The 57,671-nt window shown below is 67.0% G+C and carries 41 protein-coding genes and 1 tRNA gene (2 of these 42 only partly in view); 27 read left to right on the top strand and 15 right to left on the bottom strand.

From position 1 onward, the window contains the following. A protein-coding gene (gene ubiA / locus ABQZ09_RS08780; protein ID WP_184553356.1) for a 4-hydroxybenzoate octaprenyltransferase crosses the window boundary here: on the bottom strand, positions 1-237 show its 5' end (the start). 669 nt of this gene lie to the left of the window's left edge; 237 of the gene's 906 nt are visible here — the first part of the coding sequence; the start codon lies at positions 235-237; the stop codon falls past the left edge of the window. Positions 238-606: 369 nt separating this feature from the next. Here ubiA and ABQZ09_RS08775 point away from each other — a divergent pair. The 9 genes from ABQZ09_RS08775 to ABQZ09_RS08735 all read left to right on the top strand — a co-directional run bounded on the left by ABQZ09_RS08775 (position 607) and on the right by ABQZ09_RS08735 (position 10,804). Further along, positions 607-683, top strand: a tRNA-Arg gene (locus tag ABQZ09_RS08775). Positions 684-1,341: 658 nt separating this feature from the next. Then, on the top strand, positions 1,342-3,588 hold the full coding sequence (locus ABQZ09_RS08770) for a methyl-accepting chemotaxis protein (RefSeq protein WP_349776682.1): 2,247 nt from the start codon (positions 1,342-1,344) through the stop codon (positions 3,586-3,588). Positions 3,589-3,834: 246 nt separating this feature from the next. Beyond that, positions 3,835-5,193, top strand: coding sequence for an alpha/beta hydrolase (locus tag ABQZ09_RS08765; RefSeq protein ID WP_349776681.1), 1,359 nt, complete (start codon positions 3,835-3,837; stop codon positions 5,191-5,193). Positions 5,194-5,231: 38 nt separating this feature from the next. Beyond that, positions 5,232-6,719 carry a GMC family oxidoreductase gene (locus tag ABQZ09_RS08760; protein ID WP_349776720.1) on the top strand — a complete coding sequence of 496 codons (1,488 nt, stop codon included), beginning with the start codon at positions 5,232-5,234 and terminating at the stop codon, positions 6,717-6,719. Positions 6,720-6,759: 40 nt separating this feature from the next. After that, complete coding sequence (locus tag ABQZ09_RS08755) at positions 6,760-7,563, top strand: SDR family NAD(P)-dependent oxidoreductase (protein WP_349776680.1); 804 nt, start codon at positions 6,760-6,762, stop codon at positions 7,561-7,563. Positions 7,564-8,251: 688 nt separating this feature from the next. Continuing rightward, entirely contained in the window at positions 8,252-8,770 is a 519-nt protein-coding gene (locus tag ABQZ09_RS08750; protein ID WP_228313589.1) for a dehydrogenase, read from the top strand. Then, on the top strand, positions 8,758-9,516 hold the full coding sequence (locus ABQZ09_RS08745) for a PIG-L deacetylase family protein (RefSeq protein ID WP_349776679.1): 759 nt from the start codon (positions 8,758-8,760) through the stop codon (positions 9,514-9,516). The genes ABQZ09_RS08750 and ABQZ09_RS08745 overlap by 13 nt, the downstream gene beginning before the upstream one ends. Continuing rightward, a complete protein-coding gene (locus ABQZ09_RS08740) occupies positions 9,513-10,115 on the top strand; it encodes a class I SAM-dependent DNA methyltransferase (RefSeq protein ID WP_039564036.1) in 603 nt (200 codons plus the stop codon). The genes ABQZ09_RS08745 and ABQZ09_RS08740 overlap by 4 nt, the downstream gene beginning before the upstream one ends. After that, positions 10,112-10,804: a glycosyltransferase family 2 protein gene (locus ABQZ09_RS08735; protein ID WP_039564035.1), complete on the top strand. Its 693-nt coding sequence runs from the start codon at positions 10,112-10,114 to the stop codon at positions 10,802-10,804. Before ABQZ09_RS08740 ends, ABQZ09_RS08735 begins: the two co-directional genes overlap by 4 nt. A 78-nt stretch (positions 10,805-10,882) precedes the next feature. On the opposite strand, the gene ABQZ09_RS08730 is transcribed toward ABQZ09_RS08735, so the two are convergent. Then, positions 10,883-11,293, bottom strand: coding sequence for a hypothetical protein (locus ABQZ09_RS08730; RefSeq protein ID WP_349776719.1), 411 nt, complete (start codon positions 11,291-11,293; stop codon positions 10,883-10,885). A 406-nt stretch (positions 11,294-11,699) separates the two neighbouring features. Then, positions 11,700-12,041 carry an HPF/RaiA family ribosome-associated protein gene (locus ABQZ09_RS08725; protein WP_039406034.1) on the bottom strand — a complete coding sequence of 114 codons (342 nt, stop codon included), beginning with the start codon at positions 12,039-12,041 and terminating at the stop codon, positions 11,700-11,702. A gap of 442 nt (positions 12,042-12,483) precedes the next feature. On the opposite strand from ABQZ09_RS08725, the gene ABQZ09_RS08720 reads away from it, so the two are divergent. Continuing rightward, entirely contained in the window at positions 12,484-14,880 is a 2,397-nt protein-coding gene (locus tag ABQZ09_RS08720; protein WP_503018769.1) for a DUF3772 domain-containing protein, read from the top strand. Positions 14,881-15,004: 124 nt separating this feature from the next. Here ABQZ09_RS08720 and ABQZ09_RS08715 read toward each other — a convergent pair whose 3' ends face one another. Beyond that, entirely contained in the window at positions 15,005-17,113 is a 2,109-nt protein-coding gene (locus tag ABQZ09_RS08715) for a phosphoglycerol transferase I (RefSeq protein ID WP_349776678.1), read from the bottom strand. A gap of 371 nt (positions 17,114-17,484) precedes the next feature. Continuing rightward, complete coding sequence (locus ABQZ09_RS08710) at positions 17,485-19,209, bottom strand: ABC1 kinase family protein (RefSeq protein WP_349776677.1); 1,725 nt, start codon at positions 19,207-19,209, stop codon at positions 17,485-17,487. A gap of 253 nt (positions 19,210-19,462) precedes the next feature. On the opposite strand from ABQZ09_RS08710, the gene ABQZ09_RS08705 reads away from it, so the two are divergent. Then, entirely contained in the window at positions 19,463-20,404 is a 942-nt protein-coding gene (locus ABQZ09_RS08705) for a DUF808 domain-containing protein (protein ID WP_184374719.1), read from the top strand. Between the two features lie 146 nt (positions 20,405-20,550). Here ABQZ09_RS08705 and ABQZ09_RS08700 read toward each other — a convergent pair whose 3' ends face one another. Beyond that, positions 20,551-22,179 (bottom strand): GGDEF domain-containing protein, encoded by a 1,629-nt coding sequence (locus ABQZ09_RS08700; protein ID WP_349776676.1) that lies wholly within the window; start codon positions 22,177-22,179, stop codon positions 20,551-20,553. Positions 22,180-22,675: 496 nt separating this feature from the next. Here ABQZ09_RS08700 and glgA point away from each other — a divergent pair, with 496 nt between their 5' ends. From glgA to ABQZ09_RS08660, 8 genes are all read left to right on the top strand, one after another. After that, positions 22,676-24,259 (top strand): glycogen synthase GlgA, encoded by a 1,584-nt coding sequence (gene glgA, locus ABQZ09_RS08695; protein WP_047695476.1) that lies wholly within the window; start codon positions 22,676-22,678, stop codon positions 24,257-24,259. Then, a complete protein-coding gene (locus ABQZ09_RS08690; protein WP_349776675.1) occupies positions 24,256-26,487 on the top strand; it encodes a 1,4-alpha-glucan branching enzyme in 2,232 nt (743 codons plus the stop codon). Before glgA ends, ABQZ09_RS08690 begins: the two co-directional genes overlap by 4 nt. Before the next feature lie 2 nt (positions 26,488-26,489). Beyond that, entirely contained in the window at positions 26,490-28,247 is a 1,758-nt protein-coding gene (gene treZ, locus ABQZ09_RS08685; protein WP_349776674.1) for a malto-oligosyltrehalose trehalohydrolase, read from the top strand. Beyond that, positions 28,244-30,178, top strand: a complete 1,935-nt coding sequence (gene malQ, locus ABQZ09_RS08680; RefSeq protein ID WP_184553331.1) for a 4-alpha-glucanotransferase — start codon at positions 28,244-28,246, stop codon at positions 30,176-30,178. The genes treZ and malQ overlap by 4 nt, the downstream gene beginning before the upstream one ends. After that, a complete protein-coding gene (gene treY, locus ABQZ09_RS08675; RefSeq protein WP_184553329.1) occupies positions 30,175-32,781 on the top strand; it encodes a malto-oligosyltrehalose synthase in 2,607 nt (868 codons plus the stop codon). Before malQ ends, treY begins: the two co-directional genes overlap by 4 nt. A 24-nt stretch (positions 32,782-32,805) precedes the next feature. Next, positions 32,806-32,991 carry a DUF2934 domain-containing protein gene (locus ABQZ09_RS08670; RefSeq protein ID WP_047695471.1) on the top strand — a complete coding sequence of 62 codons (186 nt, stop codon included), beginning with the start codon at positions 32,806-32,808 and terminating at the stop codon, positions 32,989-32,991. A 110-nt stretch (positions 32,992-33,101) separates the two neighbouring features. After that, positions 33,102-35,264 carry a glycogen debranching protein GlgX gene (gene glgX / locus ABQZ09_RS08665; RefSeq protein WP_349776673.1) on the top strand — a complete coding sequence of 721 codons (2,163 nt, stop codon included), beginning with the start codon at positions 33,102-33,104 and terminating at the stop codon, positions 35,262-35,264. Then, positions 35,264-35,893: an NAD(P)H-binding protein gene (locus tag ABQZ09_RS08660; RefSeq protein WP_349776672.1), complete on the top strand. Its 630-nt coding sequence runs from the start codon at positions 35,264-35,266 to the stop codon at positions 35,891-35,893. Before glgX ends, ABQZ09_RS08660 begins: the two co-directional genes overlap by 1 nt. A gap of 113 nt (positions 35,894-36,006) precedes the next feature. Here ABQZ09_RS08660 and ABQZ09_RS08655 read toward each other — a convergent pair whose 3' ends face one another. Further along, on the bottom strand, positions 36,007-36,765 hold the full coding sequence (locus tag ABQZ09_RS08655) for an SDR family NAD(P)-dependent oxidoreductase (protein WP_349776671.1): 759 nt from the start codon (positions 36,763-36,765) through the stop codon (positions 36,007-36,009). Between the two features lie 362 nt (positions 36,766-37,127). Between ABQZ09_RS08655 and ABQZ09_RS08650 the strand changes: the two genes are divergently transcribed. Together ABQZ09_RS08650 and ABQZ09_RS08645 are read left to right on the top strand one after the other, a co-directional pair. After that, positions 37,128-38,537 (top strand): FAD/NAD(P)-binding protein, encoded by a 1,410-nt coding sequence (locus ABQZ09_RS08650; RefSeq protein ID WP_349776670.1) that lies wholly within the window; start codon positions 37,128-37,130, stop codon positions 38,535-38,537. A 235-nt stretch (positions 38,538-38,772) separates the two neighbouring features. Continuing rightward, positions 38,773-39,204, top strand: coding sequence for a VirK family protein (locus ABQZ09_RS08645; RefSeq protein WP_349776669.1), 432 nt, complete (start codon positions 38,773-38,775; stop codon positions 39,202-39,204). 345 nt (positions 39,205-39,549) lie between these two features. Here the strand turns inward: ABQZ09_RS08645 and ABQZ09_RS08640 are convergent, their stop codons facing one another. Continuing rightward, entirely contained in the window at positions 39,550-41,016 is a 1,467-nt protein-coding gene (locus ABQZ09_RS08640; protein ID WP_349776668.1) for an efflux transporter outer membrane subunit, read from the bottom strand. Between the two features lie 88 nt (positions 41,017-41,104). Between ABQZ09_RS08640 and ABQZ09_RS08635 the strand changes: the two genes are divergently transcribed. From ABQZ09_RS08635 to ABQZ09_RS08620, 4 genes are all read left to right on the top strand, one after another. After that, on the top strand, positions 41,105-41,722 hold the full coding sequence (locus tag ABQZ09_RS08635) for a TetR/AcrR family transcriptional regulator (RefSeq protein WP_166749723.1): 618 nt from the start codon (positions 41,105-41,107) through the stop codon (positions 41,720-41,722). A gap of 76 nt (positions 41,723-41,798) precedes the next feature. Further along, positions 41,799-42,947 (top strand): efflux RND transporter periplasmic adaptor subunit, encoded by a 1,149-nt coding sequence (locus ABQZ09_RS08630; RefSeq protein ID WP_349776667.1) that lies wholly within the window; start codon positions 41,799-41,801, stop codon positions 42,945-42,947. Further along, the gene (locus tag ABQZ09_RS08625; protein WP_349776666.1) at positions 42,944-46,036 is read left to right on the top strand and encodes an efflux RND transporter permease subunit; all 3,093 of its coding nucleotides are present in this window, start codon (positions 42,944-42,946) and stop codon (positions 46,034-46,036) included. Before ABQZ09_RS08630 ends, ABQZ09_RS08625 begins: the two co-directional genes overlap by 4 nt. Before the next feature lie 132 nt (positions 46,037-46,168). Beyond that, positions 46,169-46,975 (top strand): oxidoreductase, encoded by an 807-nt coding sequence (locus ABQZ09_RS08620; protein WP_349776665.1) that lies wholly within the window; start codon positions 46,169-46,171, stop codon positions 46,973-46,975. Between the two features lie 63 nt (positions 46,976-47,038). Here the strand turns inward: ABQZ09_RS08620 and ABQZ09_RS08615 are convergent, their stop codons facing one another. Further along, complete coding sequence (locus tag ABQZ09_RS08615; RefSeq protein ID WP_338121411.1) at positions 47,039-47,839, bottom strand: SDR family oxidoreductase; 801 nt, start codon at positions 47,837-47,839, stop codon at positions 47,039-47,041. Positions 47,840-47,923: 84 nt separating this feature from the next. Between ABQZ09_RS08615 and ABQZ09_RS08610 the strand changes: the two genes are divergently transcribed. Together ABQZ09_RS08610 and ABQZ09_RS08605 are read left to right on the top strand one after the other, a co-directional pair. Continuing rightward, positions 47,924-48,334, top strand: coding sequence for a winged helix-turn-helix transcriptional regulator (locus ABQZ09_RS08610; protein WP_349776664.1), 411 nt, complete (start codon positions 47,924-47,926; stop codon positions 48,332-48,334). Between the two features lie 189 nt (positions 48,335-48,523). Then, complete coding sequence (locus ABQZ09_RS08605; RefSeq protein WP_039407940.1) at positions 48,524-48,856, top strand: DUF6172 family protein; 333 nt, start codon at positions 48,524-48,526, stop codon at positions 48,854-48,856. Positions 48,857-49,279: 423 nt separating this feature from the next. Here ABQZ09_RS08605 and ABQZ09_RS08600 read toward each other — a convergent pair whose 3' ends face one another. The 6 genes from ABQZ09_RS08600 to ABQZ09_RS08575 form a co-directional block, all read right to left on the bottom strand. Next, entirely contained in the window at positions 49,280-50,554 is a 1,275-nt protein-coding gene (locus ABQZ09_RS08600; protein WP_349776663.1) for a DEAD/DEAH box helicase, read from the bottom strand. A 234-nt stretch (positions 50,555-50,788) separates the two neighbouring features. Beyond that, positions 50,789-52,282, bottom strand: a complete 1,494-nt coding sequence (locus ABQZ09_RS08595; RefSeq protein WP_349776662.1) for a dihydrolipoamide acetyltransferase family protein — start codon at positions 52,280-52,282, stop codon at positions 50,789-50,791. Further along, complete coding sequence (locus tag ABQZ09_RS08590; protein ID WP_039407948.1) at positions 52,279-52,662, bottom strand: SH3 domain-containing protein; 384 nt, start codon at positions 52,660-52,662, stop codon at positions 52,279-52,281. The genes ABQZ09_RS08595 and ABQZ09_RS08590 overlap by 4 nt, the downstream gene beginning before the upstream one ends. A 1-nt stretch (position 52,663) precedes the next feature. Beyond that, complete coding sequence (locus ABQZ09_RS08585) at positions 52,664-53,734, bottom strand: alpha-ketoacid dehydrogenase subunit beta (RefSeq protein ID WP_349776661.1); 1,071 nt, start codon at positions 53,732-53,734, stop codon at positions 52,664-52,666. Next, positions 53,727-54,815: a pyruvate dehydrogenase (acetyl-transferring) E1 component subunit alpha gene (gene pdhA / locus ABQZ09_RS08580; protein WP_039407955.1), complete on the bottom strand. Its 1,089-nt coding sequence runs from the start codon at positions 54,813-54,815 to the stop codon at positions 53,727-53,729. The genes ABQZ09_RS08585 and pdhA overlap by 8 nt, the downstream gene beginning before the upstream one ends. Before the next feature lie 177 nt (positions 54,816-54,992). Next, positions 54,993-57,671, bottom strand: partial view of a lamin tail domain-containing protein gene (locus ABQZ09_RS08575; RefSeq protein ID WP_349776660.1) — the 3' portion only. Its footprint extends 909 nt past the window's final position; 2,679 of the gene's 3,588 nt are visible here — the last part of the coding sequence; its start codon lies off the right edge, out of view; its stop codon occupies positions 54,993-54,995.

Below are 57,671 nucleotides of genomic sequence, written 5' to 3'. Positions count from 1 at the left end.
GTCGTTGATGACGCAGCCGGCCGAGCGGGTCAGCCAGACCCCGGCGGTGAACACGAACAACGTCCACAACGGCGGCAGGCCGTCCGCGGCCAGCCACAGTGCCCACCAGGTGGGCCACAGCAGCAGCAGGCTGCCGATCGGGCGGTCGCCACGCACCAGCTTCCAGTACTGCCCCAACCGTTCGGACCACGTCAGCGCGGGCGCTGCCGCAGCCTGTTCAAACCCATGCTTGCTCATGCCGCAAAGGGTAGCAGCGTGGCCCAGCCCCGGCCATGCGGAGATTGGCGCGCCGCGCATTGCGCAGGGCAGCAGGCATCAGGTGGAACAGGAGGAACAAGCCAACAAGGGAACAGGAGCAGCAGGGAACCGGACGGGCTTGGGTTCGGTGTGCATGACCTCGGACGAGCACGGCAAACGGCAGTAGGGCATACGGGCGCCCAGCGCTGGCGGGTGGAGGCCATCGCATGGCTGGCCTGGAGCGAGCTGCTTCTGCTTCTGCTGCCGAGGCCGGTTCACGTGGTCGCCGGCGTCGGCTCACCCAAGCGCCTTGCCGGGAACTGCCGGACATCGCGCGGCTGGCGCCGGTCTGGCATAATGCCGGGCCAGGCGCTCGTAGCTCAGCCGGATAGAGTAGTGGCTTCCGAAGCCATTGGTCGGGGGTTCGAATCCCTCCGGGCGCACCAGATGAACCCTCCGGGGACATCCCAGAAAGTCCAGAACCCCCGAGAGATCGGGGGTTTTTTGTTGCCTGCACGTCTACCCGGCCTACTTTGAGCCACTGACCTCCAGCCTGAGTGGGCACGGAGGAGCGTCGGCCCCGCTGCGCGAAGATGCCGTGCCGTCCGGGCCTGCCTAGCGATGCAGGCGGGCGCTTGCGTTGGCGTCGTGTCGACCCGACCTGGATCAGTCAGCTTGACTCGGCCAGGAACTGCTCACGCTATTGCACAGCTTCCCAGGACATGTCGTTCGCTTGGTATCCAGGCACGTGACGCATGACAGAGCGGCTGAGCCTGAAACGATCAGTTGGCACATGAGTCTCGCTTGCCTGGCGCACCCACGCGTTCACCTCTGCACGCTGCGCTTGCGGGGCGCGCGGCCGTCGCAATAGGTGTGATCTCTCGGTTCGATTGACTGGAGCATCACCAGACACAGCCCGTACGTCTGGCCGGGAATTGCTTGAGCATCCGATTTCTGAATCCGTTTCGGGTCGTCGCAACGGAGCTATGCTTTTTGCTAGGCAAGGTATTCAGCCGCTCAATAGCCAGTCGATATAGACGGAGCACAGGCACTGCACACGTGGTGCATGCCTGCCTCTTTCCATACTTCTGGTCGAACCTACTGATGAACACGTTCTTGCAGCGCTACAACGTTGGCCGCCGACTGGGGATGGCCTTCGGTATTCTCATTCTGTTGTCGGGCTTGCTGGTGGCCACGGGCCTCAGCACCATGGCCAGCGCCCGTACCGAGATGGACACCATCGTCAAGGTCAACGTCGCCAAGATGCAGCTGAGCAACGCCATGCGCGATGCCAACTCCAATATCTTCATTGCGCTTGGAACGCTGGCGATGGTGACGTCCGACGAGTTGAATCAGCAGGCCGCGGAAACTATCAAAGAGCAACGTCAGCGCTACGCAGACGAGCGAAAGGCGTTGGAGACGTATCCTGCGACCGATGCGGGCCTCAAGCTCCGCGCCGAAATCGATGCCGCGCGTGAGGTTTCGCGTGGTTTGAATGATCAGGTCATCGTGCTCGCGTCGGCGAACAAGAACGATGAGGCGCAGCTGTTTCTGAGCGAGAAGGCGCGCCCGGCGATGCTCGTCTGGCAGGCCAAGATCGCCGAGAACGTCAAGCTGCAGGAAAAGCAGACTGCGCAATCCTACGACGATGCGGTTGCCGCGATGACCCGGGGCAAGACCCTGCTCATCATCGGTGGCGTGGCGGTGGTGTTCATCAGCAGCCTGCTTGCCTTCACCATCACCCGCAGCTTGACGCTACCCCTGAGCCGGGCCACGCGTGCCGCCGAGGCGATTGCAGGCGGCAATCTGGATAACGATGTGGACACGCAGGCCAGGGATGAAAGCGGGCGCCTGCTCAACGCGATGAGCAAGATGCAACTGCAGCTGCAGAATCTGCTTGCTGCGCAGGCCGACATGGCAAAACGTCACGACGACGGGCAGACCAGTTTCCGCATCGACGCATCGGCGTTTCCGGGCAATTACGGGCGTATGGCGCACGACACCAATGACCTGGTGGCCTCGCACATTGCGGTCACGGCGAAGCTTGCGCAGATCATGGGGCGCTATGCGATCGGCGACCTCAGCCAAGACATGGACAAGCTGCCCGGCGAGAAGGCCGTGCTCACCGATACCATGGTGCAGGTCAAGCAGAACCTTGGCGCGATGAATAGCGAGATCAAGCATCTCGCGCTGGCCGCTGCCGATGGCGATTTCACTGCCCGCGGCGATGCGGACCGTTTTCAATATGACTTCCGCGTCATGGTGGAGAGCCTCAACACCTTGATGTCCACCGCCGACGGCAACCTGCAGTCGCTGTCCGGTCTGTTGCAGTCCATTGCCGCAGGCGACCTCACCGCGCGCATGAGCGGCGAGTTCCGCGGTGTCTTCGCACAGATGCGCGACGATGCCAACGCCACTGCCATGCAGCTTGCCGAGATCGTCACCGGCATCAAGACCTCTGCCATTTCGATCAAGGGCGCGGCCAGCGAGATCGCTGCGGGCAACCAGGATCTGTCGCAGCGCACCGAGCAGCAGGCCGCCAACCTGGAAGAAACCGCCGCCTCGATGGAAGAGCTCACCTCGACCGTCAGGCAGAATGCCGAGGGCGCACGCCAGGCCAACCAGCTCGCCATCGGCGCGGCCAGCGTCGCCGCACAGGGTGGGCAGGTGGTGAGCAAGGTGGTCGAGACCATGGCAGGAATCGAGGCCTCGTCCAAGAAGATCGCCGACATCATTTCCGTCATCGATGGCATCGCCTTCCAGACCAATATCCTGGCCTTGAACGCAGCAGTGGAAGCTGCACGTGCAGGCGACCAGGGGCGCGGCTTTGCGGTGGTGGCAAGCGAGGTGCGCACGCTCGCGCAGCGCTCCTCCGGCGCTGCCAAGGAAATCAAGAGTTTGATCGATGATTCGGTACAGCGTGTCGCCGAGGGTTCGGCGCTGGTGCATAGCGCCGGCACGACGATGACCGAAGTGGTTGCCAGCGTGCAGCGCGTCACCGACATCATGGGCGAGATCTCCGCTGCGTCGCAGGAACAGTCGGCAGGGATCGAGCAGGTCAATCAGACGGTCACCCAGATGGACGAGACCACGCAGCAGAACGCCGCGTTGGTGGAGGAGGCAACGGCAGCAGCGCGCTCGCTGGAAGAGCAGGCCGTCCATCTCACCGACGCCGTTGCGGTGTTCAAGACCGATGCAGCCGGTGGTGCGGCCGTCACCGCGCTGCTGTCCAGCCTTTCGGTTGCAAACACGGCAAAGCCGAAGCCGGCCGTCGTTGGCCGTAGCACCCCTGCGACGCCGCGGCCGGCACTGGCTGCGGTCGGCAACGAGACCAGTTGGCAGGAGTTCTGAGACTCGCTCGCCCGCGTGCGGCGCCCACCCGGCGCCGCGGCGCATCACCGCGTGACGCCGCGCGGTCATCGCTCGGCACACGTCGCGACGTTGTGGCATGCGCCCCGTCGACCCGCAAGAACCTGCGTCGGGCCGCTGGCATCCGGTATGCAGGCGCGCAGCCGCGCGGTGCACCTTGCGAACTCATCTGCACGGCGCGTGGACGAGCGCCTCGTCACCATGGAGCTCTTGTGACCGAGGTGGTGCATGGCAAAGCCGACGCTGTTTTTTCTGCACGCCCTCGGGGGCAGCCGCAAGGAATGGAATGCTGTCATCCAGCAGCTGGCGGAGCGTTTCGAGTGTGTGGCATTGGACATTCCCGGCTTCGGCGATGCGGAGCCGCTGGACGATGCAGGTGTGGGCGCACAGGTGGCCTGGTTCGTCGACCAGGTCGTCGAGCGCCAGCCCACGCGCTGGTGTGTCATCGGGCACAGCATGGGCGGGAAGATCGCCACGCTGGCCGCAGCGCAGGCGCGCGATGGCGTTGCCGGTCTTGCCGGACTTGCCGGTGTCGTGCTCGTCGCCGCATCGCCTCCCGCGCCGGAGCCGATGGATGAAGTGCGGCGACAGACCATGCTTGGCTGGTTCGAGAACGGGCGCCCTGCGCAGGCCGAGGCGGAGCAGTTCGTCGATGACAATTGCGCGCTGCCGCTTCCGCCAGCACTCAGACAATGCGCGGTCGACGACGTGCTGCGAACCAGCGCCAAGGCCTGGTTGGCCTGGCTGACCCATGGCAGCCGGGAAGACTGCCGTGAGCCGGCCGGTTGCATCGACGTTCCGGCGTTGATCGTGGCCGGTGGTGAAGACGGCGACCTCGGCGAACCCGCGCAAAGACGGCTGAACCTGCCGCACTACGCGCATGCCCGTTGTGTGGTTGTCGACGGCGCAGCCCACCAGATCCCGTATGAGCGTCCGCAGGAGCTGGCGCAGCACATCGCTGCCCATGTGGAGCACTGCGTGCAGCAATGCCTGCCTGAAGCGTTTGTGGCCTTGCTCAATGCCGGCCGGGTGGCACCGCGGATGCGCAAGGTGCTGCTCGCGCGCCATGCGGGCCCGCCAGCGGCGGCAACAGGCATCCTGCGCCCGCATCAGCTGGAGATCCTGACGGCAGTGGTCGCGCGCGTGCTGGATGGCGCACGCGACGCACGGCAGATCGCACGGCGCATCGATGTGCAGCTCGCCCGGGGCGCAGGCGACGGGTGGCGGCACGCCGACCTGCCGGCCGATGCCGCGGCGCTGCCACTGGGCCTGGAGACGCTCGATGCCCTGGCGCACGGCTTTGTCGGGTTGGCCGCCGAGGACCAGGACCGCTGGTTGCACAGCATTGCCGCTTGCGCAGCGGGCGACACGTCGGCCAATGGCCTGGATGCCACCCAGCTCGCCCACTGGTTCGAGGACGTGCGTGCCGAGGCGATCCGGACCTGGACCAGCCTTCCCGCCACGCTGGCGCTGCTGGGCTACGATGGATTTGCCGTGGGTGGTGCGGGCCTGGACAGCCCGGGCTATGAAATCACCACCGCCAACCGGCACGAGCAGTGGCAGCGTTGCGCACCGGGTGCGCGGTGAGGCCCGAGTGCAGTCCCGACATCGTCGATGCGGTGGTGATCGGCAGCGGTGCCGGTGGCGGCCCGGTGGCGGCAAGGCTGGCGCAGGCCGGGGTCTCGGTGGTGGTGCTGGAGGCGGGCGCGGCGTTCACCCCTGACGCGCATCTTCCCGACGAGCTCACCACCGGCATCTACTGGATGGACGAGCGGTTGAGCGGCGGGCAGACCCCCACCGCGTTCGGGCCGAACAACTCCGGGTCCGGCCTGGGCGGCTCGACGCTGCACTGGGGCGCGTTCTGTCCACGGCCGGACGCACGCGATCTCGCGCTGCGCACGCAGACCGGTGAGGGCGCCGATTGGCCGATCGCGTATCCGGAGCTGCTGTCGTATGTCCGCCGGGTCGAGGAGTTCATCGGCGTTTCCGGGCCCGCGCATTATCCGTGGGACCCGGAGCGCAGCTATCGCTATCAGCCGGCACAACGCAATGCGTCGGCCGAGGCGATGGAGCGCGGCTGCCGCGCGCTGGGTGTGACGGCGACCGATGCGCCTGCGGCGTTGGTGACCACGCCGCATCATCAGCCGCACTGGGGCCGGCGAGCGGCCTGCAACAACTGCGGCGCGTGTCACCAGGGGTGCAGCAACGGCGCCAAGGTGAGTGTCGATACCACCTGGCTCCCGTTGGCCGCAGCCCACGGCGCTCAGCTGCGTGCCGACAGTCGGGTGATCGACATCGAGCGCGATGCGCGTGGAATGATCAGTGGGGTGGTCTATCAGCACCATGGGCGGAGCCTGCGCCAACGCTGCCGTGCCGTGTTCCTGTGCGCCGGCGGCGTGGAGACGCCCCGCCTGCTGCTGAATCTGGAGCTGGCCAACTCCAGCGGGCAGGTCGGGCGCAATTTCATGGCGCACGTGGCCACGCAGGTGTGGGGGGAGTTCGATGCGCAGATGCGCATGAACCGCGGCTATCCGTCGTCGCTGATCACCGAAGACATGCTGCGTCCGCCCGGTGCCGATTTCATTGGCGGCTACCTGGTGCAGAGCCTGGGCGTCCAGCCGGTGACGCTGGCCAACACGCTGGCGCGCGGCGCAGGAATGTGGGGCAACACCTTGATGACCACCCTGCAGCGCTACAACCGCCTGGCCGGCATCGGCATCAACGGCGAGTGCCTGCCGTACGACCGCAACCAATTGACCTTGTCCGACGAGCGCGATGCCTTCGGTCATCGCAAGGCGCGGATCGACTTCAGCTACGGCCCCAACGAGCAGGCACTGGATGCGCATGCGCGGCGCTTCCTGCAGGCGGTGTGGGAGGCTGCAGGGGCCCGGAACATCTTCGCCGCGGCCCGCTCCGCACACACCCTGGGCACCTGCAGGATGGGCCGCGACCGGCAAACGGCCGTGGTCGATCCGGACGGCCGCTCGTTCGACATCCCCAATCTCTACCTCTGTGACAACTCCGTGTTTCCCAGCGCGTTGGCGGCCAACCCGGCCCTGACCCAGATGGCACTGGGCCTGCGCACGGCCGAACGGTTTCTTGCGCGCGAGTGACGCGTACACCACACCCTCTTTCAACTACCAGGAGCTCACCATGGATCTCGGAATAGCCGGTCGCGTCGCCCTCGTCAGTGGCGGCGATTCGGGAATGGGCAAGGAGACTGCACGCCAGCTCCTCGAAGCCGGCGCACGCGTGGCCATCACCGATCTGCCGGGCGGCACGCTGGCGCAGGCGAAGGCGGAGCTGTCGGACCTGGGGCAGATCATCGCCATCGAGGGAGACGTCACCCGCGAGCACGACGTCACCGCTCTCTGGGCACAGGTGCGGGAACAACTGGGCGACCCGGACATCTACGTCAACGCGGCCGGTGTCACCGGTGCAACCGGCGACTTCCTGGAAGTCGACGATGCGGGCTGGCTCGAGACCCTGGACATCAACCTGATGGGCGCGGTGCGCATGTGTCGCCAGGCCATCCCCGCCATGCGGCGCAAGCAGTGGGGGCGGATCGTGTTGTTCGCGTCCGAGGACGCCGTGCAGCCCTATGTGGACGAGCTGCCGTACTGCGCCTCGAAGGCGGCCATTCTCAGCCTGGCCAAGGGGCTGTCCAAGGCCTATGGCGGCGACAATGTGCTGGTCAATACGGTGTCGCCGGCCTTCATCGCAACACCGATGACCGACAAGATGATGGAAAAACGCGCGCGCGAGAACGGCACCACGTTCGAGCAGGCGGTTGCATCGTTTCTGGACGAAGAGCGGCCCGGAATGGTGCTCAAGCGCCGCGGCCGCCCCGAAGAAGTGGCATCGGTGGTTGCGTTCCTGTGTTCGGAGCGCGCCAGTTTCATCAACGGCGCCGGCGTGCGCGTGGATTCGGGTTCGGTCTTCACGATTGCCGGGTGAGGTGACCGGCAGCGCGGTGGTGCGTGCAGTTGTGTGGACGTGGGGCATCACGCACTGCCTGCGTGAGCGCAACGGACGGATGCCTCACCGACGCATGCCTGCGTCACGTTGCGGTGCATGTGGATCGATCCGATGGCGGGCACTGGAAGCAGACGAAGATGCATGCAGGCTCACACACGGTTGACTGATGAGCTTCTAGATTCGGCCGATGCTTCCTTCAGTCACCGCGTTTGATCACGCACGTCATGAAAGCCGAAGGCCGCACCGCGGCAGTGTTTCGTCGCGTGTGCTAGACCATGTGCGCGCGGTTCCCGATCTACCGTGGCCGGGCGCTGGGCAGACCCGTGCGCGCTGGCGTGCATTGAGCGCGCTGGGAGCCGAGAGCCTGCCACTGGCAAAAGTGCTGGAAGCGCATTACGACGCGCTTGCCATCCTGTCCGAGGCGGGCGAGCCGGCGCCACCGGCCGGCACCCTCTGGGCGGTGTGGGCAGCGGGCGGCCCGGACGATACCGTGACCTACGACCACCGTCTGGGTGCGTTGTCCGGCACCAAGCCGTGGTGCAGTGTGGACGATGTGGTGACTCACGCCCTGGTGACCGTCAAAGATGGCGAGAAGCGTCCTCTTGCCGCCGTGGGGTTGGGTGCGGGCAGTTTCGAGCTGGATGCCGGCCAGTGGCACGGCCCGGGCATGGTGGGTATTCCTACCGGGATCGGCCATTTCGCCAGTGCGCCTGCCCGCCTGGTGGCCGATGCCGACTTCTATCTCCAGCGGCCCGGGTTCTGGCACGGCGGTGCCGGCATCGCGGCTTGCTGGTATGGCGCGGCAACGGCCATCGCCGAGCAGGTGCGGCGTTCTTCCCGGATCGTGGGCAATCCGTTTGCTGCAGTGCATGTGGCGGTCATCGATGAGCAGCTCCATGTCGCCAAGCTTGCGCTGTGCGAGCTGGCCGCGCAGATCGACGATGCGCCGGGCACCGACCATCGTCATGCGGTGACGCGCCTGCGGTGCCTGATGGACCGCGTGTGTCGCGACGTGCTGGAACGCGCGGCCCTGGCGCTTGGCCCGGTGTCGCTGTGCTGCGACGCCGAGCATGCACAACGCTGCGCAGACCTGGCCGCGTTCATCCGCCAGTGTCACGCAGAGAAGGACGAGCAGTGGCTGGGAGAACAGCTGCATGCCTGCGAGCACACTCCATGGGCTCTCTGAGGGGCGGGCACATCGAAGGGCAGGGCATCAGCGAAGCACGCTGGCTTGCCTCGCGCACACTGGCGACATTGCCGCGCATCCGTCTGGACCAACTCATTGGCAGCGCTGCCAGGCTGGTCGTGGTTTCCCCGCATCCTGATGACGAGGTGCTGGGATGCGGCGGGCTGCTGGCCATGGCCGCAGCCGACGGGATGGACATCGTGATCGTTTCAGTGACCGACGGAGAGGCGGCCTATCCTGGCGAGGCGGCGTGGCCGCCGCCACGGCTCGCCGCGGCGCGCCGCGAGGAGCTGCATGAGGCGCTGGCCTGTCTTGGCATCGATCCGGCAAACGTGGTGCGCATCGCGGTTGGCGATGGGCAGGTGCAGGCGCATGGCGACGTGCTGGCTGCCCGACTCGCTGCGTTGATCAGGCCAACGGATGCGGTCTTTGTGACCTATGCAGGCGATGGGCATCCGGATCATGAAGCCTGCGCCGATGCGGCGATCAGCGTGGCGGCCGCGTGTGGCGCACGGCTCGTTCAATACCCGGTGTGGGCATGGCACTGGGACGACCCGGAGAACAGCACGATGCTGGCATCGGCCACGCGCCTTGCACTGACCGACACCGCGCGTGCAGCCAAGGCGACGGCGCTTGCCGCGTTCAAGACACAGACCGGCGAGGTCGTCCCCCGGTTGGCCGGGCCCATCCTCCCGGCCTGGGCGTTGGCCCGTTTCCAGCGAGATTTCGAGGTCTATATTGCATGAACGCGCAGACCAACGCGGATTACTTCGACGGCATCTATCAACGCCCGGACCCATTCGGCTACGGCACGCGCTGGTACGAATCGCGGAAGCGCGACATCCTGCTGTCCACCCTGCCGAGGGCGCAGTTCGCACGCGGCTGGGAGCTGGGCTGTTCCAATGGCGAGGCCACGCGCGGGCTTGCGGCGCGCTGCGACAGCCTGCTGGCAACGGACATGTCTGCGGGCGCGGTGGCGCAAGCCAGGCAGCGCGTGGGCGAACGCAGCAACGTGGAGATCCTGCAGGCATGCCACCCGCAGCAGTGGCCTGTGGGCAGTTTCGATCTGATCGTGCTGAGTGAAATCGGCTACTACCTGGAGCCACAGGAACTCGATGACCTGGTCACGCGGGCTCAGCGCTCGCTGACTGCGGAGGGGCTGTTCGTTGCCTGTCATTGGAAGCATCCATTCGATCAGGCCCGTCAGGACGGCGTGTCGGTGCATGCCTGCATCGCACGTCTGCTCACGCTTGCGCTGGCCTACCGCTACGAGGACAGCGACTTCCTGCTCGAAGCGTGGGCGGTGCAGCCGGTATCGGTTGCCCAGCAGGAAGGCCTGCGATGATCGCCGTGCTCATTCCCGCCCATAACGAGGCCGACGATATCGTTGGGTGCCTGACCGCGGTCTTTGTCGCCGCTTCGCATCCGGATCTGCGCGAACCTGTGGATGTCATCGTGGCGGTGGACCGATGCACCGATGCGACCGCGAAGATCGCCTCGCTGATGGGGGCCAGGGTGGTCGATGTGGCCAGCCCGTGGGGCGTGGGCGTGGCGCGCGCGGCGGCCGCCTCTGCGGCGATCGACCTCGGTGCCGATTGGCTCGCCATGACCGATGCCGACTCGCGCGTTCCCGCTGACTGGCTGATCGAACAGCGCCGTATAGGTGCCGGGGTCTTCTGCGGGATCGTGGAAGTGGCCGACTGGTCGGGCTATGCGGACGAGGTTCGCAGCGCCTTCGAACAGACCCAGCCCAGGGGCGAAGGCCACGGGCGGATCCATGGCGCCAATCTGGGCGTCAGCGCCGAGCTGTATCGACGCTGTGGTGGCTTCCCCTCGCTGGCCTGCAGTGAGGATGTGGCGCTGGTGCGCGCGCTGCAGCGCATCGGTGCCCCAATCCGCTGGTCCCCGCGTGCTGTGGTCATCACCAGCGCGCGTCGGCAGGCGCGTGCGACCGGCGGGTTTTCGGACTTCCTGAAACAGCTGGAGGCGTGCCCGCCAGTGGAAGAGCGCGCGGTGGCCGTCCCTACGCTGTGACCAGATCTACGTCTCATCCACTCGCAAGCGCGTCGATAGCAGGATCCCTGGCGCAGGTCATTGCGCTGTGGCAAGCGACTAGCGTCCACCCTGAAATCGAAAGCTGAAGCGAGCCGCCCGTGCGGACGCTCCAGCGATGGGCACAGGCGTGGCATTTATCAGGGTCAGCATGCCATCGGCCACGGGGACCGGGATGCCCAGTGTGAGATCAAGCTGCTTCGACCAGCCGCCGCCCATTACCGTGGCCCTGACGATCAGCCGCCCGGCGTGAATGCACTGAACATCGGCCGGGCAGCGGCTGTCTTCGATCACCCGGTCGGGACGTACCTTGGGTCCATCGACTGCCGCAATGTCGCCCAGACGGACGGGGCCTTCGATCGGCGCATCGGCGGTGGCACTCGTCGCTGCACACCCGGCTAGCGAGACGGCCCAGAGCACGATGGGTACAAGAGTGCGCAAGAGCGGGCCAGTTGTGTGGCGTTGACGCATGATCATCCGGTTCCAGGTTCGATCCTGCTGGGTACCGGCCACATGGCTCGTCTGGTGTGATGGCATCGGTTTCGGAGCTGGCCACGTGACTTCCGGGCGTGCGTTGCACATTGGCATCACAACGCACTTGCGGGCCACGTGCTGCGAGGCATTACTTGATCAATTCAGACGCGCGACGCCAGTACAGCGCTCCAGGTGCTACAGCGGGCTATCACTGAAAGGCGTCCGTGCGTCTCGACATTGCGGCAACCACCAGACGCAGCCACTTCATGCAATCGGCGTGCGTGGTCGATCCTGCCGAGTGGCTCACGCATTTGTGAAGCGCCCCGACGCCACGCATTCAACGTCGGCGTCGGGGCGGCTGGGCCATGACCAAGGCGGTGCGCGGTAAAGCGCCCGCCGCGACTTAGAGGCTATCCGGCGCCGGTGCGGTGGCCTTGGCGTGCTGCTTGCCGCGTGCATGCTCGATCGCGGTGCGCAGCTTGCGGGCAGCGCCGGTCACGGCCGAAGCCGTGGTCTCGGCGCTGTTGGTGGCCGCAATCGGCGGCAGGCCGGCGACGTGGGCTTCGATACTGCAGGTACGATCCGCTGCGCCGCCGCGCTGGCCGTTTTCGTCGCGCAAATGCACGTCGACGCGGGTGATGTCATTGGCAAAATGCGCCAGCTGGGCGGTGCAGGTCTTCTCGACATGCTGCACGACAGAGGGGTCATGCGGCACGTGCTTGTCGGTCTGGATCTGAATCTGCATAGATGTCTCCTTCGCGGTCATCCGCTGCGTCTGCCGTAGCGGTAGCTTGATTCTGCGGCAGCGCGGTGTTGCCGCAAGGTGACAAACCGCCGCATGTTCATGCACGGGTTGGCTGTGGCTTGCGGCTGAGGCCGGCTGTTGCAGCGCATGAGGTTCGGAGACATGGCCAAGTGCATGCGCACGACCCGCTGGCAGGTGAGCCGCTGTTGCGAAGCAGCAGCCCTGTGTTGAAGCACTCGCGTCTGGGTCGTTATGTAGTCGGCAGCCGGGCGGCGGGTTGCATGAATCGTCCCCGCGGTGACGCTCGGCGCGACCGGGGTGGTGGCTTAAGATGCCCGCACCGCGCGGTGCTGCGCCTGTCCGATACCTGCCTGTGTCCGAGCTTCGATCCGCCCTGAGTGCCCGTTCGCGCGTGTTGCGGCATGTGTTGGTGTGCTGTGTGATGTGGTTGGTCTGCGCCGGCGCGGTGCTCGCGCAGGACGAAGACGCCCTGCTTGAGACGGCACAGAAACAGTTGGACGGCACGCAAAAGGTGCTGGATCAAGCGGATGTCGGACTGGAAAAGGCAGACGACGAACAGCTGCGCACGCTGATCGACCAGGTGACGGCGGCGCAACGGCAGGTACAGGATCTGGCACGTCAGCTGGATCCGCCGCTCAAGCAGGTGAGCTCTCAGCTTGCGGGGCTGGGTGAGGCGCAGAACGGCGAGGCCACCGATCTCAAGAAACAGCGCGCATCATTGAAGAAAGAACAGAGCGCGCTGGATGCGGAATTCAAGCGGGCCAATCTGCTGGAGTCCAAAGCCCGCGACCTCGCTGATCGCCTCGAGCAGAAGCGCGCTCAACTGTTCAGCGTGCAGATGACGACCCGCGTTGCCTCGCCCTTGTCGCCGGCGCTCTGGAACGACATTGCGCAACACTGGCCGGACGACCGCACGCGGCTGCAGCGCCTCTACGACGAGGCCGCCCAGCTGCTGCGTACCGGTATCGCCGCCAACGGCGTCGGCGGCCTGGTGACCGGTGGACTGATTGCGCTGCTGCTGGCGTTTCCGCTGCGGATGTTTCTGCGACACCTGGGGCGACGCTATGCAGCCTCGCGCGCGCCCGGCGGTCGCTTGCGGCGCTCCGGGCTGGCGTTGTGGTTTCTGTTGGTCGGCATGCTGAGCCTGGGCATGGCGGCATGGGTGCTGGCCGAAACCGTGCGTGCGATGGCCCAGGTACCGGCCGACCTGGACGAGCTGCTCAGTGCATTCGTCATCATCAGCTTCGTTGCGGCCTTCGTGGGTTCGCTCAGCGCCAGCTTGCTGATGAAACATCAGCCGACCTGGCGGCTGTTTCCGCTGGATGACGCCACCGTCGATCGCCTGCGCGTGCATTGCCTGGCCACCGCTGCGGTGATCTGGTTCAGCGGCATGGCGATCAAGCTCAACGAGGTGGTGCAAACCAGCAGCGCGGCCACCACCGCCACCGACGCGGTGGCGGCATTGGTGTACGCCGGGCTGATCCTGTCTGCGCTGGCCGGGCTGAGCCTGTCGTTGCGCGCGCGTGCGGCCAGCGCCGGGGCGGCCAGTGCCGACAGCACCGAGCCACCACCGGTGGTCTCGCGGGGGGGCGGCGTCATCGTGCTGATCCGTCTGCTCGGGCATGTGGCGGTCATTGTGGCCCTGCTGTCAGCGCTGTTCGGCTATCTCAACCTCGGCTTGTTCATCGCGCGACAGATCATCTGGATCACCTTGATCTGCAGCTTGCTGGGGCTGCTGGTGGTCTTTGCCGACGACCTGTTGAGCTGGGTCTTCAAGCCGGACGGGCGCTTCAATCGTGCGCTGTCGCATGCCTCCGGCGTCGGCAGCGGGCGGCTGGTGCAGCTGGGCCTGTTGCTGTCGGCCCTGGTGCGCGTGGTGCTGATCCTGCTGGGCATCGCCGCACTGGTGACGCCGTACGGCGCCAATCTCTCCGCCGTGACCGGCTGGGTCGAGAACGTGTCGCACGGTATCCCGATCGGCAAGGAACTCACCATCACGCCGGCGGCAGTGGTGCGCGCGCTGCTGGTGTGTGTGCTGGGGCTGGGCGTGGTGCATATAGTGCAGCAGTGGTTGCTCAACACCTACCTGCCCAAGACCGAACTGGATGCCGGGGCGCGCAATTCGATCAGCACCGTGGCGCGCTATCTGGGTTGGCTGGTGGTCGTGGTGTGGGGCCTGACCGCGTTGGGCCTGGATCTGAAGCGGCTGGCGTTGGTGTTGAGCGCGTTGTCGGTGGGTATCGGTTTCGGTCTGCAGGCGATCACGCAGAACTTCGTGTCGGGCCTGATCCTGCTTGCCGAGCGGCCGGTCAAGATCGGCGACTGGGTGCGCATCGGCGATCAGGAAGGCGACGTGCGACGGATCAGCGTGCGTGCGACCGAGATCCAGGTGGGCGACCGCTCCACGTTGATCGTGCCCAACTCGGAGCTGATCACCAAGAGTGTGCGCAACATGACGCTGTCCAATCCGATGGGACGGGTGCAGCTGCAGTTCTCGGTGCCGTTGGAAACCGATGTGGCGAAGGTGCGCGACATGTTGCTGGCACTGTTTGCCGAGCATGCCAAGGTGCTGGCCGAGCCGGCGCCATCGGTGTTCATCGATTCGCTGGCGGGCGGTCACGTCAACTTCAATTCATTCGCCTACGTCAGTAGTCCGCGCGACTCGTATGGGGTGCGCAGCGAGTTGTTCTTCGCCCTGTTGCAGCGGATGGAGGCGGTGGGTATTGCACTGCAGTCGCCACAGGAAATCCGCTTCAGTCGCGCAGGTGCAGCGGCGGCGCGTGATGCAGGGGATGGCACGCCTGTCTCGGAACACTGAGCCCGTGCGCCCTGCATGGCCACGTCGCAGTCACTCGTTGCTGCAACACTGTGCCGAGGCGGCCGTACCTGGCCTTCGCCGCCGCTGAATCCACGCTCAAGCCAAATACGTGCAGCAGCTCGACTCAGGAGCGGTCCGCCACCGGGGTGTCCTTGACCAAGGCCAGATCGTCCACGCTGACGTCTTCGGTGTAGTCCAGCCAGGCGCGAATTTCCAGGTCTTCCACCGCATGTTCCAGACCGACCGGCATGCGGATGCGTCCGGCGGCGTCGGGTACCACCCACTGCTGGGCCAGCACCACCTTGCGTTCGGACGACACCGCTTCGACCCAGAACGCGCGGGTAGGGCGACGCTTGGCATAGAGCTCCAGCATGTAACTGCCGGCATCGGTCTTGCGTGCGGCCTGGGTGAGCATGATGGGCTGACGCACACGGGGGCGCGGGCCTTGCTGCGTTGCCTCCAACGGCGCATCGACGGTGATGCCGCGGGTCAGGTCCGGGTCGCGGTACAACTTCATGTTCTGCTGGCGATCGACCACCAGCGCGCACCAGTCGCCGTCGGCCGAGCCGTCTTCGAACGCAGTGCAGCGGTCCACGTAGGCCAGCGTGCCATCGGAGTGGCTGCGGTCGAACTGGCGCGAGGTGTTTTCCAGATACACCGTTTTCAGTTCGGTGTCCTGGTCGTATTCCAGCAGCACCGGCGGGCGCACCTGCTGCACGCCCACCACCACATCGCCATTGCCGTTGACGCGCAGCATGCGCGTACTGCGCCCCGTCCAGAGCGTGCGGGCGTAGGCAAGATAACGGGGATACTCCTTGCCGCTGTCGCGACTGGCGGCCACGCTGGCGCTGGGCGGCGCATCGCTGGCGAGCAGCGAGCGGCCGAACCCCAGCGTGCGCATGCCCGGTTCCAGCAACTGCAGCAGCGTGGCGCCGGAATCGAGCGTGCTGCCCGCACGCGTGACCACCTGCTGCGGCGCGATGCCCTTGCCGAGGAACAACAGCAGGTTCTCGCGCTTCTGGTGTGCAAGCACGTCGCTGAGATCGTTCGGCATGGCCAGGTGATCGGAGGCGATCACGATGATGGTGTTGTTGGCATAGCGGCTGTTGCGGATGCGCGCGACCAGCTCGCCGATCAGGCGGTCGCTGCATTTGATGGCGTGCAGCAGGCCGATGTCGCCCAGCGCGCTGTCGTAGTGCTGGCCCTTGCAGGCCAGCGGCAGGTGGCCGGCCGGGTGATGGGTGTCCATGGTCAGGGTGGTCAGCATGAATGGCTGGCCTGCGCGCGACAGCGTCTGAAAGCTTTCCCAGGCATCGTCCAGCAGCACGTCATCGTGCACGCCCCAGGCCGAAAAGTGCTGGGGCGCCACGCCCTTGTCGCGGAAGTGGTGAACGTCGTGCACCACGTCGAAGCCATGGCTGGACAGAAAACTGCCCTTGCCGGCGAAGCTGGCATCGGCACCGCCGACGTAATGGTTGCGGTAGCCCTGGTCCTTGAGATAGTCGCCCAGACAGCGTGCTTCGGGCAGGAACAGGCCCATGCGGTCCATGCTGTTTTCATCGCCGGGCGCGGTGGTGAGTGGCACCCCGCACATCGAGGCCACCATGCCGGCGATGGTCCAGCCGCTGCCTTCGGTGGAAGTGAGATTGCGCACATCCACCGCCTCGCTGGCGAGCGCGCGCAGGTTGGGCGTCAGGCCGGGAAACACCGATTCGTCGAAGTAGGTGCGCTCCAGACTTTCGCCATAGATCCAGACGATGTTCTTGCGCTTTTGCAGCGGTTGCTGCGGGACCTGGTATTCCGGCACCACGGTGGCGTAATCGACCGGACGCCACTGGTAGTACAGGCGCTTGCCGTCGCGATACAACGGGCTGACCGCGATGCTGACCAGCAGCATCGCCACGAATCCGCCGAATACCGCCGCGCCACCGCGGGGGCGTCGGAAGCGGCGCACCCTGACCAGCAGCAATGGGCTGAGCGAGAGCAGCAGCATGCCGACGAAGACGGCGATATAGCCGGAAAAATCGCTGACGCCGGCGCCATCCATGTCTGCACGCAAGTGATAGAGCGTTGCGGCGTTGATGCCGTCGCCGCTGAGCCGGTCGATCAGTCCCCAGGCGCTGAGCAGCAGCAGAAACAGCGATAGCAGGCCAGCCTTGAGCCACGCCAGACGCGGCGAGGCGACCAACAACCACAGCAACAGCAACAACGAGAACAACAACATCCAGTGCATGCGCAGCGTCCGTGGGGGAATGGTGCGAGCGCGTACCGGACGCCTTGCTCGCCATGTCCGGTGTCATCTGCAATGTGACACCTGGATGACGGACTATGCCGCGCTGAAGCTGACTGAAATGTTTGCTGGAGCCCAGCGCCCGCCGCAACGCGGCACAGCGCGCGCGCCGACGATCATCTGGTCGCCGTCGCGCTCGCTGGCGGGTGGCAGTCCTTGCATTCCGCACCGGGCGTGCTTCCCGCGCCTGGGCGACATATGGATGCCGCCATGTCGCCCGGTCCACGTTACGCGGCGGTCTTGGCAGGCGAAGCGGGGTGAAACCCTGTCGCGCCCGGGTGCGCTCCTACGCGGAAGTGTGGTCTGTTGAAGTGCTAGCGATGCCCGCGTTCTTCGCGTGCACGCACGCGGCGGTCGAACAGCAGTGCGCTGAGCACGATGCCAAGGCCCAGCACCACGCCGAGCAGGAACAGCACCATCGCAATGGCCGGGTAGCCCCACAGCTTGAAGCCGGTCTCGATGCGCATCATCTGGGCCGAGGCCATGATCAGCGCGGCGGTGACGATGCCGGCCGCCACGCGGTTGGCGATCTTCTGCAGGCTTTCCATCAGATGCGATTCTTCCAGCCCGGTCACGCGCATCTGCAGCCGATTCTCTGCGGCCAGCGACAGGATCTCGGACATGCGGCGCGGGCCTTCGCGCACCAGATGCTGCAGTTCCATTGCCTCGCTGGCCAGGTTGGCCGCAGACAAGGATTTCTTCAGGCGCGCGCGCATCACGTGCTGCAGGTGGCGCTCGACGATGCGGCGGGTGTCCAGCGCGGGCGACAGCGCGCGGCACACGCCTTCCAGGTTCAACAAGGTCTTGCCGAGCAGGCTCAGCTCCGGCGGCGTACGCAGCCCGGTGGAGGTGGCGATCCGCACCAGATCCAGCACCACGCGGCCCTCGGAGGTGGTGTCGTGCGCAGCGTAGCGCGCGATCATCTGCCCGGTTTCGCGCTGGTAACGGTCTTCGTCGTAGTCCTCCAGGCGCGTGCTCAACGCAATGGTCTCTTCGGCGACTTCTTCGCCCCGCCCATCGACGGCGGCAAACAACAGCTTGAGCAGGCGCTCGCGCAGGCGGGGTGGCACATGCGCCACCATGCCCAGGTCGAAGATGGCCAGGCGTCCGTCCTGCAGCACGCGCAGGTTGCCCGGGTGCGGGTCGGCATGGATTTCGCCATGCACGAACATCTGGTCCAGATATCCCTTCACCAGCTCGGCGGCCAGGTTGTCCATCGGCTGCTCGGTGCGGCGCAGGCCGGAGATCTTGTCCACGCGCACGCCTTCGGCCAGCTGCATGGTCAGCACCTTGCGGCTGCTCAGGTCCCAGATCGGCCGCGGCACCCACAACAACGGGAACGGCTCCAGGTGCTTGCCAAAGCGCACCAGGGTCTCGGCTTCGTCCTCGTAATTGAGCTCGGCGCGCAGGGTCTTGCCGAATTCGCCCAGCCAGTCGGCAAAGCGCACGCGCCGGCCGATGCCGGTCAGCCGGTCGGCGGCGGTGGCAAAGCTCTTGAGCACGTCCAGGTCCGAGCGCACCTGCGCGGCCACTTCAGGCTTCTGCACCTTGACCGCCACCGGCGTGCCGTCGCGCAACGCGGCGCGGTGCACCTGTGCCAGCGACGCGCAGCCCAGCGGCACCGGGTCGAAGTGCGAGAAGGCCTTGTTGACCGACACGCCGAGTTCTTCCTCGATGATCTGGCGGATGCGCTCCACCGGCACCGAGCTGGTGTTCTCCTGCATGCGTTCCAGCGCGGTGGCGAACTCCGGTGGCACGATGTCCGGGCGCGTGGACAGCATCTGGCCCAGTTTGACGAAGGTGGGGCCGAGCGATTCCAGGTCCGAGACGAACTGGTCCGGGGTGCCTTCGGCAGGCACTTCGTACTCGTTGATGGCACCCGGGTCCAGGTTCATGCCGGCAAACACACCCGACCCGCGATAGCGCAGCAACAGACGCAGGATCTGCGTGCGCCGGCTCATGCCGCCCACCACGGCGTGTTCGGCCGGGGTCGCGGCCGAGGCCGGTGTGCGGTGCGGGTCGTTGGGACTCAAGGCCATCTCCGGTGCGTCATGCAAGCGGCGAGTGTGGCCAGCGCCGGGTCGTCAGGTGGTGAATCCGGGCCCGCCCGCAGCCGTGGTGCGAGCGCTGCCGGCGGCCGCCGCAGGATGCGCCTGCGATGCAGACCGATGCCGGCATCGGCCGCGCAACGGCGCGCAACGATCGCGCAATGGTCTGCCATCACCCCACGCGCGGGCGGGATCGGCGAGAATTCACGCCCACCCACGCACGACCACCCCCAAGGACCTCCGCATGGCCGGTGCCAGCCTGTTCACCCTGCTCGACGACATCGCCACGTTGCTGGACGACGTTTCCATCCTGACCAAGGTCGCGGCCAAGAAGACCGCCGGCGTGCTGGGCGACGATCTGGCGCTCAACGCGCAGCAGGTGACCGGAGTCACCGCCGACCGCGAGCTGCCGGTGGTGTGGGCGGTGGCCAAGGGCTCGCTGGTCAACAAGGTGATCCTGGTGCCGGCGGCGCTGGCGATCAGCGCGCTGGAGGCCTGGCTGCGCGGGCGCGGCTACAACATTCCGCTGGTGATGCCGCTGATGATGATCGGCGGTGCCTATCTGTGCTTCGAGGGCGTGGAGAAGCTGGCGCACAAGTTCCTGCACGACGAAGAGGAAGAAGCGCAGCGGCATGCCGAGCGCACCCGCGCCCTGGCCGATGAGCAGGTCGATGTGGTGGCGCTGGAAAAGGACAAGGTCAAGGGCGCGATCCGCACCGACTTCATCCTGTCGGCCGAGATCATCGTGCTCACGCTTGGCTCGGTACAAGACGCGCCTTTTGAACAGCAGGTTTTGACCGTGATGGCGATCGCATTGGTCATGACCGTCGGTGTATACGGCTTAGTCGCCGCCATCGTAAAGCTGGACGACCTAGGCTTGTATCTCAGCAAGAAGGGCGCGGCGTTGGCTGCGTTTGGCCGCGGCATCTTGATTGGTGCGCCATGGCTGATGAAGTTTCTATCGGTGGCTGGCACGGTTGCGATGTTTTTAGTGGGAGGCCACATCTTGGTAAAGGACATTCCCATCCTTCACCACACGGTGACGGACCTGGCCACGTCGGCCGGTGGCCTGGGCTGGCTGGTCGAAGCGCTGGGCAACATGCTGGTCGGCGTGGTCGCCGGCGCGGTGGTGCTGGCGGCAGTCACCGGGTTCCAGAAGCTGCGCGGGACCAAGGCGGCCCATTGATGCCTGGCGCCGGCGTCGGTCGGGCGCCGCAGCGGCGACCTGACCAATGCCGTATCGCCCGGGCCGGCCTGGTCACCGCGCCGGGGATTCGCACTTGAACGCGCCCGGCCTGCCTCGCCAGCGATGCACACGCCGGGCGCTGAGCATCAGTCGGCGCTGATCACCCGGTTCTTGCCCGCGGCCTTGGCGTCGTACATGGCGCGGTCGGCGCGGCGGACCAGGTCGTCCTGGGTTTCGTCGGTGTGCCGCAGCGCCACGCCGGCGCTGAAGCTGACAAAGATCCGCACGTCCTCGTGCAGCAGCGAGCGTTGGGCCAGGGCGCGCTGGAGCCGGATGACCGCCGCGCTGGCTTCGAAGATGGTGGAGTCCGGTAACAGCAGCACGAATTCCTCGCCCCCGAACCGGGCGATGGCGTCGGTGGTGCGCAACACCGCCTTGGCCACGTCCACGGTGTGGCGTAGCGCGGCATCGCCGCCAGCGTGGCCGTGGGCCTCGTTGAGCCGGCGGAAGTCGTCCAGGTCCAGCAGCGCAACGCACAGCGGCTGCCCGCCACGTTGGGTGCGGGCGGCCTCGCGCTGGAACAGTTCTTCGAAACCGCGCCGGTTGAGCGCCCCGGTGAGCTGGTCCTCGCGCACCAGCCCGGCGACGGCATTGAGCTCCTGTTCGAGCGAGGCGATGCGCTGTTCGGCGTCTTCCACCTGGCGGCGTGCCGACAGCAGTTCGTCGCGTGCAGCCAGCGCCTGCGCCTGGACGCCAGCAGTGTCCTGCAGCACATCCTGCAACAGGCGATTGAGGTCGGGAATGCTGCGAGCGTCGCCGATCGCCTGCGAATAGCCGGCAACGCGGTCGTGATATTCGCCGGTGCTGGTGGCCATGCCGTCGAGCCGGTCGACGAAGGACACCATCATCTCGCGCATGGCGGTCTTGGAATCGGCAATGCCCTGCTTGAGCAGGCCCTGCTTGTAGATCACCTCGCGCAAGGTGCCACGCGCCTGCTCGATCGACTCCCCGTCCAGCGGGCCGGCCAGCAGCTGCCGTACCACCGAGATCTGGCCCTGCAACCAGCTGCGATCGTCCAGGAGTTCGCCGACGTTCTCCAGCAAGAGGTCGAATAACCCCAGCAACAGGTTCTGCTGTTCGCTGGCATCTTCGGCGCGCAGGCCGATCTGGTGGCTGAGCTCGCGCAGGCGCTGCTCCAGCGTGATCAGCTCGTGTCCGGGGCGCCAATGGCGTAGCGCCGAGGCCAGCGTCTGCGCTTCCTCGGCCAGCTCCGGGCTGCGTTGCAGCAGGGTGGCCAGGGCATTGCCTAGGGCGTGCCGGAGCAGGTCGCGCAGCTGTTCGGCTTCGGTGCGGCCTTCGGCCAGCGAATCGCCGATGTCGATGGTGCGGATGTACTTGTCGATCAACTGCCGCAGCGTGCGGCCGTAGCCCAGCCAGTCGCCGGCCGCGTAGGCCGCACTCAGGCGCACGCCCATGTCGCCGAGCTCGCCGTGCAGGCTGGCAATGCCTTCGGCAAACGCCAGCAGCAGGGCCTCCGGATGCGCAGCATGCGAGAACAGCCGGATCAGCATGGCGGTGGCGGCCGCCGGGTCGGGCGCGCCCGACTTGGCCTTGGCCGGCACCAACTGATGGGCTGCCAGCCCATGCCCGCCATGCGTGCTGCCGCGCACGCTGGGAAGCGCGGCAGCCGTACGCGCGCTGTCGGTGCCGCCCCACGGCAACAGACGGCGCAGCCCGCCACGCGGGCGGCTTGGAAGTTCAGGCTGGTCAGCCATGCCAGGTCTCGAAGGTCGACGTGCTATGGCGGGTTATCGGCCCGCGCGCGGGTCGCTTGAGCGGGCTCAGGCCCTGTCGCGGCGTGATTGAGCACTCGTTCGGTCAGGAATCGCGAGCGCGTCACGCCTTGACTGCGCCTGAGCCGACGCGCATGAACCGGTTACGCGGATGACGGCGAACGCGGCCATGCGCTCCCGCATTCGGTGCGTTGCAGTGCAGATGCACCGATACGGGGATCTCATGGCCCTGCAATGCATCGCTTATGCCGGCAGACATGCGCAACCGTACGTAACGGAATGTGGGCTGTCGCAGAAAAGTCAGCACATGTTCACGCATATTTTATTTGGACGGGGTGTAGATTCATCAGCAAGGACGACGTGGAGTACGCGCGTCGGCCCCGCTCCTCATTCGCAGCAGGTCGTCTGGCCAGATCGGCAGACGATGGTTTTCGCTTCGCCGTTTTCCGTCTCCACCCACTTTACGACGGACGTTTAGATGGTTGCCATGATGCCGCTTCACGCCACTACTGCACGCTTGGATCGCAGCACGTTGCTCCCCACGCTGAAAAAGAGCGGGCGGCCACGCGATGCGCGCGGGCGATTCATCCGTCATCACGAGCGTCTGCCGGTGTCCCTGGCCGATACCCGTGGGGCGCTGTTCGTGGTGTCGGAGATGGCGGACTTCATCAAGGCCGGTGGCTTGGGCGATGTGGCGGCCGCGCTGCCGCGCGCGCTGCGTCACCGCTACGACGTGCGCGTGCTGATCCCCGGCTACCGCGCGGTGCTCGAGCGTGCCGGCAAGGTCGAGATCGTGGGCCGCGTGCTGGCGCATGCCGCGCTGCCGGCCTGCGACATCGGCCGCATCGTGCAGTCCGACGGGCTGCCCATCTACATCCTGCTGTCCAAGGAACTGTTCGAACGCGATGGCTCGCCGTATGTGAGCACCAGCGGCTCGGAATTCGAAGACAACGCCATCCGCTTCGCTACCCTGTCGCATGCCGCCGCGCAGATCGCTGCCGGCCATGCCGGGCTGGGCTGGAAGCCGCGCCTGCTGCATCTGAACGACTGGCCGTGCGCGTTGGCGGCCGGCTATGTGCGCTGGTCCGGCGGCACCACGCCCTGCCTGCTGACCATCCATAACCTGGCCTACCAGGGCCTGGTGCCGTATTCGATGGCTGCCGCACTGGGCATCCCGGCCGAGCGTGTGGCCGAGCTGGAGTTCTATGGGCAGATGTCGTTCCTGCGCGGGGGCATCGTCAATGCCGACCACGTCAATACGGTCAGCGTCAGCTACGCCAAGCAGATCACCGGCCCGGCCCAGGGCTGCGGGCTGGACCGGCTGCTGGCCGGCCGCGCGGCCAAGGGCGCGCTGACCGGCATCGTCAACGGGATCGACGCCAGCTGGGACCCGCGGACCGACGCTCACCTGGATTCGCATTTCAGCGTGAACCAGTGGCAGGGTCGCCAGGCCAATGCGGCCCAGGTACGCAAGGCGTTTGGCCTGCGCGAGAGCACCGGCCCGCTGTTTGCGGTGGTCTCGCGGCTGGTGCACCAGAAGGGCCTGGACCTGATCTGCGAGGTGGCCCCGCAGATCGTGGCGGCCGGCGGCCAGATCGCGGTGATCGGTGGTGGCGAGCCGGAGATCGAACACCAGGTGGCCGAACTGACCCGCCGGTATCCCGGCCAGGTCGGTGCTTTCATCGGTTTTGAAGAAGGCTTGGCGCGGCGCATGTTTGCCGGTGCCGACTTCCTGCTGATGCCGTCGCGCTTCGAGCCGTGCGGCCTGAGCCAGATGTACGCGCAGCGCTTCGGCTGCCTGCCGATCGCCCATGCCACCGGCGGGCTGATCGACACCGTGGACGATGGCGTGACCGGCTTCCTGTTCCAGCACGCCAGCGTGGAGGCCCTGCGTCGCTGCCTGGAGCGCGCGTTCCGCACCTTCCGCCTGCCCAGCCTGCTGTCGGCGATGCGCCGCGCGGCGATGCTGCGGCCCAGCGGCTGGGATGTGGCCGGCAAGAAATATCTTTCCCTCTACGAACACACCGCTGCAACCGCGCCTGCGCTTGCGACGGTGTCATGAGCGAACGGCAGGGCGTGCAGGGGCAACACACGGAAGACGGTGTGACCATGGAAGGGATGTCTGACGTCATGCACGCCTTGCAGGCCCTGGCCGACGGCGCGCCGGCCGATGCATTTGCCGTGTTGGGCCCACACCTGCAGGCCGATGGCCGCCGCCGGGTTCGTGTGCTGGCACCGGGCGCCGAGGCAATGGGCCTGATCGATCCGCGTGGCAAATTGCTTGCACGCATGCAGCCGGGCGCGTTCGACGGCGTGTTCGAAGGCGAGCTGGCGGTCGAGGGACCGTACCGGCTGCGCATCGTCTGGCCGGAGGCGGTGCAGGAGATCGAAGACCCGTACGCGTTTGGCCCGACCCTGGACGAATCGATGCTGCTGCAGATCGCCGCCGGCGACGGGCAGGCGCTGCGCGGCGACTTGGGCGCCCGGCACCTGCAGTGCGGCGATGTGCCCGGAGTGCGCTTTGCGGTATGGGCGCCGCATGCACAGCGCGTGGCCGTGGTGGGCGACTTCAACGGCTGGGACGCGCGGCGGCATCCCATGCGGCAGCGGATCGGCGGCTTCTGGGAACTGTTCCTGCCGCGCGTGGAAGCCGGTGCCCGCTACAAATATGCGATTACCGCTGCCGATGGCCGGGTCGTGCTCAAGGCCGATCCGGTCGCGCGCCAGAGCGAGCTGCCGCCGGCCACCGCCTCGGTGGTGCCGGGTGCCGCCGCGTTTGCGTGGACCGATGCCGACTGGATGGGCAAGCGCCATGCGCAGGCGATGCCGGCGCCGCTGTCCATCTACGAGGTGCACGCTGCGTCGTGGCGCCGCGATGGGCACAACCAGCCACTGGACTGGCCCAGCCTGGCCGCGCAGCTGATCCCGTACGTGCAGGAGCTGGGCTTCACCCATATCGAGCTGCTGCCGATCACCGAACACCCGTTCGGGGGCTCCTGGGGCTATCAGCCGTTGGGGCTGTATGCACCCACTGCGCGTCACGGCAGCCCGGACGGCTTTGCGCAGTTCGTCGATGCCTGCCACCGTGCCGGCATCGGCGTGATCCTGGACTGGGTCAGCGCGCATTTTCCCGATGACGCCCACGGCCTGGCGCAGTTCGATGGCGCCGCGCTGTACGAGCATGCCGACCCGCGCGAAGGCATGCACCGCGACTGGAATACGCTGATCTACAACTACGGCCGGCCCGAAGTGACCGCCTATTTGCTGGGCAGCGCGCTGGAGTGGGTCGACCACTACCATCTGGATGGCCTGCGCGTGGATGCGGTGGCCTCGATGCTGTATCGCGACTACGGCCGTGCCGAAGGCGAGTGGGTGCCCAACGCCCATGGCGGCCGCGAGAACCTGGAGGCGGTGACCTTCCTGCGCCAGCTCAACCGCGAGATCGCCGCGCGCCATCCCGGCGTGCTGACCATCGCCGAAGAATCCACCGCCTGGCCGGGGGTGACCGCGCCGATCAGCGACGGCGGGCTGGGGTTCACCCACAAGTGGAACATGGGCTGGATGCACGACACGCTGAGCTACATGCAGCGCGATCCGGCCGACCGTGCGCAACACCACAGCCAGCTCACCTTCGGCCTGGTGTACGCCTTCGACGAACGCTTCGTGCTGCCGTTGTCGCATGACGAAGTGGTGCATGGGAGCGGCGGCCTACTCGGGCAGATGCCCGGCGACGACTGGCGCCGCTTCGCCAACCTGCGCGCCTACCTGGCGCTGATGTGGGCGCACCCCGGCGACAAACTGGTGTTCATGGGCGCCGAATTCGGCCAGTGGGCGGACTGGAACCACGATCAGTCGCTGGACTGGCATCTGCTCGACGGTGCGCCACATCGCGGCGTGCAGCGACTGGTGGGCGACCTCAACGCCACCTTGCGCCGGGTGCCCGCGCTGTATCGCGGCACCCATCGCACTGACGGGTTCGACTGGAGCGTGGCAGATGACGCACGCAACAGCGTGCTCGCCTTCATCCGTCACGACCCCGACGGCGGTGCGCCGCCCCTGCTGGCAGTGAGCAACCTCACTCCGCAGCCGCTTCACGACTATCGCGTGGGGGTGCCGCGTGCCGGCCTCTGGCGCGAGATCCTCAACACCGACAGTGCCCATTACGGCGGCAGCAACCTCGGCAACAGCGGTCGCCTGGCGACCGAACCGATGGGCATGCATGGGCATGCGCAATCCCTGCGCCTGACCCTGCCGCCGCTGGCCACGCTCTATCTGCAAGCGGAGAAATAACGATGAACCAGCGCAACGACACCACCCCGGCCTGGGGCGCATGGCCAGCGGGTGAGGGACAGGTGCGCTTCGCGCTCTGGGCACCGGACGCCACGCGCGTGGAGGTGGTCTTCGACGATGGCACCCGCCACGCGCTGCAGGCCGGAGCGGACGGCTTTTTTAGCGCCAGGTTCGCCTGCGCGGCGGATGCGCGGTATCGCTACAGCGTGGACGGCGGCGAGCCGGTGCCGGACCCGGCTTCGCGCTGGCAGCCCGAAGGCGTGCACGGCCCCAGCGCGGTCCAGCCCACCAACGGCTACGCCTGGCAGAACACCCAGTGGCAGGGACGGCCATGGGACGAGGCGGTGATCTACGAGCTGCACGTGGGCACCTGTGGCGGTTATGCGGGAGTGCAGGCGCAGTTGCCGCACCTGGCGGCGATGGGCATCACCGCCATCGAGCTGATGCCATTGAGCGCGTTTCCAGGTGCGCATAACTGGGGCTACGACGGCGTGCTGCCGTATGCGCCGGCCGACGCCTACGGCACCCCGGACGCGCTCAAGGCGCTGATCGATGCCGCGCACGGACACGGCCTGATGGTGTTGCTGGATGTGGTCTACAACCACTTTGGCCCGGACGGCAATTACCTGCACAGTTATGCCGGCCCGTTCTTCAACGAAGACAAGCCCACCCCGTGGGGTGCCGCGATCGACTTCCGCAAGCCGCCGGTGCAGCGCTACTTCCTCGACAACGCACTGATGTGGCTGCACGAATACCGCTTCGACGGGCTACGCCTGGATGCGGTGCATGCGATCACCCCGAATGCGTTCCTGGACACCTTGCGCGAGACCGTGGAGACCAGCCTGCCGGCGGGGCGCCACGTGCACCTGGTGCTGGAAAACGAGGCCAACCAGGCCTCGCAGCTGCAACGCGGCTACACCGCGCAGTGGGACGACGACTTCCACAACGCCCTGCATGTGCTGCTGACCGACGAAGAAGAAGGCTATTACGCCGCATTCGCCGACAAGCCGACTGAGCATCTTGCGCGTGTGCTGGGCGAAGGCTTTGCCTACCAGGGCGAGCCCGACCCGCGTGGGCATGTGCGCGGCGAGCCCAGCGGTGCATTGCCGCCGCATAAATTTGTGGTGTTTGCGCAGAACCACGACCAGATCGGCAACCGTGCCCGCGGCGAACGGCTGAGCGTGCTGGTGGCGCCCAAACGCTTGCGTGCCGCATTGGCGCTGACCGCGTTGACGCCGATGATCCCGCTGTTCTTCATGGGCGAGCCGTGGGGCGCTACGCAGCCGTTCCTGTTCTTCACCGACTTCGGCCCGCCGCTGGACGATGCGGTGCGCGAAGGCCGCCGCAAGGAGTTTGCGCACTTTGCCGCGTTTGCCGACGAGGCGCAGCGCGCCACCATTCCCGATCCCAACAGCCATGCCACGTTCGAAGCGTCGCGATCGCCGATCGACGATGCCGCGCACGGCGATGGTGCGCGCTGGACGGCGTGGTTCACCGCGTTGCTGGGCGTGCGGCGTCAGTGGCTGGTACCGGGACTGGCCGAAGCGCGCGCGCTGCGCGCCAGCGTGCTGGCCGAGGGCGCGCTGACCGCGACCTGGGAGTTGCCGGATGGGCTGTGGCATGTCGCCTTCAACGTCGGCGCCGCTGCAGTGCCACTGCCGCCACTGCGCGGACGCGTGGCGTATGCCGAGAATGTCGATGCCGATGCGCAGCAGTTGCCGGTCGATGGCTTCATCGCCTGGCACGAGGACCGCACATGAGCACGAACCCCTTGCACACCCTGGCCGCCGCGGCCGGGGTGATGGTGGATTGGGTGGATGCCAGCGACCAGCCGCGGCAGGTATCCGAGGCATCGGTACAGGCGGTGCTCACCGCGCTGGACCTGCCTGCCGCCACCGCCAGTCAGCGCGAAGACAGTCTGCGCCGCTGCAAGGCGCAGTCCGACGAAGTGGCGCCGCTGCTCACCGTGCAGGTGGGCGAGCCGCTGGCGTTGCGGGTGGCCGCCAATGCCAGCGGCCGCTGGACCGATGAGGCGGGTGGCAGCGAAGACGCGCGTGCCGACGCACAAGGGCAGCTGCGCGCACCGCAGCGCTTCGGTTACTGGACGCTGCAGATCGGCGGGTTGACCCAGCAGGTGGCCGTCGCCCCGCAACGCTGCTTCAGCGTGGCCGACGCCTGCGGCCAGCCGGCGCCGCGTGCCTGGGGCATGGCCTTGCAGGTGTATTCGGCCTGCAGTCTCGATGATGGCGGCATCGGCGATGCCGCCGGTACAGTGGAATGGTTGCGGCATGCGGCACTGGCCGGCGCCGATGCACTGGCCCTGAGTCCAGTGCATGCCTCGCGCCCGGTCACCGGCGGTTACAGCCCGTATTCGCCCAGCGACCGGCGCTTTTTCGACCCGCTGCATGCCGCGCCGGTACGCGTGCTGGGCGAACTGGCGCTGCAGGCGATCGACGAGGTCGACGGCCTGCGCCAGCGTTTCGACACGCTGCACGCCAATGGCTTGATCGACTGGCCGGCCTCGGCCCAGGCCAAGTGGGAACTGCTGCGCCACCTGCATACGCGGGTGGCGCCGGACCACCCCGATCTGCTCGCGTTCCGCAACGCGGGCGGGCAGGCACTGGAGGGCTTCGCACGCTTCGCCGCGCAGGACTTTGGCGACAACGACCCGCAGCTGCATGTGTTCACCCAGTGGCTGGCCGCGCGCAGTTGGTCCGATGCGCAACGCGAAGCGCACGAGCGCGGCATGAAGATCGGCCTGATCGCCGACCTGGCCGTGGGCTTCGACCCCAACGGTGCCGAAGCCGCGGCCGCTGCAGACACCGTGTTGCGTGGCCTGGTGCTGGGCGCGCCGCCGGATGCCTTCAATGCCGATGGCCAGCATTGGGGCATCGGTGCGTATTCGCCCACGGCGCTGCGGCGCAGTGGTTTTGCACCGTATATCGCGCTGTTGCGCGCGGTGTTGCGCGACCGCGGCGGGATCCGTATCGATCACATTCTTGGCCTGATGCGGCTGTGGGTGGTACCCGATGGCGCCGGCTCCAACGAAGGCGCGTATCTGGCTTACCCGCTGCACGATCTGCTCAATCTGCTGGCGCTGGAATCGTGGCGGCATCGCGCCATCGTGATCGGCGAGGACCTGGGCGTGGTGCCGCCGGGCATCCGCGAGGAACTTTCGCAGCGTGGGGTGATGGGCATCGATGTATTGATGTTCACCCGCGACAAGGACGGCGCATTTGTCGCGCCGTCTTTGTGGCGGCCCGATGCCATTGCCACCACCACCACGCATGATCTGCCCACGCTCACCGGCTGGCGTGCGGGCCGCGACATCGAATGGCGCCGCACGCTGGAATTGATCGCGCCTGCGCAGGCAGACGGCGACACCAACGATCGCAGCAAGGACGTCGCGCGGCTGGACGCGGCGGTCGAACACGCCGGCTTGGCTGCTGCGGGCGACCCGCTGCTGGGCGCGCTGCGCTTTACCGCCACCAGCGTCTCGCCACTGGCCTTGCTGCCGGTGGAGGACGCGCTGGCGCTGGAAGAACAACCCAATCTGCCGGGTACCGTCGAGGTCCATCCCAACTGGCGTCGACGCCTGCCCGATCCCTTGCCGCATGCGCGCCTGAGCACGGCGCTGCAGGGCTTTGCCGAGGCGCGTCGCGTCGCGGCCGTTACGGAACCGCACCCATGATCGACCTTCGCGCCACCGCCCGCCTGCAGCTGCATGCCGGGTTCACCCTGCACGACGCGCTCGCGCAGGTGCCGTACTACGCCGGCCTTGGCATCAGCCATCTGTATCTGTCGCCGATCGGCACCGCTGTGCCGGGCTCCACGCATGGCTACGACAACATCGACCCGACCGTGGTCAACCCCGAGCTCGGCGGCGAAGACGCGTTGATCGCGCTCTCGCAAGCCGCACGCGAACACGGCATGGGCCTGATCGCCGACATCGTGCCCAACCACATGGCCACGCACGCGCAAAACGCCTGGTGGTGGGACGTGTTGCACAACGGCCGCAGCGCCAAGCATGCCGACTGGTTCGACATCGACTGGCGCGCACCGGGCCGCGACGGCAAGTTATGGCTGGCGGTGCTGGATCGCCCGTATGCCACCGCGCTGGCCGAAGGTCTGATCACTCTGGTGATCGAAGACGATGGCAGCCCCGCGCTGGCACATTACGACCAGCGCTACCCGATCCGGGCGCAAACGCTGGAGGTGCCGGACAAAGCGGCACGCGCGCAGTGGCTGCGCGACTACAACGATGGCGCCAAGCGCGGCGATGGCCGGCTGCACAAGTTGATCGAGCGCCAACCGTATCGCTTGAACTGGTGGCGCGTGGGCAACGACATGCTCAACTACCGCCGCTTCTTCGACATCACCTCGCTGGTGGCGTTGCGGGTGGAACTGCCGGCCGTGTTCGACGCAGTGCATGCGCTGCCGCTGCGGCTGGTGGCCGAAGGCCATCTGGATGGGCTGCGCATCGATCATGTGGACGGGCTCACCGATCCCACCGGGTATGTGCGCAAGTTGCGCAGCCGGCTGGATGCGGCCGGGCGTACGCGCGGGCTCAAGCCCGGCACGCTGGGGCTGTATCTGGAAAAGATCCTCGCCCCCGGCGAGCACTTACCGGCCGACTGGCCCTGCGATGGCACCACCGGCTACGACTTCATGGACCAGGTCGGCGGCGTGCTGCACGACGCAGCCGGCTTCAAGCCGCTGGCGCGTGCCTGGCAGCGGGTGAGCGGACGCAGCGGCGATTTCGCGCAGGAAGAGCGCGCTGCACGCGACGAGATGCTGCGTGGCCCGCTACAGACCGAATTCAATCGCGCGGTCGGTGCGCTGTCGGCCCTGGCGCGGCTGGACCCGCCCACGCGCGAGTTCAGCCCGCAGATGCTGGCGCGCGGTTTATGCGTGCTGCTGCGCTGGTTTCCGGTGTACCGCACCTACGCCGGTGCCAAGGGCATCGTCGGCAGCGAGGCAGAGCGGCTGAGTGCCACCGCTGCGCAGGCGCGCGAGGGCATGCCCGAGTCGATCGTGGCGGCCGTGGATGCGATCGAGCGCTGGCTGCTCGACGATAGCGGTGCCGACCGTGCGCAGATCGCGCTGCGACGCATCCTGCGCCGGCGTGTGGAGCAGCTGTCTGCGCCGCTCAATGCCAAGGCGGTGGAAGACACCGCGTTCTACCGGCATGGCGTGCTGCTCTCGCGTAACGAGGTGGGCAGCCATCCGACCCATTTCGCCAACGAGGCCGCCGAGTTCCACGCGCAGAATGCCGAGCGTGCCAAGCATTACCCGCGCGCGCTGCTGGCCACCGCCACGCATGATCACAAGCGCGGCGAAGACCTGCGCATGCGGCTGGCGGTGCTGTCCGAACAGCCGCGGTGGTGGGTCGAGCAGAGCACCCAGTTCGATGCCCTGGCCGAAGCGCTGGAATCGCCCGCGCTGGCCGGCGGCGACCAGCAGATGCTGTGGCAGACCCTGGTGGCCGCATGGCCGATCGGGTTGGGCGCCGACCAGGCCGAGCCGCTGGCCGAGTACGCCGAGCGCGTGGCGCAGTGGCTGCTCAAGGCGGTGCGCGAAGCCAAGCTGCATACCAGCTGGACCGACGGTTCGGCCGCCTACGAACAGGCCGTGCAGGCCACCGTGGAGCAGGTGCTGACCAGCCGCGCCGGGTTGCCGCTGCGTCGCGCCTTGCTGCGCGCCAGCAATCACATCGCCGCGGCCGGCGCCCGCAATGCGCTGGTGCAAACCACGCTGCGTCTGACCGTGCCCGGCGTGCCCGATCTGTACCAGGGCACCGAAGGCTGGGATCTGTCGCTGGTGGACCCGGACAACCGCCGCCCGGTCGATTACGCGCAACGCCAGCAGTGGCTGGAGCAGGCGCGCGACTTCAATACCTTGCTGCGCGGCTGGCGCGATGGCGCGGTCAAGGCGCGGCTCACCGCGCTGCTGTTGCAGCTGCGTGGCGAACATCCGGCGCTGTTTGCGAAGGGCGACTATCAGCCGTTGAACGTGGCTGTCAGTGGCGATGCGCAGGTGCTGGCGTTCCGTCGTCAGTATCGCGGGCAGGCGCTAGTGGTCGCAGTCACCCTGTTGGGCGCCGGTGATCAACACGAGGGCGATCTGCCGTTGCTGGTGCCGCCGGCGACCTGGGGTCAGGCGTCGTTGGCATTGGCCGAGGGCACATACCGTAATGTGCTCGATGGCAGCACGCTGCAGCCGCAACGCGGCCGTGTGGCACTGTCCACGCTGTTTGCACGCTCGCCAGTGGCAGTGTTGTTGACCTCCCAGTAATCGACATCGAGAGAAACGTACGCAATGAACGACATGGAACGGCAGGCGCGGCTTCGCCAGTTGGCACAGGAGATCTGGGAGGCCGAAGGCCGTCCCGATGGGCATGCGGACCGCCACTGGGCCATGGCCGAGCGGTTGGTGGATGCCGAAGAACGCGCCGCCGAGCAGGCCGCCGAGTCTGCGGCCACACCCATCGCTGCACGCCAGTAACGTGGTCCCGGGCACCTTGCACGGGGCGCCAGGTGGCGCGCCGTGCGGGTGGACCCGCCGGCAATCGCAATCGCACACCGTCTTGAGTTCACCGTTCTAAGGAGTCACCGATGGCCACTCGCAAGTTCACCCAGCGCTCGCGCATCCGCGAAGGCCGTCCCAACCCGCTCGGCGCCACCTGGGATGGCCTGGGTGTCAATTTCGCGCTGTATTCGCGCAATGCCACCCGCGTGGAGCTGTGCCTGTTCGACGAACGTGGCCGCGAGCAGGAGCGCATCGCACTGCCCGAATACACCGACGAGGTCTGGCACGGCTACCTGCCCGACGCCCGCCCCGGGCAGTTGTACGGCTACCGTGTGCACGGTCCTTACGCCCCTGACGCGGGGCATCGCTTCAACCACAATAAATTGCTGCTGGACCCCTACGCCAAGCAGATCGTCGGCGAACTCAAATGGGCGCCGCACCTGTTCGGTTACACGATCGGCCACCGCGACAAGGACCTGAGTTTCGATCGCCGTGACAGCGCGGCGTTCATGCCCAAATCCGCGGTGATCGACCCGGCGTTCACCTGGGGCCAGGACCGCCCGCCGCAGACGCCCTGGAACCGCACGGTGATCTATGAAGCGCACGTACGCGGCCTGAGCATGCTGCATCCGGCGGTGCCGCTGGACGAACGCGGTACCTTCTCCGCCTTGAAGACCGATGAGCTCATCGACCACATCAGCTCACTCGGTGTGACCGCGGTGGAACTGCTGCCGGTGCACGCCTTCGTCGACGATCAATACCTGCTGGAAAAAGGCCTGCGCAACTACTGGGGCTACAACACGCTGGGCTTCTTCGCGCCGCAGGCGCGTTACATGTCCACGCGCACCGTGGCCGAGTTCAAGCAGATGGTGGCGCGCCTGCATCACGCCGGGCTGGAGGTGTTGCTGGACGTGGTCTACAACCACACCGCCGAGGGCAACGAGCTGGGGCCCACGCTCTCGTTCAAGGGCATCGACAATGCCAGCTATTACCGCCTGGCCGACGATCGCCGCTTCTACATCAACGACACCGGCACCGGTAACACCTTCGACCTGACCAATGTCGGCGCGCTGCGCATGGTGATGGATTCGCTGCGGTACTGGGTGCAGGAAATGCACGTGGACGGCTTCCGCTTCGACCTGGCCAGCATCCTCGGCCGCGAACGCTATGGCTTCGATCCCTCCGGCAGTTTCCTGGACGCGGTGCGCCAGGACCCGGTGCTGAGCCAGACCAAGTTGATCGCCGAGCCGTGGGATATCGGCCCGGGCGGGTACCAGGTGGGCAATTTTCCGCCCGGCTGGGTGGAATGGAACGACAAATTCCGCGACAACGTGCGTGCGTTCTGGCGCGGCGACGGCGGTCAGCTGGCCGAGCTGGCCACGCGCCTCACCGGCTCTGCGGACCTGTTCAACCACAGCGGCCGCCGCCCGACCGCCTCGGTCAACTTCGTCACCGCGCACGACGGCTTCACCCTGCGCGATCTGGTCAGCTACGAAGGCAAGCACAACATGGCCAACGGCGAGGACGGCCGTGACGGCAGCGACCACAACATCTCCGCCAACTACGGCGTGGAAGGCGACACCAACGACCCGGCGATCAAGCAGCTGCGCCGGCAGCAGATGCGCAACCTGCTGGCCACCTTGCTGCTGTCGCAGGGCACGCCGATGCTGCTGGCCGGCGATGAGTTCGGGCACAGCCAGAACGGCAACAACAATGCGTATTGCCAGGACAACGAGTTGACCTGGATCGACTGGACCGCCGCCACCAAGGCCGCGGCGGCCGATCAGGCCGCCTTCGTGCGCCGCCTGATCCGCATCCGTCAGCGTTACCCGCTGCTGCATCGCGCACGCTTTTTCGACGGCAAATTCGACGAAGCGCTGGGTCTGAAGGATCTCACCTGGCTGGCGCCCAACGGTACCGAGATGGACGAAGCCGCCTGGCACGATCCCGAGGCACGCGCCCTGATGCTGCGCCTGGACGGCCGCTCGCCGACCACCGGCCTGCGCGAGATCGCCGCCAACGTCACCTTGCTGATGCTGATCAATGCCGCCTCCACCAGCGTGTCGTTCATCCTGCCGGCCATGCATGACGAACACTGGCGCGTGCTGGTCGATACCGCGCGTCACGGCAGCCGCGTGGTGGCCGGTGGCAGCGAATGGAAGGCGCCCGCCCATTCGCTCACCCTGCTGGCGGTGGAGCGTGATCGCGTGATCAGCAGTGCACGCATCGTTTCCGAAGGTGCGCGCTGATGGATGTGTTATTGACGGGGGCGACCGGCCTGGTCGGCAAGCAGGTCCTGCAGCAGTTGCTCGCCGATACGCGTTGCACCGGCGTGGTGGCGTTGACGCGGCGGCCGCTGACGCAGATCCATCCCAAGCTGCGCAACCAGGTGATCGACTTCGAACGCCTGGAGCACTGGACCGCCCCGCGCATGGAAGCGGCGATCTGCGCGCTGGGCAGCACCATGAAACAGGCCGGCTCGCGCGAGGCGTTCTACCGCATCGATCATGATTACCCGATGGCGCTGGCACGCGCCGCGTGCGCGCAGGGCACCTCGGTGTTCGTGCTGAATTCGGCGGCCGGTGCCGATGCGCACTCGCGCATCTTCTATAACCGCGTCAAGGGCGAACTGGAACGCGATCTGCGGACGATTGGCTTCCCGTCGCTGACCTTCGTCCGCCCGGGACTGATCGGCGGCGAGCGCGACGAACGCCGCACCGGCGAACACCTTGGCGGCCTCGTGCTGGGTGCACTCGGCCCGCTCCTGCCACGCCGCTTCCGCATCAACCCGGCCGAGCGGATTGCCGCCGCGATGGTGGGCGCTGCGTTATCGCCAGCACGCGGCGAGCATCGTGTTGAGGCGGCGGAGTTGGTGTAGCAGCTGCGTTGATTGCATGGCTTGTGTGGGAGCGCGCTTGCGCGCGATGGGGCGTCATCGGGAACGCTTCATCGCGCGCAAGCGCGCTCCTACAGACCTATCGCGCTACCCGCTCACACCCCCAGCGACTGCCCGCCATCCACTGCCAGCACTTGGCCGGTGATCCAGCGCGCCTGCGGCGAGGCAAGGAACAGTGCGGCGTCGGCGATGTGCTGCACCTGCCCGAAGCCACCGAATGGGATGCTGTCGCGGATGCGTGCATAGAGCTCCGGCTCCTCGCGACTGCGCTTGTCCCACAGGCCATCCGCAAATTCGATCGAGCCCGGTGCGATGGCGTTGACGCGGATGCGCTCGCGCGCCAGCTCTGCGGCCAGCGTGGTGGTGTAGTAATTGAGCGCGGCCTTGGCGGTGGAATAGGCGATGGCACGTGGGGTGGGGCGTTGTGCGTTGATCGAGCTGATGTTGAGGATCACTGCTGCATCGCTGCTGCGCAAATACGGCAACGCGGCGCGATTGCAGCGCACCGCGGCCATCAGGTCGACATCCAGTCCGGCCTGCCAACTCGCATCGTCGTTGCCATGCCCGTAGCCGGAGGCGTTGTTGATCACCACGTCCAGCCCGCCCAGTGCCTGCGCGGCGGCCTGCACATAGGCATCGATCTGGGTGGTGTCTGCCAGGTCGCAGGGCAGTGTGTGCACCGGCGCGCCATGCGCCGCCAGTGCGCTTGCAGCCTGTGCAAGGCCAGTGGCAGTGCGTGCGCAGATCGAGACCTGCGCGCCGTGACGCACGAATGCCTCGGCGATCGCCAGGCCGATGCCACGGCTACCACCAGCGATCAGCACACGTTGCGGGCGAACAGCGGGAGTGGACATGACGGGGGCTCGGATCGGAAAGCTGCATTATCAGACAGCCGGGCGACACGGTCGCCTCATGCACGGTCAGCCAGCCACGCCCAACGACGCCCGTCCGTCCTTGAACTGCACCAGCACGTTCGCCACGACAGACGCGGCTGACGTTGCGCAGCGCCGCAGCAAACAGCCGCGTGCAGCCGCTGCCGACACCACCGCGTGCAGTGGCGGCCGCTGTCATGTCCGACAGCCGTTGCCTGCGCCACAAGCCTCATCACCGCTGGCGATGTGCTCATGCCGTTTTGGCCGCGCGTCGCTAACCAAACGTTTACACACTGGCGCCGCGCTGCGGGCACAACGTGCGGGTCATTCAGTGGGAGTTGCACATGGAAACCCATATCACCGTCATCGGGGCCGGCTTCTGCGGCACCGCGCTGGTCCGTGCACTGGCGCAGACGGCCGATGCGCAGGTACGCATCACCCTGGTGGGCGTGGCCGAGACCTTCGGCAGCGGCATCGCCTATGGCGCGGCGCGGCCGGAGCATCTGCTCAACGTGCGTGCCAAGGATCTGGGCATCGATGCACAGGCGCCCGGCGCCTTTGCCGACACCTTGCATCTGGGTGAGAGCGGGCGGCTGGAGTTCCTGCCGCGCCTGGCCTACGGCGATTATCTGCGCAGCGAGCTGGATGCGGCGGTGAGCGGCGCGCAGGCCTCGGTCGTGCGGCTGTCGCAGGAGGCGGTGGCGGTGGAGCGCGTGCGCAAGGGCTTTCGCGTCTTCCTTGCCAATGGCGATGCGTTCCAGAGCGACCGCGTGGTGCTGGCGGTGGGCGCGTTGCAGCCGCAGGCGTTGGCGGGCATTGGCCCGCGCCTGAGCGTGCACCCGCGCTACATCGGCTGGCCGTGGCAGGGCGATGCGTTGTCGCGGCTGGCGCCCGACGACGACGTGCTGATCGTGGGTACCGGGCTGACCATGGTGGATGTGGCCCTGACCCTGCATACGCGCGGACACCGCGGGCGCATGTTGGCGATTTCGCGGCGTGGGCTGGCACCGCAGGCGCATCTGCGCCAGCCCGGCGCAGCGCTGGAGTTGCCGCCGCATCTGCAACGTGCACTCAAGGATGCCGACCTGCGTGGCCTGCTGCGCGGGGTGCGCCAGCTGAGTGCGGTGGTCGACGACTGGCGTCGCGTGGTGGATGCCTTGCGCCCGCATCTGCAACCGCTGTGGCAGCGGCTGGACCTTGCCCAGCGTGCGCGCTTCCTGCGGCATCTGCGCCCGTATTGGGAAGTGGCGCGGCATCGGGTGGCGCCGGGTGCGGCCGAACAGTTGGCGCAGCTGCAGGCATCCGGACAGCTGCAGGTGGCGGCAGCGCGGCTGCTGCGCGCACGCTGGGTGCCGGACGGGGTGGAGGCGGTGATCCGCCCGCGCGGCGCTGCCGATGCACAGACGGGCCATTACGACGCGGTGATTCGCGCTACGGGTCTGGATACCGATATCGACCGCACTAGCGACCCGTTGATCGCCGGCATGCGCGAAGCGGGCCTGTTGCGTGCCGATCCGTTGGGTCTTGGGGTGGACACCGATGCGCAGCTGCGCGTGCGCGATGGCGCCGGGCAGATCGTGCCGGGGCTGTATTGCGTGGGTCCGCTGCTGCGTGGGCGTTACTGGGAAATCACCGCCGTCCCCGAATTGCGTGTGGCCACGCGCGCGCTCGCCGAGCGCTTGTTGCTGGGGGCAACACCGGCGTTACAGCCGGAACCGGAACAGGTGCCGCGCGAGGTCAATGCGCGGTTGTAGGTGCGTGCCGGGCCTTCTTTCCTCGGGTCAGCAGCCGTGACAACAGCCTCTGCGCAGGAAGGCATAACCAAACTGTGCGCCGTGCCCGCGCGTTGTCGCGCAGCGCAAACATGCCGCGCAATGCGTAGCGCGGCGCGCGGCGGCGCGCGGCGGCGGGCGCGACTGGCGCATGGTGTCCGCCCTGGGCTGACCAACGTCCAGGGCACTTGTTTCCCTCCTCTGCCTGGAGTTCGCCATGTCCCGACGTATCCCCGCTGTGGTTGCCGCTGTACTGTGCGCCAGTGCATTGCCTGCATTGGCCAGCGAATCGCTGAAGACGCGAGCCGACGTCATTGCCGCATTGGAATCCGGTTACGACGTCAGCCTGACGACTGATCTCAGTCGCTGCACACCCGAGCAAGGCACGCCGATCAGCAGGACCCGCGGTGGTCGCCATATCGATGCCTATCGCATCACCGACGATGGCACCGCCGCATTCTCTGGCTCGCATTTCACCGTGGCCAACGATGGCAAGCCGATCCAGCAGTTCATGCGTTACCAGCTGCGCCCGGATGGCAGCGTGCGTTTCACCACCTACATGTACGACCTGCCGGCACTGCAGCAGCGCGGGCCGGTGCTGGCGTATCAATGCGCGATCAATGAGGGCATTCGGTTTCATGCCGATTGATTGCGGTCAACGCGTTACGCGCTACGTGCATTGGACGCTCGGAGTTGTGCATCGAAGTTGCACGCATCGATGTTGTACGTTCGGACTTGCGATGGTGTAGCGAGACGCGGCACGGCGACGCTCCTGGGGTAATGAAAAGGTGCGCAAGCAATCCAGGCTTCGCACGTACCCTCATCCGCCCCTGCGGGGCACCTTCTCCTCCATGAAGGAGGAGAAGGTGCCCCGGCGGGAGAAGGGATGTCTTTTCACTGTGCGGCGCAGTGCACGCAGCCGGAGCCCCTCTCCTGCGGGAGAGGGGTTGGGGTGAGGGTACGGGGTGAAGCCACACGCGCTCTACCGCTATTGCTATTGCCGCTGCACCGCCACCGCCGCATTGCCTCCGGTCTGCCAGCCACCACCCAATGCCCTGAACGTCGCCACCGCACTGCGCGCAGCCTCGGTGCGCGCCTGCACCTGCGCATCGGACGCGCGCAGCAGGCTGTCGTCGGCGTTGAGCACTTCGATCAGGCTGACGGTGCCTTTTTCGTAGGCCAGCGCCGAGGCGCCACGCGCCTTGCCCAACGCCTCCACACCCTGCGTCAGCACGTTGGCCTGCTGCTCGCGTTTGACCAGCGCGGTGAAGGCGTTTTCCACATCTTCGGTGGCGCGCAGGACAGCCAGGCGGTACGCAGCCAATTGCTCGGCTTCCTGGCCCTTGGCCTGCGCGATCTGCGCGTTGATGCGGCCGAAATCGAACAGCCGCCAGCGCAGCCCCAGCACGCCGGACGACTGCGCGGCATCGCCGGTGAACAGATTGCCGCCGGAGATGGCGGTGGCGCTGCCAAGCAGGCCGCTCAGCGAGAACTTGGGGTAGTACTCGGCCATCGCCACGCCGATGCGCGCATTGGCCGCGGCCAGCCGGCGCTCGGCCACGATCAGGTCGGGACGGCGGCGCAGCAGGTCGGCCGGCGTGCCGCTGTCGGCGATCTGCGGCGCAGCCGGGATGGGTTTGCTGGCCGCCAGCTCCGCGCGGTGGGTGCCGGGCGCCACGCCCAGCATCACATCCAGCGCGTTCATGGCCGCCACCAGCCCGGCCTCCAGCCCGGGCACCGTGGCCTGGGCCTGGGCCAGTGCACCCTGGGCCTGCTGCAGTTGCAGTTCGGCCGCCAGGCCCTTGCCGTGCAGCAGCGTCACCATCGACACCAGGCCCTGCTGGGTGGCGACCTGGCGTTGGGCCACGTCCAGCCGCGCCTGCAGGCCGCGGATGCTGATGTAGATGTCGGCGGTCTGCGCGGCGACCGCCAGGCGCGTGGCTGCCGCGCCGGCGTCGGTGGCCTGGTAGTCGGCCAGCGCGGCCTGGCGCCCGCGGCGCAGGCCGCCGAACAGATCCAGCTCCCAGCTGGCGCCCAGATTGGCCTCGTAGATACTCGCGTAGCGATCGAAGTTGGGAAGGCTGTTCAGCACCTGGCCCTGCGGCGTCTCCAGCGACTGGTAGGCGCGCGTCGCGCTGCCGTTGATGTTGCCGGAAGGCAGCAGCGCGGCGGTGGCGGCGGTCAGCCCGGCACGGGCCTGGGTCACCCGCGCGGTGGCCTGCGCGAGGTCCAGGTTCTGCGCCAGTGCGGCGGTGACGTAGCGGCTCAGGTCCGGGTCGTTGAAGCCGACCCACCAGCTGTCCAGATCGGCCTGTGCGCTGGCCTGGCGTTCAGCCACGGCGGCCTGACCGAGATAGTGCTCGGGCAGGGGAGCATCCGGACGAGCATAGTTGGGGCCCACCGCACAGCCTGCGGCGAGGCTGGCGGCGATAAGCGCTGCAAGGGTGCGGAGTAACGGCATGACGGGACCAGGGTGACGGGACGGTGAGTGACTGTAATACGAAATGGTCACTTTTGTAAGTCGGGGGCGACGGAGCTAAGCTGTCGAAATGAACAAAGCATCCAGTTACCCAGTTTCCGGCCGGGGCCCGGTCGATCACGACGTGCGCGACCAGATCGTCGTCGCCGCCACCGACCACTTCAGCCGCTATGGCTATGAAAAGACCTCTGTCTCGGACCTGGCCAAGGCGATCGGGTTTTCCAAGGCCTACATCTACAAGTTCTTCGAGTCCAAGCAGGCCATCGGCGAGTCGATCTGCACCAACTGCATGCGCCAGATCGAGACCGAGGTCTGCGCCGCAATGGACGAAACCGACCAGGCACCGGAGAAAATCCGTCGACTTTTCAAGGTGATTACCGAGGCCAGCCTGCGGCTGTGCTTCCAGGACCGCAAGCTGTATGAGATTGCCGCGTCGGCCGCCACCGAGCGCTGGCAGTCGGTCGTGGCCTACGAGGTCCGCATGCAGAAGCTGGTGCACGACGTGCTGCAGCAGGGCCGTCTGAATGGCGATTTCGAGCGCAAGACACCGCTGGACGAGGCCGCCCAGGCCGTCTACGCGGTGCTGCGCCCGTACATGAATCCGGCGATGCTCCAGTACAACCTGGAGCAGGTCGAAGACATGCCGGTGCTGCTGTCGGGTCTGGTGCTACGCAGCCTGTCGCCATAAATTTCGTTGTGACTATTGACTGATTTGGTCACAAGTCCCAGGATGCGAACCTTCATCAGATCGCTTCGGGATTCCCATGCTTCGGCGCCGCCTCGTTACCTCCACCGTCCTGTGTGTCCTGCCGCTGGCACTGAGTGCCTGCGGCGGAAAGGCACAGCCTGATCCACGCACTGCCACCCCGCTGGTCCGGGTAGCCACGGTGGGCGACGCCAGCAGTGCGGCGCGCAGCTTTTCCGGCACCGTCGCGGCGCGGGTCCAGAGCGACCTGGGCTTCCGGGTGGCCGGCAAGGTGTCCGCACGGCTGGTCGATGCCGGCCAGAGCGTCAAGCGCGGGCAGCCGTTGATGCGCATCGACCCGGTGGATCTGCAGCTGGCTGCCCGTGCGCAGCAGGACGCGGTCGCCGCCGCGCGTGCCCGCGCCCAGCAGGCCACCGACGACGAGGCCCGCTACCGCGACCTGCGCGGCACCGGTGCCATCTCGGCCTCGGCCTACGACCAGATCAAGGCCGCCGCCGATGCGGCCAAGGCGCAGCTGAGCGCCGCCCAGGCCCAGGCCGACGTGGCGCGCAACGCCAACCGTTACTCCGACCTGCTGGCCGATGCCGATGGCGTGGTGATGGAGACCCTGGTCGAGCCGGGCCAGGTGGTCGCGGCCGGGCAGCCGGTGGTGCGGCTGGCGCATGCCGGCCCGCGCGAGGCGGTGATCCAGCTGCCGGAAACCCTGCGCCCTCAGGTCGGCTCGGTGGCCCAGGCCACGCTGTTCGGCAACGCCGCCGTCAGCGTGCCGGCCACCTTGCGCCAGCTGTCCGAGAGTGCCGACCGGCTCACGCGCACCTTCGAGGCCCGCTACGTGCTCGACGGCGCGCTGGCGCAGGCGCCGCTTGGCACCACGGTCAGCGTGCGCGTTCCCGGCACCACCACAGCCGGCACCCAGGCCGGCCTGCAGGTACCGCTGGCCGCGCTGTTCGATGCCGGCAAGGGCCCGGGCGTGTGGGTAATTGCGGGCAACCCGACCAAGGTGAGCTGGCGGCCGGTGACGGTGCTGGGGCTGGACGATGACCATGCCAATGTCGCCGGCACGCTGGCGCGCGGCGAGCGCATCGTGGCGTTGGGAGCACACCTGCTGCGCGACGGTGCGCAGGTACGCATCGCCGGTGCCGGTGCTGCCGGCAGCACTGCCGCCACCGCTGGCAACACCGCCAAGGCGGCAGGAGCGCAGCCGTGAGCGAGGGCCGGTTCAATCTCTCGGCGCTCGCCGTGCGCGAGCGCTCCATCACGCTGTTTCTGATCTTCCTGATTTCGCTGGCCGGCCTGGTGGCGTTTCTCAAGCTCGGGCGTGCCGAAGACCCGGCATTCACCATCAAGGTGATGACGATCGTGACCGCCTGGCCGGGCGCCACGCCGCAGGAAATGCAGGACCAGGTGGCCGAAAAACTCGAAAAGCGCATGCAGGAATTGCGCTGGTACGACCGTACCGAAACCTACACGCGCCCCGGTCTTGCGTTCACGACGCTGACCTTGATGGACAGCACCCCGCCCGGTGAGGTGCAGGAGCAGTTCTACCAGGCGCGCAAGAAAGCCGGCGATGAAGTGGCCAACCTGCCGGCCGGGGTGATCGGGCCGCTGATCAACGACGAATATGCCGACGTCACCTTTGCGCTGTTCGCGCTCAAGGCCAAGGGCGAGCCGCAGCGGTTGCTGGCACGCGATGCCGAGACCCTGCGCCAGCGCATCCTGCACGTGCCGGGCGTCAAGAAGGTCAATATCATCGGCGAGCAGCCCGAGCGCATCTTTGTCGAGTTCTCGCATGAGCGTCTGGCCACGCTGGGTGTCAGTCCGCAGGACGTGTTTGCCGCACTCAACGCACAGAACGCCTTGAATGCCGCCGGGTCGGTGGAAACGCGCGGGCCGCAGGTATTCATTCGCCTGGATGGCGCGCTGGACAGCCTGCAGAAGATCCGCGACACCCCGTTGGTGGTACAGGGCCGCACGCTGAAATTGTCCGATATCGCCACCGTCAAACGCGGTTACGAAGATCCGTCCACCTTCATGATCCGCAGCGGCGGCGAACCGGCGTTGCTGCTGGGCATCATCATGCGCGATGGCTGGAACGGCCTGGATCTGGGCAAATCGCTGGACAGCGAAGTCAGCGCAATCAATGCCGAGCTGCCGCTGGGCATGAGCCTGAGCAAGGTCACCGACCAGGCGGTCAACATCGACGCGTCGGTCGGCGAGTTCATGACCAAGTTCTTCGTCGCGCTGCTGGTGGTGATGCTGGTGTGCTTCGTCAGCATGGGCTGGCGGGTGGGCATCGTGGTGGCGGCAGCCGTGCCGCTGACGCTGGCGGCGGTGTTCGTGGTGATGCTTGCCACCGGCAAGAATTTCGACCGCATCACGCTGGGCTCGCTGATCCTGGCGCTGGGCTTGCTGGTGGACGACGCCATCATCGCGATCGAGATGATGGTGGTGAAGATGGAAGAAGGCTATGGCCGCGTCGCCGCATCGGCGTACGCGTGGAGCCACACCGCTGCGCCGATGTTGTCCGGCACCCTGGTCACGGCAGTCGGCTTCATGCCGAACGGATTTGCTGCCTCCACGGCCGGCGAATACACCAGCAACATGTTCTGGATCGTGGGTATCGCGTTGATCGTGTCGTGGGTGGTGGCGGTGGTGTTCACGCCCTACCTGGGCGTGAAGATGCTGCCCGACCTGAAGAAGGTCGAAGGCGGGCACGCGGCGATGTACGACACGCCGCGCTACAACCGCTTTCGCGATGCGCTGGGCCGCGTGATTGCGCGCAAGTGGCTGGTGGCCGGTTCGGTGGTGGGACTGTTCGTGCTGGCGATCGTCGGCATGGGCATCGTCAAGAAGCAGTTCTTCCCGATCTCCGACCGCCCCGAAGTGCTGGTGGAAGTGCAGCTGCCGTACGGCACTGCGATCACCCAGACCAGTGCGGCGGCCGCCAAGGTGGAAGCCTGGCTGTCCAGGCAGAAGGAAGCGAAGATCGTGACCGCGTACATCGGTCAGGGTGCGCCGCGCTTCTTCCTGGCGATGGGCCCGGAACTGCCGGACCCTTCGTTCGCCAAGATCGTGGTGCGTACCGACGACCAGCACGAGCGCGATGCGCTGAAGCTGCGCTTGCGTGAGGCGATCGCGCAAGGCCTGGCACCGGAAGCGCGCGTGCGCGTGACGCAACTGACCTTCGGCCCGTACTCGCAGTTTCCGGTGGCCTACCGGGTAAGCGGTCCCGACCCGCAGGTGCTGCGTGGCATTGCCGCGCAGGTCAAGCAGGTCATGCAGGACAGCCCGATGCTGCGCACCGTCAATACCGACTGGGGCGTGCGCACACCGACGCTGCATTTCAGCCTGGACCAGGACCGCCTGCAGGCAGTGGGCTTGACCTCGACCGCGGTTGCCCAGCAGCTGCAGTTCCTGCTGTCCGGCGTGCCGATCACGCTGGTGCGCGAGGATATCCGCAGCGTGCAGGTAGTGGCGCGGTCGGCCGGCGACACGCGCTTCGACCCGGCCCGCATCGCCGACTTCACCCTGGCCGGTGGCAATGGCCAGCGCGTGCCGCTGTCGCAGGTGGGCAAGGTGGATGTGCGCATGGAAGAGCCGGTCATGCGTCGCCGTGATCGGGTGCCGACGATCACCGTGGGTGGCGATGTCGACGACCAGCTGCAGCCGCCGGATGTCTCGGCAGCGATCACCAAGCAGCTGCAGCCGATCATCGACAAATTGCCTGGCGGGTATCAGATCAAGGAGGCTGGCTCCATCGAGGAATCCGGCAAGGCCACAACCGCGATGCTGCCGTTGTTCCCGATCATGCTGGCGGCCACCTTACTCATCATCATCCTGCAGGTGCGCTCGATCTCGGCGATGGTGATGGTGTTCCTGACCAGCCCGCTCGGCCTGATCGGCGTGGTGCCGACCTTGATCCTGTTCCAGCAGCCGTTCGGCATCAATGCGCTGGTGGGGTTGATTGCGCTGTCGGGCATCCTGATGCGCAACACGCTGATCCTGATCGGGCAGATCCATCACAACGAAGCCGAAGGACTGGACCCGTTCCATGCCTTGGTGGAAGCCACCGTGCAGCGTGCGCGGCCGGTGATCCTGACCGCGCTGGCGGCGATCCTGGCGTTCATCCCGCTCACCCATTCGGTGTTCTGGGGCACGCTGGCCTACACGCTGATCGGCGGCACCCTGGCCGGCACCATCCTGACCCTGGTGTTCCTGCCGGCAATGTATTCGATCTGGTTCAAGATCCGGCCCGACACCACCGGCAGTAAGCCTGCGGTGGCACAGCACGCGTAAGGCGCCGGGGCGGCGGCAGCGGTGTTGCCGTCGCCCAGGCGTGTGGTCCTTGCATCTCTTTCGAACCGCGGCGCTCGCGTCGGCCTTGCTGCGTAAGCGCACGCTGTTCTCCTTTCTTTCGAGGAACCTGCAATGCAACAACAGACTGTGGTGCTGATCACCGGCGTCTCGTCCGGGATCGGGCGCGTGGCCGCCGCGCGTTTTGCCGCGCGTGGCTGCATCGTCTACGGCACGGTGCGCAATCGCGCTGGCGCAACACCGCTGCCGAACGTGGAGCTGGTCGAGATGGATATCCGCGATGCAGCGTCCATCAAACGGGTCGTCGACGGCATCGTTGGGCACAGCGGCCGCATCGATGTGCTGGTCAACAATGCCGGCGCCAACCTGGTCGGCGCGGTGGAGGAAACCAGTGTCGAAGAGGCCGCCGCGCTGTTGGATACCAATGTGCTGGGCATCCTGCGCACTCTCCAGGCGGTGCTGCCGCACATGCGTGCACAACGCGCGGGACGCATCGTCAACGTCAGCTCGGTACTGGGATTTCTGCCGGCGCCGTACATGGGCGTGTACGCCGCCTCCAAGCACGCGGTGGAAGGGCTGTCCGAATCGCTGGACCATGAGCTGCGCCAGTTCGGTATCCGGGTGACATTGGTGGAGCCGGCGTATACCAAGACCAGCCTGGGCAGCAATTCGCCGGTGGCGCAGACCCCGATTGCCGAGTACGACCGCGAACGCGGCGTGGTCAGCCGTGCGGTCACCGGCCATATCGACAACGCACCGGAACCGCAGGACGTAGCCAGCACCGTGGTGGACGCCGCGCTAGGTGCATGGCACATGCGTCGCACGCCCCCGGGGCAGGCATCGCTGCTGCGCAAGCTGCGCCGCTTCATGCCCGCCGGTGCGGTGGATGGCAGCCTGCGCAAGCAACTCGGGTTGGGCTGACGCCGTAAAGCGGCGCGTCCCCATGCAGCCGGGATCCGGCTGCATGCAGTGGTCGAGCACCCGTTACACCTGATCGGTCGGCACCACATACACCTCGGCAATGTTGACGTTCGCCGGTGCCTGCGCCGCGAACAGGATGGTGTCGGCAATGTCCATCGGATCCAGCATCCGCACCGTGCCGGCGAAACCGGCCATCATGGCCTGATATTCTGCGCTGGTGGTCTGTGCCGGAAGCTCGGTTGCGACAATGCCCGGTTGAATGCTGGTGACACGGATGTTGTGCTTCTTGCCGACTTCCATCCGCAGGCCTTCGGTGAAGGCGGTTACTGCAAACTTGCTTGCCGAGTACACCGCAAATCCCTGACCAAAGACCTTGCGCCCGGCGATCGAGGATGTGTTGAAGACGTGGCCGGAATGTTGCTTGATCATCTGCGGCAGTACCGCTGCGGCCACATTGAGCACGCCTTTCACATTGACGTCGATCATCTGTTCCCATTCGTTGGTATGGAAATCGTCGATGCTGGACAGCGGCATGATGCCGGCATTGTTGACCAGCACGTCGATTGCGCCATAAGCCGCGATCAGTGCTGCCACGCCTGCGTTGACCGAGTCCTTGTTGGCAACATCCATTTCCAGCACCAGCGCTTGGCCGCCTGCCTGCTCGATGTCCGACTTCAACGCCTGCAGCCGTTCGGTGCGCCGCGCCGCAAGGCCGACCTTCATGCCGGCCGCTGCGAGTTTCTTTGCCGTTGCGTTGCCGATGCCGCTGGAGGCGCCGGTAATCAAGGCCACTTTGCCGTGGAGCTCATTCGTTGACATGGACAGTCTCTCGTTGGTTGTCGATGCGGGATTGGACGCGGCCACGCCCCGTCGAATCGGTGTTCAGTGCCAGCGAGATGATATCCATCCTATACTTAGTTTCAATTACGCACCTATAGGTAACTAGATATGGCCGAGGAAACCACTGCGCCCTGCGATCTCTATCGCATTGCGGACATCCGCACGGTGCTGGAGCCGATCGCCAACAAGTGGTCGGTCATGATCATGACGGTGCTATGCAATGGGCCGACGCGCTTCAACCAGATCAAACGGCAACTGGATGGCGTGACGCACAAATCGTTGACCGAAGCGCTGCGGCGCCTGGAACGGATCGGGTTGATCAGCAGGGAAGTGATTTCCTCCTCGCCGGTGGCCGTGCAATACCGGCGCACGCCGTTGGGCGACACTCTGGAAGCGCCGCTGATCGCGCTGCTGCACTGGTGCCAGGACCACGCCGATGAGGTGATTGCGGCCGAGCAGGCGTTTGTAGCGAGTCCTCCGGCTGCGGCGCTGGAATCGGCATCTGCCGCTCTGCAGTGACCTGGGAGCGGCCGATGTTTACAGTCGCGCGCCATGCGTGGATCGGTGCTGGGTGGGGCGCGCCGGCCCGGCGACTGCATGCCCCGATCAGTCTGCGAGCCTGCTGATCGATCCACCGGAACGCCGACGATTCCCCCACAACGGCCACGTGGCCTCACAATAGGCGGCCAGTTCCGGAACGATGTCGCCATGCGCAAGACCTACCAGCTCAACCTTGAAGGCAAGAACCGCGATCGTCTGCTGGAGTCCAGCAAGCACGATATCCGCAAGTACATCCGTCGCGAGCGCCGCAAGGAGTTGCCGGAAGGTGCGGACTACTGGGACTTCGACATGCGCTTTGGCGTGGACGAAGCCAGTGCGCAGCCGCTGCCGCCGGCAGAGCTGATCCGCGCGATCAACACGCTCACCAGCGAAGGTGGCGACCAGTTCTTCGTGGAAATCCTGCGCAAGCCCGCCAAGCGTACCCCGCGCACCGACGGCGATGCGCTGGCCGGCGGTGAGCTGGATTTCGAGCAGGACTGAGCGCCGCTCTCATGACGACTGCGCCGCCACCATGACGGCGCGGCCGGTGCACTGGACCGGCATCTAACACGCGTGCAGCGCAGTGCCCTTGCAGCGTCCACTCCTAGCTGTTGGCTGCTGTCGTGCGCTTGAAGCGCGGCTTTCATCGCGGTTGCGCAGCGGCCGGGCAGGCGATGCTGCAGGCCGGAAAACGGCTGCACCCTGCAGGCGCTGAGGTTGCGCTGCGGCGTCCGTAGCTAACGGATGCGGATCGCCAGGTTGTACGCCAGCTTCGTCGCGCTCCGCATAAGGCGGCATTTGTCGCCATGTGGTTAGCGGCGAACTGGACCTGCGCGGCTGTACTGCGGCAACGGGGTCCTGTCACCGCGCGTCGCCCGCGGATCGAGGTGCCTGCGCAACGCGATGTGCCGCGCTGCTGGCGCGTCAGTCCGGTTTGGCCGCAGCCTGCGCAGCCGCGCGCAACTTGTCCTTCTTGCTGGGCCGCTTGCCCTTGATGCCGCCGTTGTCGTCGGCTGCGCGGATGGGCGAGCCCGCAGCGGGCTCGCCGGGCGTCGGTTCGAAGCCGGGGACGATCTCGGGGGCGACACGCAGCGCCTGGCGTTTTTCGATCAGCCGCCATTGCTGGGCGTTGTCGGCGGTGACGAAGCTGATTGCCACGCCGCTGGCGCCGGCGCGTGCGGTGCGCCCGATGCGGTGGGTGTAGTCGACGGTGGAGCGGGGCAGGTCGTAATTGAGCACCGCCGGTAGCGCGTCGATGTCGATGCCGCGCCCGGCCAGATCGGTGGCCACCAGCACTTGCACCTCGTGCTGCTTGAACGCGCGCAGCGTGCGTTCGCGGCGGCCCTGGCTCAGGTCGCCATGCAGCGGCTGGACCGTGATGCCGGTCTTGCCCAGTTTTTCGGCGACCTTCTCGGCGGTGTGGCGGCTGGCGACGAACACCAGCAGCTGCGGCCATGCGTGTTCCTGCAGCAGATGACGCAGCAACTGCGTGCGTTGGCCGGCATCCACCGTGATCGCGCGCTGTGCGATTGCCGGTGCCTGCTCCGGCGTGGCCTCGATGGTGATGCGCAGCGGGTCGCGCAGGCGGCGTTTTGCCAGCGCGGCGATGGCCGGCGGATAGGTGGCCGAAAACAGCACGCTCTGCCGCTGCGCAGGCAGCAACGCCAGGATGCGATCGAGCTCGGCGCCGAAGCCCAGCTCCAGCAGGCGGTCGGCTTCGTCCAGCACCAGCGTGGCTACCTCGCTCAGGCGCAGCGCGTTGTGTTCGACCAGATCCAGCAGCCGGCCGGGCGTGGCCACCACGATGTCGGCGCCACCGCGCAACGCCAGCAACTGCGGATTGATCGAACTGCCGCCGGTGGCGAGCACCGTCTTCAGGCGCCGCGGCAGATGCGCCGCCAGCTGGCGCAGCGTGTCGTCCACCTGTGCAGCCAGCTCGCGGGTGGGCACCAGTACCAGCGCGCCGAGCACGCGCGGTGCGCTCTCCGGCGCCAGCATGCGTTGCTGCAGCAGCGGCAACGCATAGGCCAGGGTCTTGCCCGAACCAGTCTGCGCCATGGCAATCAGATCGCGTCCGGCCAGCATCGGCCCGATGGCCCGTTGCTGAATCGGTGTGGGCGTGCGCACGCCGGCCTTGGCCAGCGCGGTGTCGAAGAACGGCTGCAGCTGCGGCGACAGCGAGAGATTGGAAAATGACATGCGCCGATTATCCAGGCATTGCACTGCAATCGCTTGGTCGCCCCTCACTCGGGGTGTCCGGCGAACACTGCGTCGGTCCGCAGCGGCCTTGCAGGCAGGCCGCAGATCGCCGCTCGACAACCCTGCCGCGCGACAATCCAGGCTCGCAACCGCCGAATCGCTGGCCTGCGGATGGCAGCCGCCAGGCCAGCCGCGCCCATCCAGCGATGGGCGAGGCCAGTTGCCCGCTGCGCCTCAGCTGGCCAGCGCCAGATCGTCCAGCATCGCGCGCAGGAAGCGTGCGGCTTCGCCGCCGGTGGCGGCGCGGTGATCGAAGGTCAGCGACAGCGGCATGACCTTGTGGGTTTCCACCCCGCCCATGACCGGGGTGAGCTGATAGCGCGCACGGCCGGCAGCCACGATCGCCACGCACGGCGGCACCACCACCGGTGTGGCGTAGCGGCCGGCGAACATGCCGAAGTTGGACAGCGAGATGGTGTAACCGCTCAGTTCCGAGGCGGCGATGCTGCGGCTTTCCACCTGCTGGCGCAGGCGGTTGACGCCCTCGCGGATGCCGTGCGCATCCAGCATGTCGGCATTGCGCAGCGCGGGCACGAACAGGCCTTCTTCGGTGTCCACCGCGATGCCGACATCGACCTGATGGTGCAGGGTGCGGCTGAGTGCATCGCCATCGAACCAGGCATTGAGCGCGGGCACTGCCTGGCACGCGCGCACGATGGCGCGCACCAGGCGCACGGTGACGTCGTTACCGGGCTGCCAGGCATGCAGGTCGGCGTCGTCGTTGAGCGTGGTCGGCACCACCTTGCTGTGCGCATCGGCCATCACGCGCGCCATGTTGCGGCGCACGCCCTTGAGCTGTTCGGGCTGGCCCTTGGCGCTGATGCCGGGCGATTGGGTGCGCATCGGCTTGCCGCTGGCTGAGAGCGGCGAGCGGGCAGAGCTGCCCTCATCCGCCCTGCGGGCACCTTCTCCCGCAGGCGGGAGAAGGGTCGCCGCTCTGCCGTCGGCAGCGATCCCAGCGGCTCTCCTACCGTCAGCGATTGCACCACCTCTCCCGCCTGCGGGAGAGGTCGGCGCGCCAAGCGCGCCGGGTGAGGGCTGCGCGGTGCCGGCGGCGGCTGCCTGCTTCACATCTGCCAGCGTGACCGTGCCGTCCGGTCCGGTGGCGCGCACCTGCGCCAGATCCACGCGCAGCTTGCGCGCCAGCGCCCGCACCACCGGCATCGCGCGCACGCCGCCGACGGCGATGGCCTGCTCGCTCTGCACGGTGTCGGAGCTTTGCATCGCGCCCACCACGGTACCGGCGTCGTCGCGCTGCCCGGTGCCGGCGTCGGCATCGGCAATTTCGCCGCCGTCATCGGAGGCCACCACGCGCTCGGTGGGGCCGGCCGCGCTCTGGCCGGTGCTCGGTGTCGTGGCCTGGGCGGCGCCGTGACCATGCCCGTGGCCGGTGTCCTGGCCATCGGCGCGCTGCGGCTGCGAGGCGTCCAGCGCAAACTGCGCCAGCATGGAACCGGTCACGATCACATCGCCGGCCGCGCCGGCCAGCTTGACCACGGTGCCGGAGAACGGCGAGGGCACGTCGACCACCGCCTTGGCGGTTTCCATCGACACCAGTGGCTCGTCCAGGCGCACGCTGTCGCCCTCCTTGACGAACCATTCGACGATGGTGGCATCCGGCAGGCCTTCGCCCAGGTCCGGCAGATGAAACGTCTTGCTTTCGCTCATGGCAGATTCTCTTGCGCCGCAGGCACGTGCGGCGTGGTGTCGTCGAGGAGTTCCAGATCGGCCGCCGGCAGCCAGCCCTGCGCGCCATCGGCACGCTCGGACCACCACCAGCCACCATGTTCGTGGTGCAGCAACACGTCCTCGCCGGTGTCGGCAGTGAGTTCGCGTGCGTCGTAATCGTGTAGCGCTTCGGCCATGCCGTCGCCCAACGGGCGCAGCCAGGCCAGCGGCGCCCAGCCGGCACGGCCGTCGTCGGTGGTGACCCAGGCGAACGCCGGCCATTCTTCATCGCGTACACCCACGCTGACCCGCTGGCCCGCCTGGAAGCGGACCGGGTTGGCGTAGGCGGCGCGGTGCGTGCAGAGCAGACGGGCGCGCATGTCAGCCGGCAGCCACGGCGCGCCGTGCGGCAGTGACGATGCGCTCCACGCTGGGCAGATACTTCATTTCCAGCCGGAACAGCGGGATATGCGTGTCGTAGCCGGTGACGCGTTCGACCGGAGCGCGCAGGTCGTACATGGATTTTTCGGCCAGCTGCGCGGCGATTTCCGCACCGAAGCCGGCAGTGCGCGGGGCTTCCTGCACGATCACGCAGCGGCCAGTCTTTGCCACCGATTCGGCAATGGTGTCGAAGTCCAGCGGGCGCAGCGTGGCCACGTCGATCACTTCGGCGCTGATGCCTTCGCCGGCGAGTGCGTCGGCCGCTTCCAGCGCTTCCTTGACCTGCGCGCCCCAGGTGACCAGGGTGACGTCGGTGCCATCGCGCAGCACGAAGCACACATCCAGCGGCAGCGCCTCGCCGTCGTTGGCCACCACTTCCTTGTACTGGCGGTAGATGCGCTTGGGCTCCATGTAGATCACCGGGTCCGGGTCGCGGATGGCGGCCAGCAACAGGCCGTAGGCGCGCTGCGGCGAGGACGGCAACACCACGCGCAAACCGGGCACGTTGGTGAAGATGGCCTCATTGGCTTCGCTGTGGTGTTCCGGTGCGCGGATGCCGCCGCCCCACGGCACGCGCAGCACCATCGGGCAATGCAGACGGCCACGGGTGCGGTTGCGCAGGCGCGCGGCGTGACAGATCAGATGATCGACCATGGGATACACGAAGCCATCGAACTGCGCTTCGGCCACCGGCTTCATGCCCTGCGCGGCCAGGCCCACGCTCAGGCCGGCGATGGTGGTTTCGTCCAGCGGCGTGTCCAGCACGCGTTCGCTGCCGAAGCGCTGCTGCAGGCCGGCAGTGGCGCGGAACACGCCGCCGTTGACGCCGACATCCTCGCCCAGCACCAGCACCGCGGGGTCGTGTTCCAGCTCCCAGGACAGCGCCTGGGTGATGGCTTCGATCAGGGTGATGGGCGAACTCATGGCAATTTCTCCGCGCGTTGCAGCGGCGTTGTAAGGGGCATTGGCGTGCTGCGACGTGTCGGCGGGCGCATGCTTGAGCTCATCCATGACGCGTCTCCAGGGCCATCACCTCGGCGCGCTGTGCCAGCAATGCGGCCGGCGGGTCGCCATAGAGGTAATCGAACATCGCCTCCACCGGTTGCACCGGCGTGTTCAGGTACGCGTTGACCTCTTCGTCGATGCGCGCGCCGCATTCGGCTTTCCACGCGTCTTCCTGCGCCTGGTCCCACAGGCCCTGCGCGGTGAGATAGCGGCGCAGGCGCAGCAGCGGCTCGCGGGTCCAGGCCTGTTTGACCTCGTCTTCGCCACGATAGCGGCGCGCGTCGTCGGCCGTGGTGTGATCGGTGAGGCGGTAGGTCATGAACTCGATCACCGTGCCGCCGTCGCCGGCCAGCGCACGCACGCGCGCCTGGCGCATGGCTTCGAGCACCGCAATCAGGTCGTTGCCGTCCACCTGCAGGCAATGCAGGCCGCCGGCCAGGCCTTTTTGCGCCAGGGTCTGCGCGCCGGTCTGCGCCGAACGCGGCACCGAGATCGCCCAGCCGTTGTTGATCACGCACAGGATCAGCGGCAGCTTGTAGGCGCCGGCCGAATTCAGTGCGGCATAGAAGTCGGTCTTGGAGCTGCCGCCGTCGCCGCAGCAAGCGACCGCCACCTGTGGCTTGTTCTGCAGCTTGAACGACAGCGCCGAGCCGGCTGCATGCAGGCACTGGGTGGAGATGGGCACGCAGATCGGGAAGTCGATGGCCGCATCGGCGTCGCGCGGATAGTCGCTGCCGCGCTCGTCGCCACCCCAGTACAGCAGCACATCGCGCGGGCGCACACCGCGCTCGAACATGGTGCCGTACTCGCGATAGCTGGGCGCGAACACATCGCCGCTGCGCATCGATGCACCGATGCCCACGTGGGTGGCTTCGTGGCCAAGGCTGGCCGCGTAGGTGCCGAGCTTGCCGGTGCGCTGCAGGGCCACCGACTTGGTGTCGAAGGTGCGCACGAACAGCATGCGCTTGAACAGGGCGAGCAGGGTCTGCGGATTGGCGGCGTCGGCCGGCAGGTCGTCGCGGACGAGGTTGCCGTCCGCATCCATGTATTGCAGATAGTCGATCTGGAACTGCGCGGCTACGCTCATTGCGGCGACACCTTCATCAAGAAGTTTCAAATGATATGAGTTGCCATGTTAAGGACGGCGGAGCAAAACGCTGTCCTGCACCGCAGCACACAATGATGCTGGGATGCACAAAAAAAAGGGCGCGGACCAGGCCGCGCCCTTTGTCGCAGTAACCCACTGCGACGTGTTGCAGTGCGATCAGCGGCGGCTGTTGCCTCCGCCGATCGGGGTGACGATCAGCGCCGTGTTGTCGGCCGGATTGGCATCGGGCGAGCTGGAGCTGGCCGTGGCCTGCACCCGCACCGCGCCTTCGGCCGGGAGTGGCTTGGTTGCCACGGTCAGCTGGAAGGCGGCCTGCGCGCCGGGCAATACCACCGCCGCAGTGCTGCAGACGAAGCGGGCGCTGCGCAGCGATTGCACCTGCTTGTCGCAGCGCCAGCCCTGCGGCGGCACCAGCTGCGACAACGCCGACACCGTATTGCCTTCGATTACCAGGCTGGGGCGTTGCGCCGGTGCGGCGCCGATGTTGCTCAACAGCACGCGGTAGCTGGCATTGAAGGCGGTGGTCGGCAGACTGGTGGGGCCCTCGAAACGCACCGCCAAGTCACTGCGGGGTTGCGGCCGTGCCTGCACCGAGACCGTCGCGGTGTCGGTGTTGTTGTCCGGCTGCGGGTCGGGAGACTGCGAGGCGACCGACCCGGCCAGCATCACGGTGCGGCCTGCCAGTTCCGCGCCAGTATCGAGTTGCACCGCAAAGCTCTGCATGGCGCCGGGGTTCAATGCGGGCAGATTGCAGGTGAACGTGGTCTGCGTGGCATTGGTCTGGTTCTGGCAAATCCAACCCGTCGGAGCCGTGATACGTGCCCGCACCGGCAGGTCGAACACCAGCGCCAGTGCTGTGAACGGTGCCCGATCCGGCCCACGGTTTTCCACATCCACGGTGTAGTCGATGCGCTCGCCTTCGGTGACCTGCGCGCGTGCGGCCGTGACTGCCACGCCCAGGTCCGCATTGACCTGCTTGGTCATCCGCAACAGCACCACGGTGGGATCGTGATCGGACAGGCGCGTGGGCGTATTGGCATCGTTGCGCGCAGTGCCGGGGAAGTCGGCATTGATGCGGGCGTGGCCGACCGAGAGCGAGGCGATCTGCGGCGTGCGCATCAGGGCGTCGTTGGCCAGGATGTGATCCAGCGACTGCACGTTGCCGTCGAAGGCGTACGAGTAGCTCTGGTCGGGCGTGTTGAACCAGGTCAGGTCGGTGTAATCCGGGTTGACCAGATCGGCACCATCGCCGCCCACCACGGTCTGCGCATCCGGCGCCGGTTTGCCGGTGACCGTGCCCATCGCATCCACATAGCCGTCGTTGAATTCGAAGGCGTTGAAGTCGCCCATCACCAGCACTTTCTCGTCAGGGTTCAGCTGCTGACGCGTCTGCAGCAGGCGCGCCAGATACTCGGCCTGGGCCTGGCGTTTGGCGCGGATGCGGGTGCCGGCCGCGTCGTCGGTGTCGGCGCCGTTGAGCGAGCGCTGATGCACCACGATGGCGGTCAGCGGCAGCGTGCGGCCATCGGCCTGATGCACGTTGGCGCTGAGCACCAGTGGCGGGCGGTCGTTGAGCAGGCTCACGCCGCCGGCCGGTTCGGTCCAGGTGGCGGTCTTGCCTTCCTGCGCGATGGAGAGCACTTCTACACGCGGCACGCCGCCGGCGACCCAGGCGGTCTTGACCAGGAAGCCGACGTCGATACCGCCGACGTCGTTACCTTCCTGCAGGTAGGCCACGTATTGCGGATTGGACTGCCCGCCGGCCACTGCGTCGGCATTGATGCGCGCCGCCAACGCCTGCAATACGCTCAGGCTTTCCACTTCCACCGTGCCCAGGATATCGGGCAGATGCAGATAACGGCGGATCGCCAGCGAGGCCTTGTTGAGGCGGGCCTGGAACGCGGCCGGCGTGAGTACCGGTTCGCCGATCGCCGGGTCGTTCTGGTCGTCGAAGAAACGCTCCATGTTGTAGGTCGCCACGGCCACATCGTCGGGCTGCGGCAGCGGTGCCGGACGCGGTTTATCCGCATCGTTGCAGCTCACCTGCGGGGTACGTTCCGGGTATAGCGTGTAGCGGCGGAAGCTGTAATCCAGCGGGCCGACCACATTGAACACCAGGCAGCCGGAGGCCAGATCCAGCCGCTCGCCACCCACGCCGGCACTGCCGACCGCGATCACTTCCGGGTTGGTGTTCCAGCGCGGCACCCCGGCTGGCGAACCGGCCGGCAGCGGGTCGGGCAACTGCACGCCCGGCTCGCGGAAGGCACGCGGCACGCCGGTAACCACCGCATGGAACACGCCATTGCTGGTGGCCGTGGCATTGGTCTCGTTGACGCTGCCGCCGGTGGGCGCATTGACGGTGAGGCTGGCGGCGGCCACGCGCATGCCTTCCAGCGCTTCGAGCTGGTCATAGGCGCCGTTGGGGTTGGGGAAGTCCGGGCGCAGGATTATCGGCGACGGCAACGGGTTGCCGGTGGAATCGGCCAGCACGGTGACGCTGCCGCCGATTTCGGTCAGCGGTGGCTGGGTCGGGTCGGCGGTGGGCACGTATTCGATCACCGTGCCCTGCACGCGCACCCGGTTGCCGATGGCGGCCGCTTCCGGCGGTGCGCTGCCGGTGTAGACGTAGACGCCTTCGGAGGTGGCCGGGTCGCCATCGGCTTCGGTATCCGGCGCCTGCAGGAAGAACCCGGCGCTACGGCGTGCGGTGACGATGCCCGAGGTGGCGACGACCTGGCCGTCCAGCGGCGAGCGGGCACCCTTGCCCTGGATGGCGTGGATCGGCAGCAGGCTGAAGTCGTCGTTGAGGATAGTGCCGGTGGCACTGAGCGTGGC

Source organism: Xanthomonas sp. WHRI 6106 (assembly GCF_040202405.1).
In the GTDB taxonomy this organism is placed as follows: domain Bacteria; phylum Pseudomonadota; class Gammaproteobacteria; order Xanthomonadales; family Xanthomonadaceae; genus Xanthomonas; species Xanthomonas cannabis.
This window is presented reverse-complemented; position numbering and strand designations above follow the sequence as displayed.

What these genes read in the sequence shown, in the direction of transcription:
- ABQZ09_RS08770 (WP_349776682.1), top strand. Translation starts at nt 1,342, where the DNA reads ATGAACACGTTCTTGCAGCGCTACAACGTTGGCCGCCGACTGGGGATG.
- ABQZ09_RS08765 (WP_349776681.1), top strand. Translation starts at nt 3,835, where the DNA reads ATGGCAAAGCCGACGCTGTTTTTTCTGCACGCCCTCGGGGGCAGCCGC.
- ABQZ09_RS08755 (WP_349776680.1), top strand. Translation starts at nt 6,760, where the DNA reads ATGGATCTCGGAATAGCCGGTCGCGTCGCCCTCGTCAGTGGCGGCGAT.
- ABQZ09_RS08750 (WP_228313589.1), top strand. Translation starts at nt 8,252, where the DNA reads ATGGTGGGTATTCCTACCGGGATCGGCCATTTCGCCAGTGCGCCTGCC.
- ABQZ09_RS08745 (WP_349776679.1), top strand. Translation starts at nt 8,758, where the DNA reads ATGGGCTCTCTGAGGGGCGGGCACATCGAAGGGCAGGGCATCAGCGAA.
- ABQZ09_RS08740 (WP_039564036.1), top strand. Translation starts at nt 9,513, where the DNA reads ATGAACGCGCAGACCAACGCGGATTACTTCGACGGCATCTATCAACGC.
- ABQZ09_RS08735 (WP_039564035.1), top strand. Translation starts at nt 10,112, where the DNA reads ATGATCGCCGTGCTCATTCCCGCCCATAACGAGGCCGACGATATCGTT.
- ABQZ09_RS08730 (WP_349776719.1), bottom strand. Translation starts at nt 11,293, where the DNA reads ATGCGTCAACGCCACACAACTGGCCCGCTCTTGCGCACTCTTGTACCC.
- ABQZ09_RS08725 (WP_039406034.1), bottom strand. Translation starts at nt 12,041, where the DNA reads ATGCAGATTCAGATCCAGACCGACAAGCACGTGCCGCATGACCCCTCT.
- ABQZ09_RS08720 (WP_503018769.1), top strand. Translation starts at nt 12,484, where the DNA reads ATGTGGTTGGTCTGCGCCGGCGCGGTGCTCGCGCAGGACGAAGACGCC.
- ABQZ09_RS08715 (WP_349776678.1), bottom strand. Translation starts at nt 17,113, where the DNA reads ATGCACTGGATGTTGTTGTTCTCGTTGTTGCTGTTGCTGTGGTTGTTG.
- ABQZ09_RS08710 (WP_349776677.1), bottom strand. Translation starts at nt 19,209, where the DNA reads ATGGCCTTGAGTCCCAACGACCCGCACCGCACACCGGCCTCGGCCGCG.
- ABQZ09_RS08705 (WP_184374719.1), top strand. Translation starts at nt 19,463, where the DNA reads ATGGCCGGTGCCAGCCTGTTCACCCTGCTCGACGACATCGCCACGTTG.
- ABQZ09_RS08700 (WP_349776676.1), bottom strand. Translation starts at nt 22,179, where the DNA reads ATGGCTGACCAGCCTGAACTTCCAAGCCGCCCGCGTGGCGGGCTGCGC.
- glgA (WP_047695476.1), top strand. Translation starts at nt 22,676, where the DNA reads ATGGTTGCCATGATGCCGCTTCACGCCACTACTGCACGCTTGGATCGC.
- ABQZ09_RS08690 (WP_349776675.1), top strand. Translation starts at nt 24,256, where the DNA reads ATGAGCGAACGGCAGGGCGTGCAGGGGCAACACACGGAAGACGGTGTG.
- treZ (WP_349776674.1), top strand. Translation starts at nt 26,490, where the DNA reads ATGAACCAGCGCAACGACACCACCCCGGCCTGGGGCGCATGGCCAGCG.
- malQ (WP_184553331.1), top strand. Translation starts at nt 28,244, where the DNA reads ATGAGCACGAACCCCTTGCACACCCTGGCCGCCGCGGCCGGGGTGATG.
- treY (WP_184553329.1), top strand. Translation starts at nt 30,175, where the DNA reads ATGATCGACCTTCGCGCCACCGCCCGCCTGCAGCTGCATGCCGGGTTC.
- ABQZ09_RS08670 (WP_047695471.1), top strand. Translation starts at nt 32,806, where the DNA reads ATGAACGACATGGAACGGCAGGCGCGGCTTCGCCAGTTGGCACAGGAG.
- glgX (WP_349776673.1), top strand. Translation starts at nt 33,102, where the DNA reads ATGGCCACTCGCAAGTTCACCCAGCGCTCGCGCATCCGCGAAGGCCGT.
- ABQZ09_RS08660 (WP_349776672.1), top strand. Translation starts at nt 35,264, where the DNA reads ATGGATGTGTTATTGACGGGGGCGACCGGCCTGGTCGGCAAGCAGGTC.
- ABQZ09_RS08655 (WP_349776671.1), bottom strand. Translation starts at nt 36,765, where the DNA reads ATGTCCACTCCCGCTGTTCGCCCGCAACGTGTGCTGATCGCTGGTGGT.
- ABQZ09_RS08650 (WP_349776670.1), top strand. Translation starts at nt 37,128, where the DNA reads ATGGAAACCCATATCACCGTCATCGGGGCCGGCTTCTGCGGCACCGCG.
- ABQZ09_RS08645 (WP_349776669.1), top strand. Translation starts at nt 38,773, where the DNA reads ATGTCCCGACGTATCCCCGCTGTGGTTGCCGCTGTACTGTGCGCCAGT.
- ABQZ09_RS08640 (WP_349776668.1), bottom strand. Translation starts at nt 41,016, where the DNA reads ATGCCGTTACTCCGCACCCTTGCAGCGCTTATCGCCGCCAGCCTCGCC.
- ABQZ09_RS08635 (WP_166749723.1), top strand. Translation starts at nt 41,105, where the DNA reads ATGAACAAAGCATCCAGTTACCCAGTTTCCGGCCGGGGCCCGGTCGAT.
- ABQZ09_RS08630 (WP_349776667.1), top strand. Translation starts at nt 41,799, where the DNA reads ATGCTTCGGCGCCGCCTCGTTACCTCCACCGTCCTGTGTGTCCTGCCG.
- ABQZ09_RS08620 (WP_349776665.1), top strand. Translation starts at nt 46,169, where the DNA reads ATGCAACAACAGACTGTGGTGCTGATCACCGGCGTCTCGTCCGGGATC.
- ABQZ09_RS08610 (WP_349776664.1), top strand. Translation starts at nt 47,924, where the DNA reads ATGGCCGAGGAAACCACTGCGCCCTGCGATCTCTATCGCATTGCGGAC.
- ABQZ09_RS08605 (WP_039407940.1), top strand. Translation starts at nt 48,524, where the DNA reads ATGCGCAAGACCTACCAGCTCAACCTTGAAGGCAAGAACCGCGATCGT.
- ABQZ09_RS08600 (WP_349776663.1), bottom strand. Translation starts at nt 50,554, where the DNA reads ATGTCATTTTCCAATCTCTCGCTGTCGCCGCAGCTGCAGCCGTTCTTC.
- ABQZ09_RS08595 (WP_349776662.1), bottom strand. Translation starts at nt 52,282, where the DNA reads ATGAGCGAAAGCAAGACGTTTCATCTGCCGGACCTGGGCGAAGGCCTG.
- ABQZ09_RS08590 (WP_039407948.1), bottom strand. Translation starts at nt 52,662, where the DNA reads ATGCGCGCCCGTCTGCTCTGCACGCACCGCGCCGCCTACGCCAACCCG.
- ABQZ09_RS08585 (WP_349776661.1), bottom strand. Translation starts at nt 53,734, where the DNA reads ATGGATGAGCTCAAGCATGCGCCCGCCGACACGTCGCAGCACGCCAAT.
- pdhA (WP_039407955.1), bottom strand. Translation starts at nt 54,815, where the DNA reads ATGAGCGTAGCCGCGCAGTTCCAGATCGACTATCTGCAATACATGGAT.